Here is a 56,085-nt window from a genome sequence, read left to right on the forward strand (position 1 = left end):
CGCGCCTTCACCGGCAACCTCTGGATGCCGCCGGTCGCACTCGAAGCCTGATCAGCACCTATCACCCAGCGTCACAGAACCTTCTGATTGCTTACAGGCAAGCGCCGGCAGCATCATCCGAGTACGCGGCCGCATGGCCGCGCGTGAGAACGGACAGCGGGGGTGAGTCCAGGGGCAGGAGGCGTCAGGCCGACTTGCGGGCCTTCCGCTTGGCGGGGGCCTTCTCTTCCTTGGCCTTCTCTTCCTTGGCCCTGTCGTCCTTGGCCCTGTCGTCCTTGGCCTTCGCCTTGCCCGAGGCGGCCCGCTTCGGCTTAGCGGGAGCGCCCTCGCGCTCGCGCTTGGCGGCCTCGACGCTGGCCCGCAGCGCCGCCATGAGGTCGACGGCGGGGCCGCCCTCCTCCTCGGCCTCCGGAGGCGTGATGACCTCCTTGCCCGCCACCTTCGCCTCGATGACCTCCTGCAGCGCCTCGCGGTAGGTGTCGTGGTACTCGGCCGGGTCGAAGTCGGCCTCCATCGTGGAGATCAGCGACTCGGCCATCTTGAGCTCCTGCGTCCGCACGTCGATGTCCTCGTCCAGGAACTCGAAGTCCGGCTTGCGGATCTCGTCCGGCCACAGCATGGTCTCCAGCACGAACACCCCGTCGCGCACCCGCAGCGTCGCCAGCGACTCGCGCTGGCGCAGCGCCACCTTGACCACCGCCACCTGGCCGGAGCTCTCCAGCGCGTCGCGCAGCAGCACGTACGGCTTGGCCCCCTGCGCGTCGGGCTCCAGGTAATAGGACTTGGCGAAGTAGATGGGGTCGATCTGCTCGGCGGGGGCGAACTGCAGCACGTCGATCCGGCGTGAGGTGCTCAGCGGCAGCCCTTCGAAGTCCTCGTCGGTGAGCACGACCATCTCGCCCGTGGCCAGCTCGTAACCCTTGGCGATGTCCGCGTACGCGATCTCCTCGCCGTCGAGCGTGCACACCCGCTTGTAGCGGATGCGGCCGCCGTCCTCGCGGTGCACCTGGTGGAAGCTGACGTCCTTCTGCTCGGTGGCCGAGTAGAGCTTCACCGGGATCGTGACCAGCCCGAAGGAGATCGCACCTTTCCAGATGCTGCGCATGGGCAACTCCTCAGTAGTGTCGGGCGGTTCGCCAACGGGGACATACCCGTCCCCGTGCGACCAATGCCATAGCTCGTCGAACCCATGCCGGGCCGGTCCTGTGGCGTTATCGATGGGTTAGACCCGATCTCGTCGGGGAGGTGGCGTACACGAAGGCCTCGCCGTCCCGTGTGGCGCGGGCCCGGAGAAGCTGCCCCCGGAGGTGACGGCCCGATGAGCCCGGCGAGCAAGGTCCCGGTGCGGGTGGACGGGCGGGAGCTCGTCCTGAGCAACCTGGACAAGGTGCTCTATCCCGAGTCCGGCTTCACCAAGGCCGAGGTCATCGACTACTACAGCCGGATCGCCCCGGTGCTCCTGCCGCACCTGGAAGGCCGGCCGCTGACGGTCAAGCGCTTCCCGAACGGCGTCGAGGGCATGTCGTTCTTCGAGAAGAACGCCCCCGAGCACACCCCCGGCTGGGTGCGCAGGGCGCGGCTGCCGGCGCCCGGCAGCACCAAGGACCGCGACACCATCGACTTCGCCCTGATCGACGACCTGCCGGGGCTGGTCTACTACGCGAACCTGGCCGCGCTGGAGCTGCACGTGCCCCAGTGGCGGGTGGACGGGGAAGGACGCGCGCTGCCGCCGGACACCCTGGTGTTCGACCTGGACCCCGGGCCCCCCGCGATGATCGTGGAGTGCTGCGAGGTCGCCCTGATGCTGCGCGAGGTGCTGTCGGCCGACGGCCTGGAGGCCAGGCCGAAGACCAGCGGGAGCAAGGGCATGCAGCTGTACGCCGCGTGGGACGGCCGCGAGGAGCCGTCGGCGTACGCCAAGCGGCTGGCCCAGGCGCTGGCGAAGCGGCACCCCGGGCGGATCGTCAGCGTGATGGCGAAGAAGCAGCGGCCGGGCAAGGTCTTCATCGACTGGAGCCAGAACAACCCCGCCAAGACCACGGTCGCGCCATACTCGCTGCGGGCCAGGACGCGTCCGACGGTTTCCACGCCACTGCTGTGGAAGGAGGTCGAACGCTGCGAGAGCCCGGAAGACCTGGTGTTCACGTCGTCCGACGTGCTGGCCAGGATGGAGAAGCACGGCGACCTTTTCAGCCGGGCGTAATCTGGTTCAGTCCACACGAAGAGGGGGACCGACATGTCGGAGATGGACGTACGCGGGGACGACGACAACTTCGCCGATGACCAGGAGCTGCCGATCGAGGCGACGCCGGCCGACGCCGCCGAGCAACAGCGTCCGCTGCGGGAGGACGACGAGCAGTGGCGCCTCGAGCTTCCCCTTGAGGTCAACCCGGCCGACGCGATCGAGCAGGACCGCGTGGTCGGGTACGACGACGACGACTATCGCTGAGGTGATGACTACCCGCCCGTAGGATGTCGGCAGACCCGGCACGAAACCCGTTGGAGACCCGTGTGACCGCTACCCCGGACGCCAAGCCCCGGGGCACCCGGCTGCCCCGACTCGCCCGCCGCAGGCAGCTGCTGAGCGCGGCGCAGGAAGTGTTCGTGGAGAACGGCTACCACGCGGCCGCCATGGACGAGATCGCCGACCGCGCGGGGGTCAGCAAGCCGGTGCTCTACCAGCACTTCCCGGGCAAGCTGGAGCTCTACCTCGCCCTGCTCGACCTGCACGTCGACGACATGGTCACCCGGTGCAGGGAGGCGCTCGCCTCCACGACCGAGAACAAACTGCGGGTGCAGGCGACGTTCAGCGCGTTCTTCGACTTCGTCTCCACCCAGGGCGAGGCGTTCCGGCTGGTCTTCGAGTCCGACCTGCGCAACGTGGCGCCGGTGCGGCAGCGCGTGGAGCGCTCGCTCAACGAGTGCGCCGAGATGGTCAGCGCGGTGATCCAGGAAGACACCGGCTGCACCAGCGACGAGGCCCACCTGCTGGGCGTCGGGCTGGTCGGCATGGCGGAGGTGAGTGCCCGCTACTGGGTCAGCGAGCACGGCTCCATCCCCAAGGACGCGGCCGAGCAGCTCATGGCCCGGCTCGCCTGGCGGGGCATCAGCGGTTTTCCGCGTACGGCTTAACCCGTTCGCTGGGCGCGATCAGCTGCGCTTTTCCGGCGTCGAACGGCCACGATGAGGGAAGCCCCGCCCCGTGGAAAGGGAGCATGATGGAAATCAAGATCGGCGTGCGTTCGGTGCACCGTGAGCTCGTTGTGGAGACCGACCTGTCGTCCGAGCAGGTCGAGGAGGAAATCCGGAAGGCCCTTGCCGCCGATCGCGGCGTGTTCGCCATCACCGACGTGAAGGGCAGGCGTGTGGTGGTGCCGGTGGCGTCGTTGGGCTTCATCGAGATCGGCGAGGACGAGTCGCGTCCGGTGGGCTTCGGCGGCACCCTCTAGGCGCCGCCGTCCGGGAGCCGCCTTGAGGCGCGGCTCCCGGGCGTGACGCCTCAGATGCCGAGCGCCGCCATGCGCTTGCCGTGCTGCTCCGTCAGTTTGGCGAACAGGCGGGAGATCTCCGCCTGGTCGTTCGCGCCCGACTCCACCAGCATGAGCGCCAGCTCCGGGCGTTCCGCCGCCACCCGCTGGCCCTGGCTGAGCGCCTCGCCGACGAGCCGCCTGGCCCACAGCGCCAGCCGCCCGCTCACCGCCGGGTCCGCCGCGACGCCGGCCCGTACGCGCTCGACGGCGAACTCCGCCCGCCCCTCGTCCGTCAGCACCTCGTCGACCAGCTCCACGATCGACGGGTCCAGCCTCCGGGCCGCCTCACGATAGAAGTCGAGCGCGATGCCCACCCCCACATAGGCCTTGACCAGGGCTTGCAACCAGTCGGCCGGGCTGGTCTGGGTGTGCCAGGCGTCCAGCGCCCCGGCGAACGGCTGCATCGCCCGCTCCGGGTCCGCCCCCAGCTCCCGCAGCCGGTCGTAGAGCAGCCGGAAGTGCTGATACTCGGCGACGGCCAGCTCGCACAGCGCCGTCCGGTCGGCGAGCGTGGGCGCCAGCGTGGCGGCGTCCTCGGTCATCCTCGTGAATGCGCTCAGCTCGGCATAGGCCAGGACGCCGAGCAGGTCGGCGACCCCAGGAGACTCGTTCATGGAAGGCAGCGTACTTCCGGGAATCTTCGGGAACATCCGTAAGCCTGGTCAGCGTTGTGGTATCGAGTACACTGCTCTGAGAAAGTGCGACCGCACTGTGTACATTCGGGGGTCTCTCCTCCGAATCCCCCGATCCCCGGGTGCGCGGTCGTAATGACGCGAGAGGGCTGGCTCTACCGCGAGGACCCAGATACGAGGTCGGATTTCCGCCCGTAGGTCCCGGCAGGCCCGCCTTCATTTGAGACTGAGGCAGGCCACGCTGACGACTTTCCGAGACCTCGGAGTCACACCAGAAATCGCCGATGCCCTCGAGACCGAGGGCATCACGACACCGTTCCCGATCCAGGAAATGGCGCTTCCGCTGGCGCTGAACGGCCAGGACCTGATCGGCCAGGCCCGCACGGGCACCGGCAAGACCTACGCGTTCGGCATCGCGATGCTGCAGAGCATCGGCAAGCCGCGCAAGAACCGCAAGAAGCCCCGCGGGCTGGTCGTCGTGCCGACCCGCGAGCTCGCCACCCAGGTGAGCGAGGACCTGGTCACCGCCGCCGGCAAGCTCGGCTCGCGGGTGCTCACCGTCTACGGCGGGCGCGCGTACGAGCCGCAGATCGAGGCGCTCAAGGCGGGGGTCGACGTCATCGTCGGCACCCCCGGCCGGCTGCTCGACCTGGTCAAGCAGAAGCATCTCGACCTCGGCCAGGTCAACACGCTGGTCCTCGACGAGGCCGACCGGATGCTCGACCTGGGCTTCCTGCCCGACATCGAGCGGATCTTCAAGCTGATCCCGGCGGAGCGGCAGACGATGCTGTTCTCCGCCACCATGCCGGGCGAGATCGTCACCCTTTCCCGCAAGTACCTCAGCCGCCCCACCCACGTGCGCGCCGAGAACGAGAGCGGCGAGGCCGAGACCACCCCGCAGGTGCGCCAGATCGTGTGGCGCGCCCACCGGATGGACAAGATCGAGATCGTGTCCCGGCTGCTGCAGGCCGAGGGCCGCGGGCTCACGATGATCTTCTGCGAGACCAAGCGCGCCTGCGACATGGTCTCCGAGCAGCTCGACACCCGTGGGTTCGCGGTCGCGGCCGTCCACGGCGACCTCGGCCAGGGCCAGCGTGAGCAGGCGCTGCGGGCGTTCCGCAACGGCAAGGTCGACGTGCTGGTCGCCACCGACGTGGCGGCCCGCGGCATCGACATCGACGACGTCACCCACGTGGTCAACTACGACTGCCCCACCGACGACAAGACCTACGTGCACCGCATCGGCCGCACCGGCCGGGCCGGGCGCACGGGCATCTCGGTCACGTTCGTGGAGTGGGAGGAGCTGACCCGCTGGAAGATGATCAACCAGATGCTGGGCCTCGACTTCCCGGAGCCCGAGGAGACCTACTCCACCTCTCCTCACCTCTACACCGAGCTCAACATCCCCGAGGGCACCAAGGGCGTGCTGCCGCACGCCAGCCGCTCCCGGGCGGGCCTTTCCGCGGAGCGCATCGAGGACCTCGGCGAGACGGGCCGGCCACGCGCGCGCGGCCGTCGCCGCGACGAGCGTGAGGAGCGGGAGCGGGAGCGGGAGCGTCCGGCCCGCACGCGCCAGCGCCGCCGCACCCGCGGCGGCAGGTCCGCGGAGGAGAGCACCGCGGGCAGCCCTGCCGTCGAGACGCCGGAGGTCGAGCTCGTGACCGGTCGCTCCAGCCAGCACCAGGAGGAGACGCCCGCGATCATCACTGCCGAGGAGGTGGCGACGGCCGCCGAGCCGCGCCGCCGCACCCGGCGGTCCGCCGTCCAGGAGGAGCAGGTCGCGGACGTCACCGCCCGCCAGGAGCGGTCCGTCACGGCCCCGCCGAGCGACCACACGGCCGCGCCCAGGCGCGACCAGATCGCGGCCCCGCCGCGTGACGAGATCGCGACGCCGTCGCGGGACGAGATCGCGGCCTCCCAGCGGGACGAGGTGGCCACGCCGTCGCATGACCGGATCGCGGCCTCCCAGCGGGACGAGGTCGCGACGCCGTCGCGTGACCGGATCGCCGCCTCCCAGCGGGACGAGGTCGTGGCGCCGGCACGCCAGGAGACCGAGTCCTCGTCGCGTGACGAGGCCACGGCGCCGGGCGAGCCGGAGTTCGCCGCACCGCGGCGCGAGCCGGAGCGGATCATCCCGGCCAGCCCGTTCACGGTGATCTTCCAGTCACCTGACCTGGCGACGGACGACGACGACATCGCGCCGTCGGCGGCCACGGAGCGCAAGCAGCAGCGCCGCGGCGGCAACCGCGGCAACCGCCGCCGCACCGGCTGACACGTTCGGCGAAAGGCGCGCATCCCGACCGGGGTGCGCGCCTTTCCGCATGTCACGGGCTTTCTCACGGACATGGGCACGACTCGCCCCAGATCGCACCGGCGTACCGTGTTCACCGGTGTCGAGGTGGTGGGCTCTGGGTATTGTTGCCCCACGTGAGTACGCCGCGATTCCTGCACCTGCCTCCTGGCGTCACCCCACGCAAGATCGAGACCGACCGCGGCATGTTCGCGGCCCTCGAGGCGCTGCCGGCGACCGGCGTGGTGGAGCGATGGCCCGCGATCCTTCTCCCGGGCCTGACGGGCAGCAAGGAAGACTTCATCGCGGTCCTGCAGACGCTCGCCCTGTCGGGCCGCCGCGTGCTGGCCGTCGACCTGCGCGGCCAGTACGAGACGCCGGGCCTCGACGACCCCGCCGCCTACACCTGCGCGGCGCTGGGCGCCGACGTCGACGCGCTCGCCCAGCGGTTCGGCGACGGCGAGCCGGTCCACCTGGTGGGCCACTCCTTCGGCGGGCTGGTGGCGCGCGAGGCGGCGATCGACGGGCGCACCAAGTTCGCCTCGTTCACGCTGATGGGCTCCGGCCCCGCGGGCATCACCGGCAAGCGCGCCGGACACGCCCGATGGCTGACGCGCACGATCCCCCTGTCGGGGCTGGAACACGTGTGGCATGCCGGCTTCGAGCCGGAGGCGCTGGCCGCCGGCGTGCCCGACGACATCCTGGCCTTCCTGCGCCAACGGCTGCTGTCCAACTCGCCGACGGGTCTGGCGCGCATGGCCGACGAGGTGGTGTCCATGCGCGACCGCACCGAGGAGCTGCGCCAGATCGAGGTGCCCACGCTCGTTCTGTACGGGGAACACGACGACGGCTGGCCTGCCGAGACGCAGCAGGAGATGGCGGCGGCCCTGGGCGCCGACTGCGTGGTGGTGCCGGGCGCGGCCCACTCACCCGCGGTGGAGGCGCCGGAGACCACGGCGGCGGCGCTCGTCAGGTTCTGGAACGAGGCCGAGAGCCACACCCTCGACACCCGCGCCACCTGACGGCGTCACTCCGCCAGGCCGTCCCAGGGGCGGTGCTCGGGGGCGGCGGTCACGCCTTCGGGGCAGTGGCGGCGGAAGTCGCACCAGCCGCAGATCGGGCCGGGGCTGGGGGCGAACACCTCGTCCAGCTCCGCGGGCACGCGTGGCGGGCTCACCAGGGGCCGGTCACGCCGCTCGGGGGCCGGCGCGTCGTCACGGGCCGCCGGTGGACGGCCCGCGTCGCGGGGCCGAGGGCGCTTGGCCTGGGCCGGCTCGCCCATCACCGTCCGGTAGCGCTCGTCCGCCTCCGCCGCCTCCATCGCGATCTCCTCGGCGCGCCGCAGATGGCGGTCGAGCGACTCGTCCGTGTGACGCCACTGCACGATCTCGCCCGTCGGCAGGTGGTGCAGCTCGACGGCGTGGGCCGGGGTGCGCATCATGCGGGACGCCGCCACCGCGTAGATCGCCAGCGCCAGCGAGGAGCGCGCGTCGTCCTGCGTGAGCGGCCGCCGCCCGGTCTTGTAGTCGACCACCACCAGCTCGTCGCCGCGCCGGTCGAGCCGGTCGATGCGGCCGGAGACCGCGATGACCGAGGTCCGGGTGGCCACGGTGCGTTCGACGCCGACCGGGTCGTCGGACGGGTCGAGCGTGGCCACGTAGCCGGAGACCAGGTCGCGGCCGCGGCCGAGCCACTGCGCCGACTGGGCCTCGTCCCTGAACCCCTCGGTGATCCAGCCCTTGGTGAGTAAGACGGCCGCCGTCAACGGCGTGCGCCGCTCGTACGGCTCCCGCCACCACGCCGCCAGCGCGTTGTGAACGCTCGCCCCGACGCTGTTGTGCGCCCAGCCCGGGCCCTTCGACGGCTGCGGCCGGTCCAGGTAGGTGAACCGGTAGCGGCGCCGGCAGTCGAGCCAGGCGTTCAGCCGCGACGGCGTGCACGAGTAGAGCCGCCGCGGCATCCCATCCAGCGGAAGCTGGTCGTACACCCTAGTCGTCGCCGGAGTCGAGCCTGATGCGGGCGGCCCTGGTGCCGTCGACGAGCGGGCCCTCCTCCTCGGGCTCGGTCTCGACCCGCGTCAGCGAACCGCCGATCCAGTCGTCGAAGTGCGGCTCCAGGTCGCCGATGGTGACCTCCTCGCCGTGGGAGGGCAGCACCCGCGTGTCGCCGGGCAGCGTGAACAGCCGCCCGCCGATGGCGGTGAGCTGGTCGGCCAGGCGGGGGTACTCGCCGCCGAGCTTGCCGGGCCCGTCGGCCTGGAGCGTCTTGCCGGAGAAGACCGCGCCGAGGCCCTCGCAGTAGAGCGAGACCCCGCCGGGCGTGATGCCGGGCGTCTCCATGACGTCGAGCTGGACGTCGGCGACCTGGAAGATGCCGTCGTCCTCCATGTCGATGTCGGGCCAGGTCTCGGTCCAGGTCTCCCGCCAGAGCGGCTTGTCCTTGGGGTGGAGTGCGACGACCGCCTCGTCCCTGGCCGCCACCTCGATGGCGGCGCCGACGTGGTCGGGCAGGCCGTGGGTGCAGATGACCGCGAGCACCTCGCGCTCACCCACCTGCTCAAGGATCTTCTCGGCGTCCCTGGCGGGGTCGATGACGATGGCCTCCTCGTCGTCGCCGATGATCCAGGTGTTGTTCTCGACCTTGTGCTCGGTGCCGTCGATGTCGACGAGGCCCTCGGTCACCACTCGCTCGATACGCGCTGTCACGCCTCCGAACTCTAGCCCGTCCGCACCGGTGAGCGAATCCCGTTGGGCATCAGTCTTCGAGCCGGGGGGAGAACGCGCCGAAGGGGATGTCGAGGTCATGGTCGCGCAGGTCGATCAGGCTCAGCTCGGCGAGCACGATGAGGCAGCCGGCCTCGGCGGGCCAGGCGATGACCCACAGCCAGTTGCCGAGCGCCTCACCGGCGTAGACGGCCCGGTCGGCGGCGCCGTTCACGCACCACAGCGGGGCCGGATGCCCGAGGACCTCGATCTTGGCGTTGGGCGGGCCCGAGTCGAACCCCTCGCCGGGGTCGGCCCCGTCCAGACCGGCGAACGCGGCCCCGAGGCCGACGCCCGGCTCCTCGGCGATGACGAGGATGTCCGCGGGCCCCTGCGTCAAGGACGGCCCGGACAGCGCGACCAGGCTCGCCCGTATGCCCTTGCGCTCGTCGCCGACCTCGCCGAACCCCGTCACCAGCCATCCGGACGGCAGCGGCCAGGGCAGCCAGACCGGCACCAGCGAGGTCTTGCGCATCGCCTCCGCGGCCGTCTGCGACGGCGGCCAGGGCGGCTGGTACGGCAGGACGTCGCCGTGCGCATCGCAACGCCAGGCACTGGACCACACGCTCGGCGCGTGCAGCGGACCGAAGCACCGTGGGCAGGTTGGAGCCGCTCTCACAGCTACCCACGGTGCTTCGTCGGGCACCGCCCCGTCAAGACCGCAGTCCGTTATCACGTCGTAATCTTGACCATGTGCGCGTAAATTGTGTCGGCGCGATCGTCCTGGACGACGCGCGCCGCCTTCTGCTCATCCGGCGCGGGCACCCTCCGGACGCGGGTCGCTGGTCGCTGCCGGGCGGCCGGGTGGAGCCCGGCGAGTCCGACGCCGTGGCGGTGCGGCGCGAGGTGCTGGAGGAGACCGGGCTGGAGGTGGCCGTGGGCCCGCTCGCGGGCACGGTGGACCTGCCCGCTCCCCGCGGGGACACGTACGCGGTCCGCGACTACCGCGCCACCGTGGTCGGCGGCACCCTCACACCGGGCGACGACGCCGCCGACGCCCGCTGGTGCACGCGGGAGGAGCTCGCCCGGCTGCAGCTCACCACCGGCCTGCTGGACACCCTGCGCTCCTGGCGCGTCCTGCCCACGTGACGCCGCGGCCACCGGCGGGGCTCAGCGGCCGGCGGTGAGAGTCGACGTCCAGAGGATGAGGTGGTCGTCGCTGTAGGTGGTGGACCGGCCCAGAGCCACCACTTCCTCGCCGGAGATCGTCACCGCGGCCAGCCACTGGGCGCCCGGCCCGGCCAGGCGGTCCTCCTTCAAGTCCAGCCGGCTCCACGAGAGGCCGTCCTGGGAGATCCAGGCGGCGCTGTCGCCCTCCCCCTGCTCGCCGTGCCAGCCGACCGCGACCAGGCCCTGCCCGGCCGCCGCCAGGTCGTACACGCCGGCCGCCCGTTCCGCGGGAAGCCATGACGTCTCCCAGGTCACGCCGTCGTCCTCGGAGATCGCCGAGAAGGCCCGGGACGCGCCCGAGGCGGTCGAGGCGGTCCCGATGGCCACCAGCCTGTCCTGGTGCACCGCCACCTGGCGCAGCCCGGCCGAGGACGCGTCCGGCGGGGAGAGCCGCTCGCGGGCCGTCCAGTTCAGCCCGTCCGGCGACACCCAGACGATGCCGCTCTCGTTCCCGCCCGCGCCCGCGCCGCCGACCGCCACGTACCCGTCGGGGGTGGCGGCCACGTCGTGCAGGCGCACGCCCGAGCCGCCCTGCGGCAGCCGCTCCGAGCGGGTGTACGAGCGCAGGTCGGGGGTGAACCAGACGGCCGCCGCCGTGCCCGCCGGGCCGCGGTCCTCGCCCGCGAGCAGGTAGCCGTCGGGGCCCGCCGCGACCGTCCGCACGTCCAGGTACGGATGATCGCCCGGCCTGGCCAGATCGCCCGAGAGCGGCACCTTCTTCCAGGCGCGCCCGTCGCCGGAACTGACCAGCAGCGGCTCCGTCTCCTGGAGGCCGGCCTGGGTGCCGCCCACGGCCAGCCAGCCGCGGCGGCCGAACGCCACGTCGTTCAGCTGCTGCCGTCGCGGGCCGCCGAGCCCGATGGACCTCCAGTCCTTCCAGTCCTGGCTGGTCCAGACGCCCGCCTCGCCCCCGGCCGAGCCGACGGCCACGTAGCGGCCGTCGTGGCTGGCCAGGCCGCTGGTCTCGCGGGCCATCCTGGTCAGGCCACGGACCTGGTCGAGCGGCACGCGCGCGGGCTCGCCGCGCCGGGGCACCGCCATGAGGACCGGCTCGTTGTCCACGTCCGAGACCGCGCGGTCGCCGCCCGCGTACAGGGTGCCGCCCGCGGCGATCGCGAACCCGCGCAGCGTCGCCCCCCGGAGCTCCCCGATGCCCGCCCGCCCGCTCCACGAGCGGCCGTCCGTGCTGGTCAGCACCGCGTACGAGCCGATCCCCGCCTGGCTCACCGCGGCCACGCCGTCCTCGTACGAGACGAGCCGCTCGACGCCGGGGCTGGCCGCTGGCAGGCCGTCGATCGTGCCGCACTGCGACCACTCGGCGCCGGTGGGCGAGCAGTAGGCGCGCACGTCGCCGGTGATCGTACGCTGCCTGGTGGCCACCAGCACGAACCGCTTCGACGCGACCGCCAGCGAACCCGCCTTGGGCATCGCCTCCGGCAGCTGGAAGCCGGTCGACTGCCAGGTGCGTCCGCCGTCGGCCGACCTGAGGACGCGGGAGCCGTCGCCCTGCGCTGGCCTGGCCATGGCCACCACCGTGTCGCCTCTGGCGACCACGGCGCGGATCTCGCCCGCCTCCAGGCCCCGGGTCTCCACCCGCTCCCAGGCGTGGCCGTCCGTGGAGTGCCAGGCGGCCGGGCCCGCGCCGCCGTCGCGCAGCGCCGCCTCGCCCACCGCGACGAACCCGGAGCCCGTCCTGGCGATGTCGTGGATCAGGTCGCCGTCCCTGAAGGCCTCTCCCCCGCCGACCGCCTGCCAGTTCAGGCCGTCGGCGCTGGTCCACAGACCCCGCTCGCGCACCCCGTCGCCGCCGGTGGCCAGCCAGCGGCCGTCGCCGCCGGCCACCCGCTGCACGATGGGCGTGCTCGCGCCGGTGACGCGGCCGAGCTGCCACTCCTCGCCGTCGGCGGAGTAGAGGAACAGGGGCCTGGGCGTCGGGCCGGTGGTGTCGCTGCCCACGACCACCACGGCGCGGCCGACGGCGGCCACGTCGTTGAGCTTCTGGTCGGTGCCCTGGGCCGCCGCCGGGACCGTGAACAGGTTGTCGCCTGACCTGCCGGTGCCGGTGGCGAGCCTGAGCCGGGCCTCGTCGTCGGCGCGCCACTGCCACACCAGCACGCCGGCGGCCACCAGCAGCGCGACCGCCAGCGCCACGGCCATCGGCGCGGCCGGGCTGCGCCCCCGCCGCACGGGACTCGCCCGCCGCATCGCCGCCGGGGCCGGGCCCCTCTGGTGCCTTCCCCCGGGTCGTTCGGGGCCCGACGCGACCAGCAGATCAGGCCGCGCCGGCCTGCCGCCCGGCGGCCTCCCGACCCGCCGCACCGGCTCGTCCCCGTCAGCGTTCTCGTCCTGCCCGTCCCCCGCGCCCCCGGCTCCGCCGGAAGCGACCCCCCGTGACGGCTCACCGCTGGTCTCCTCCCCTCGGCCGGGCTGATGCGCGATCCCGTACGGAGCCGTACGAACTTCCTCTCCAGCCTGAGCCGAGGTGCCAGTGACCTCGCCGCTCCCGGGAGCCCGTGTGCCGAGGGCTTCCCCACCCCTCGGAGCGTCGTCTCCTCGGTCTGGCGCCGGAGGCTGGTGGGCGATTCCGTACGGGGCCGTGCGGGCGTCTCGCCTGGTCCGGGTTTCGGGGGCGGGCTCCGCTTCCGTGGGGGGGTTGTTCTCGGCGGCGACGGCATCGGGATGGGTGCCGGTGGTGTCGTGGGGGGACCCGAGGTCCTTCCCCGCCCCCTCGCCGGGCGGGGAAGGCTCGGGCTCTCGTGGCGGGTCGTGGGGTGGTGGGACGGGGCGTGGCGGGCCGCTGGCCACGAGCTTGTCGGGGCGGTCGACCGTGCGGCGGCGACGCCTGGGTTCCGTGTCCGGCTCCGCGGTGGGGGAGCTGTAGGGGCGGCGGCCCTTGGGGAGCTCCTGGGGCTCGTCCTCCGGGGTGGGCGCGGCGAACGGCGGCATCCCCCAGGGCGAGGTCAGCGGTAATCCGCGCGCCCGGTCGTCCGTCGGCCCCGGCGGGCTGTGCCGGATGCGCGGCTCCCGCGGCTGCGCACCGCCGGCGGCGGGACCGCCCGGGGACTCGGCCGGCGGGACGGGCTCGCCTCGGCCGAAGGCTTCCAGTCCGGCGGGGTCGGGCGCGAGCGCGTCGCCGGGGGCTCCCGGGCCGGGGGAGGCGGGTTCGTCGGCGGGGGGTGAGTCCGGGGCTGGGGCGTCGCCGGGACGAGGGTCGTCTGGCGGCTGCCGATGCTGGTCACTGGCGCCGGAGGCCACGCGCCGTACCTCCTAGTCGGACGGGTCGAGCGGGACGGGGCCCGGAGCGGGCGGGCCGGTCGGCTCGAAGGGTCGGGTTCGAGTCTGCTCGGCGGAACCGGCAGGAACAGGGGGACCGTTCCAAGGATGACTTATCCGAACATATGCGCTATATGGACTGAATTCGACCTTCGCGTCCCCTCCTCCGGCATCGCGCCACAGGATCGCTCGCACAACGACTACTCCTACCCCGCCGCCCGAAACGATCACCCCTCATCTCGTACGCCCGAGTCCACAAGAACCAGACCAGCACGCCGGAGCCGGAATGGCGAGACCTCTCTAGCGAGATTCCCGGCACCCACCGGTTGATTTATCCAGAAGTAGTGCTGATTGACCGCTTTTTAGCGAAATAGAGCACCAGGAGGATGAACACTCCCAGCTGCACGACGGTCCCCACGAGCGACTGCCACGGCACCGGCACCGACGCCTGATCCAGCGCCTGGTCCAGCTGCCCCGCCGCCGCGCTGATGCCGAACGCCACCGTGTTGTTCAGCACGTGCAGCGCGATGGCCGCCTCCAGACCGCCGGTCCACACCGTCAGGACCGCCATGGCCAGGCCGAAGGCGAACACGTCGAGCAGCCCCGCCCACTGGTATCCGTGCAACGACGCGAACAGCACCGAGCTGATCACGATCCCCCACCACGGGTTGCGCAGGTGAGCCCCGAACGCCTGCAGCAGCCACCCCCGGAACAGGTACTCCTCGGTGGCCGCCTGGAAAGGCACGAGCAGCACGATGACGACGAGCGCCGGCAGGAACCGCTCCCACCCGGTCCACCCGAAGATGCCCTCGGTCCGCTCCCCCGTGGCGACCAGCAGGACCACCTGGGCGATCTGGGCCAGCACCATCGACAGCACCGCCGCGCCCACGCAGATCAGCAGCCACGACCAGCGCACCCGCCCGGCCACGGACGAGAGCGTCCCCGGCCGCCGCCGCTGCACCAAGGCGGCCACGCCGAACACCACCGGGAGCACGGCCGCGATCGACAACAGCAGCAGGATCATCCCGTACACCGGATCGCCGGAGATCTGCTCGGGCCGCTCGGGCTGCGGGATGCCCAGGACGGCCCCGATGATCACCCCCGCCAGCAGCACGATCGCGCCGATGACGAAGAACGCGGCCGCGACCGCGAGGGTGCCCACGACCTGCCGCCACACCCGGCTGACCGGGGTCCTGGCGAGCTGGTCGTACCGCGCGTCACGCGGCACGGGCGCGTACCAGGACGGCCGTGGCGGCGGGTACGGGTAATAGCCCGCCGGCGGACCGCCGTAAGGGCCTGGTGAAGGCTCGGGATTATCCTGCATCTCCATATTCTGTCCATCCGGTGCGCAATAGTTCACAGACGGCGCGGCCTTTTCGGCGGATGCTCGGGACGTACGCATGTCGACCCTGGGAGCAAGCCATGTCAAGGCTGGGACCTATCGTCACCCTGGCGGCGGGCGCGGTGCTCGCCGCGGGGCTGGGTGTCGCCAGCATCACCGCGGCGCCGGCGGCGGAGCAGGCCGTCGCCACCGCCGATGAGGCGACGCGATCACCGGAAACCGGCGAGGAGACGGCCGCGGCCGAGCCCTCGCCCAGTGAGACGCCGACGTTCGAGGAGCCGGAGCCGGTCGTGCCGGAGAAGGCCGACTACGCGGGCCGGGTGAAGGACAACGGCGGCCTCATCGCGATCTCGATCCGCGACGGCAAGGCCGTCGGATACTTCTGCGACGGCAAAACCGAGGCCTGGTTCAAGGGGAACGCGACCAGCGACCGGCTGACCCTGAAGGGCTCGGGGAAGGCCACGGTCAAGGCCGAGCTCGGTGACGGCGGGGCCGAGGGGCAGGTCGCCGTCGGCGGCAGGAAGTGGAGCTTCGTCGCCGGCACCGCCAAGAAGCCCTCAGGCCTGTACCGGGCCAGCGCCGTCGTCAGGGGCGCCCAGGTCCGCGCGGGCTGGATCGTGGTGAGGAACCCGTCGGGCGGCTACACGCAGGTCGGCGCCGCCTCCCAGGACGGCGAGCCGGTGGACATCCCGCGGCTCGACGGCGACGACCCGACCAGCCCCGTCTCCGTCAACGGGGCCACGGTCACCCCCGAGGACGTCGACGGCTTCATCGAGGAGATGTCATGACCGCCCTCCACCACCGCCCTGCCCGCGGCGCCGTCTCGCTGCTGGTGCCGCTGCTGGCCGGCGGCGTCCTCATGGTCGCGCTCGGCGTGTACGGGCGCGTGCACGCCCCCACCGGCTTCGCCGTCGGCGTCGCGGGCTTCTCGGCCGCGCTGCCGATGAAGGTCTGGCTGACCACGGCCTCGGCGGCGCTGGCCGTGGTGCAGGTCGTCTCGGCCCTGTCGATGTGGGGCAAGCTCGGGGTGGACATCCCCGCCGGGGTCCACCGGTGGTCGGGCAGGCTGGCGTTCCTGCTCACGATCCCGGTGGCCTTCCACTGCCTGTACGCGCTCGGCCTGCAGTACGACGTGCCGAGGGTGATGGTCCACTCGCTGCTCGGCTGCTTCTTCTACGGGGTGTTCACCACGAAGATGCTGGCCCTGCGCAAGGAGGACGCCCCCGGCTGGACCCTGCCGGTGATCGGCGGGCTGGTGTTCGCCGCGCTCGTCGGTCTCTGGCTGACCTCGTCGTTCTGGTTCTTCACCGCGGTCGGGCTGAAGGTCTAACCCTCCGGGCTGAAGCGCGTGGTGCGCTTCAGCCCGGCGGCCCGTCCCTTGGCCGCGACGACGAGCGCCATCTTCCTGGACGCCTCGTCGATCATCTCGTCGCCGAGCATGGCCGCGCCGCGCTTCTCGACCGTCGTGTAGTGCTCGTACGCGTCGAGGATGAGCTCCGCGCGGTCGTAGTCGTCCTGCGGCGGCGAGAACACCTCGTTGGCCGCGTCGACCTGCAGCGGGTGGAGCACCCACTTGCCGTCGTAGCCGAGCGCGGCCGAGCGGCGGGCGGCCCTGCGGAACCCGTCGACGTCCTTGATCTGCAGGTAGGGGCCGTCGATGACCTGGAGGTCATGCGTACGGGCGGCCATGAGCAGGCGCATGAGGATGTAGTGGTAGGCGTCGCCCTCCTCGTAACCGGGCGGCTGCTCGCCCACCACGAGGGTGCGCATGTTGATCGAGGCCATGAAGTCGGCCGGCCCGAAGACCAGCGTCTCCAGCCGTCCGGACGAGCCCGCGATGGCGTCGGCGTTCACCAGCCCGCGCGCGTTCTCGATCTGCGCCTCGATGCCGATCCTGCCGGGTGCGTAACCCATGGCCTTCTCGATCTGCGTGAGCAGGGTGTCGAGCCACACGACCTCGGTCGGGTCCTGCACCTTGGGCAGGATCAGGCAGTCGAGCCGGTCGCCGGCGCCCTCGACGACCTCGATCACGTCCTTGTACGCCCACTGCGTCGCCAGGTCGTTGACCCGCACCGCGACGGTCTTGCCGTCCCAGCCGCCCTCGCGCAGCGCGGCCACCACGTTGCGCCGCGCCTCCTCCTTGGCCAGCGGCGCGACCGCGTCCTCCAGGTCCAGGAACACCTCGTCGACGGGCAGGCCGCGGGCCTTCTCCACGAACCGGGGGTTGCTACCGGGCACGGCCAGGACGGATCTACGCGAACGCAACATGAGCCACACCGTAACGGCACCCGGGCCGGTTACATTCAAGCTGTGACCGACAACACCCTGGCAATCGAGGAGGGCGCCAAGAAGTCCGGCATCCTCTGGCTCGATCTCGACCGGCCGCGACTGGCCTGGCACGCGTGGCACGACGGCGCGATCTATCTGGTGACCGGCGGCGAGGAGCAGGAGCTGCCGGGGCTGACCAGCCGTGAGCGCGTACGGGTCACGCTGCGCAGCAAGGACAACGGGGCCCGGCTGGTGGAGTTCGACGCCGCCGTGGCGGTCGTCGATCAGGCGGCGGCGCCCGAGGTGGTGGCCGTGCTGGCCAAGGAGCGGCTCAACGCCCGCGACAGCGAGGGCCTGCCCGGGCGCTGGGCTCAGGAGTCGACGGTGCTGCGGCTCACGCCCACGTCCACGGGCGCGACCGGCTCGGCGAGCGCGGGCGCCTGACGGCTGACGGTCGCGGTCTGCGCGAGGAGCGCGCCCGTCAGCACGATGGCCCCGCCCAGGATCTGATACGCGCCGAGCGCCTGGCCGAGCAGCAGCCAGGCCACGACCGCGCCGGCGATGACCTCCAGCGAGGCGACGGTCGCGCCCACGGCCGCCGAGAGCCTGCGCACCGCGTTCACCCCGAGGATGTAGGCGACGACGGTGGCGGCCAGCACCATCCAGAGGTACGCGCCGAGCACCGGGAGCGTGGCGCCGCCGGCCGGCGCGACGGTCAGGGTGAAGGCGTCCCAGGGGATGTTCCAGGGCTGGGAGATGGGGGCGAGCACGACGGCGGCGCCGGTCATGCCCCAGGCGATCAGGCCGAGCGGGTCGACGTCGTCCCCGAAGCTATCGCTCATCAGGAAATATCCGGCGCAGCACGCCCCGGCCATCAGCGCCAGCACCAGCCCGATCACGTCCAGCCGGATGCCCTCCCAGGCCTCGACCACGATGGCCAGCCCGGCCACGGCCATGACCGCGCCGATATAGGCGGCCCTGGCCAGCCGGATCTTGCGCACGATCCGCACCCACGCCACCACCATCACCGGCGCCATGAACTCCAGCAGCAGGGCGATCCCCACGGGCAGCCGGGTGATGGCCGCGAAGTACAGTGACTGCACACCGGCGACGGCGACGATCGCGTACACCGCGAAGAACGGGAGCCGCGAGCGGGCGATCCGCAGCGCGGACGGCTTCACCACGGCCAGCACGGCGAGCAGCAGCAGCCCGGCGCCGGCCATCCGCACCCAGACCGCCTCCAGCGGCGCCAGGCCGGCCTCGTTGAGATACTTGGCCATGGGCCCGGAGAAGGCGAAGCAGAGCGAGGACGCGAACGCCATCGCGAGTCCCGCGTAGCGCACGCGAACCCCCGTGAGAAGTAATCACTGTTTAGCGGGTTTGATACTGACACGCCGGGGGTCCGCGGCGCAATGCCATAGCACTGTTAGCCTGCTGACGTGCAGATCTTTGTCGCCCGCCTGGCAGGCACGCCGGTCTTCGACCCGGCGGGCGACCAGATCGGGCGCATCAGAGACGTGGTGGTCGGGCTGCGCGGCACGCGCCCGCCCCGGGTGCACGGCATGGTGGTCGAGGTCCGCCCGCGCCGCCGGGTGTTCCTGCCCATCACCCGCGTACGGGGCATCCAGGCGGGCGCGGTGATCTTCACCGGCAGGCTCAACGTCCGCCGGTTCGAGCAGCGGCCCACCGAGACCCTGGTGATCGGCGAGATGCTCGACCTGACCGTGCGGGTCGACGGCGAGCCGATGACCGTCTACGACGTGGCCGTCGCCGAGGTCAAGCGGTCCGAGTGGCAGGTGACCCGGATCGCGGTCCACCGGGGCAGGCGGCGTGACGCGCGGGTGGTCGACTGGAGCGAGGTGTCGGGCTTCGACATCCTGCAGAAGGACCAGGGCGCCGCCGGGCTGATCGCCTCGTTCGAGTCGCTGCGCGCCGCCGACCTGGCCAGCGCGCTGCACGAGCTGTCCGGCAAGAGGCGCGAGGAGGTGGCCCGCGCGCTCGACGACAACCGGCTGGCCGACGTGCTGGAGGAGCTGCCGCCCGGCGACCAGGTCGGCATCCTGCGCACGCTCGAACCGGAGCGGGCCGCCGACGTGCTGGAGGAGATGGGCCCCGACGACGCCGCCGACCTGCTCCACGACCTGCCCCCGGAGCAGGCGGCCGCGCTGTTGGCGCTGATGGAGCCGGAGGAGGCCGCCCCGGTGCGGCGGCTGCTCACCTACCCGCACGACACCGCCGGCGGCCTGATGACCACCGATCCGGTCATCCTGCCCCCGACCAGCACGGTCGCCGAGGCGCTCGCGCACGTCCGGCAGAAGGAGCTGACTCCCTCGGTGGCGGCCCAGGTGTTCATCACCCGGCCGCCCAACGAGACCCCGACCGGCCGCTACCTCGGCATGAGCCACTTCCAGCGGCTGCTCCGCGACCCGCCCTCCACCCTCCTCGGCAGCGTCATCGACCCGTCGATCGACCCGATCAAACCGGACTTGCCGCTCCACGACGTGGCCGCCTACCTGGCCTTCTACAACCTCGTCGCGGCCCCGGTCGTCGACGAGCACGCCCGGCTCGTCGGCGCGGTGACCGTCGACGACGTCCTCGACCATCTGCTGCCCGAAGACTGGCGCGAGAGGCTCTGACGTGACCACCGAACGCCTGGACCAGCCCCGCGAACTGCGCCGCTCGCTGCGCCCGCACTACGACCCCGAGGTGTTCGGGCGGCTGGCGGAGCGCATCGCCCGCTTCCTCGGCACCGCGCGCTTCCTGGTCTACATGACCGTGTTCGTGGCGGTCTGGGTGAGCTGGAACGTCGCCGCCCCGGCCCGGTTCCAGTTCGACCCGTACCCGTTCATCTTCCTCACGCTCATGCTGTCGCTGCAGGCCTCGTACGCGGCCCCGCTGATCCTGCTCGCGCAGAACCGGCAGGACGACCGCGACCGCGTCCAGTACGAGCAGGACCGGGAGACGGGCGAGCGCAACCGCGCCGACGTCGAGTACCTCACCCGCGAGATCGCCGGGCTGCGGCTGGCGCTCGGCGAGGTGACGACCCGCGACTACCTGCGCTCCGAACTGCAGCGGCTGAGCGAGGAGCTCAAGGAGCGGCGCTGACGCCGTGGGAGCCAGGGAGTAACCTTGGAGGGCTGCCCGGAAAACCGACGGATCCGACTGGATTAACGGGACCGGCTTCCAGGTTCATACCATGGAGGGGCATCCTCAACTGGCGTCCAGCGCCTGTCACACATATACCGGCAAAGGAGGGACGGCACCCCCTCACCCGGGCGTGCCGAGACTTCGATGGCACCAACCCAGGACCAGGTGACGGCCGCCCTCGCCACCGTCATCGACCCCGAGATCCGCCGCCCGATCACCGACCTCGGCATGGTCAAGGGCGTCGACATCGCCGCAGACGGCAAGGTGCGCGTCGGCGTCTACCTCACGGTCGCCGGCTGCCCGATGAAGGACACCATCCGGCGCGACGTCACCGCCGCGGTCGCCAAGGTCGACGGCGTCAGCGCCGTCGAGCTCGAACTCGACGTGATGAGCCAGGAGCAGCGCAAGGAGCTGCAGACCAAGCTCCGCGGCGACCGGGGTCCCGAGAAGGAGATCCCGTTCAACAAGCCCGGCTCGCTGACCCGCGTCTTCGCGGTGGCCAGCGGCAAGGGCGGCGTCGGCAAGTCGTCCGTGACGGTCAACCTCGCCGCCGCCATGGCCGCGAGCGGGATGAAGGTCGGCATCGTCGACGCCGACATCTACGGCCACAGCGTCCCCCGCATGCTGGGCGCGGCCGAACGGCCCACCAAGGTCGAAGACATGATCATGCCGCCGATGGCCCATGACATCAAGGTCATCTCGGTCGGCATGTTCAAGCCCGAGGGCAACACCCCCGTCGTGTGGCGCGGGCCGATGCTCGACCGGGCGCTCCACCAGTTCCTCGCCGACGTCTACTGGGGCGACCTGGACGTCCTGCTGCTCGACCTGCCGCCCGGCACCGGCGACATCGCGATCTCGGTGGCCCAGCGGCTGCCCGGGGCCGAGATCCTGGTCGTCACCACCCCGCAGATGGCCGCCGCCGAGGTGGCCGAGCGGGCCGGCTCCATCGCGGCGCAGACCCACCAGCAGATCGCCGGCGTCATCGAGAACATGGCCTGGCTGCCCTGCCCCCACTGTGACGAGCGCATCGCCGTCTTCGGCGAGGGCGGCGGCCAGACGGTCGCCGACGCGCTGACCCGCATCCTCGGCGCGCGCGTGCCGCTGCTCGGCCAGGTCCCGATCGACCTGCGGCTGCGCGAGGGCGGCGACGAAGGCAAGCCGCTGGTGCTCACCGACCCCGACTCCCCCGCCGCGACGCAGCTCCGCTCGATCGCGGCCACGCTCGGCAAGCGCTCGTCGAGCCTCAAGGGCATGCAGCTCGGGCTCTCGCCCAACCGGGGCTGACCCCGCGACGGGCGTGGGTCAGGTCGCCTCGTTGTCGTACGGGGGGATCTCGCCCACGCCCAGCTCGCCGCCCACCGGGACGGTGTCGGCGGGCTCCAGCTCGGCCGCGGCCGGCTTCTTCCAGTCGTCCTCGTCGTCCTCCAGCAGATGCTTGCGGACGAAGTTGCGCGGATTGAGGTCGGCCGGGTCGAAATTGGAGAACTCGGGCCCCAGGCCGGCCCGCAGGTCGTCACGCGCGTTGTTGGCCATGCGGCGCAGGTTGCGCAGGGTCTTCCCGGCCTGGGAAGCCGCCTGTGGCAGCTTATCCGGGCCGAAGACCAGCAGCGCGATAATGATCAGCGCGCCGACTTCCAGCCAGCCAAGTCCGAACACCGTCAGCTCCAAGCAGTCAACCGCCCCGGGGACAACCCCGGCTATCCCACAGACTAAGGGCTCTAACGGGTAGCTCGGTCTCCTCCTCGCGGACGAATCCCGCCTCCGAAGAGGCTCCAGGACCTCCCCCGGCTTTTCAGCCGAGCGGGCCGGAGGCACGCGTCACGGCGCCTCACCCGAGGGGCCCCTTCGGGTTGCCCCCCGAGGCACGCGTCACGGCGCCACACCCGAGGGGGTTCCCTTCGGCGGGAGCGCGCGAGATCAGGACGGAGTGGGCGTGGGAGCGTCGGCGCTGACCACGAGGGTGGCCGTGCGTTCCTCGTTGTCGCGCTCGTACTTGATGTTGATCTTCGCGCCCGGCGCCTTGCTGCGGATCAGCGCGATGAGCTCGTTGCCGTCCTGGAGGCGCAGGCCGTCGACCTCAAGGATGATGTCGCCGGGCTTGAGCCCGGCCTTCTCCGCCGGGCCGCCCTCGTCGATCGGCGGGCGGCCGTTCTGGATGCCGGAGGCGATGCGTACGCCCTCGCCGCGGTATTCGGTGTCGAGCACGATGCCGATCTTGGGACGCTTGGCCTTGCCGGTGGTGATGAGCTCCTCGGCGACGCGGCGCGTCTGGTTGACCGGGATGGCGAAGCCGAGGCCGATGCTGCCGCTCTGGCTCGTCATGGACCGGCTGAGGGTGGCGATCGCCGAGTTGACGCCGACGACCTCGCCGCGGCCGTTGACGAGCGGGCCGCCCGAGTTGCCGGGGTTGATGGCGGCGTCGGTCTGGATGGCGCTGATGTACGCGGTCTCCTCGCCGCCCCCGCCGCTCTCGTCGCCGGCGATGACCGGCCGGTTGAGCGAGCTGACGATGCCGGTGGTGACGGTGCCGGTCAGGCCCAGCGGCGAGCCGATCGCGATGACGGGGTCGCCCACGACCACCTGGTCGGAGTTGCCGAGCGTGATCTCGGGAGTGCCGAACGTCTCCTCGGGCTTGAGCACCGCGAGGTCGGAGCCGGGGTCGCGGCCGACGATGCGGGCCGTCGTGGTCTTGCGGTTGTTGAACATGATCTTGATGTCGCCGCCGCCGGCGGCCAGGGCCACCACGTGGTTGTTCGTCACCACGTACCCGTTCTTGATCAGGAACCCGGAGCCGGAGGCGCCCTCGGTGTTGCTGCCGTTGCCGACCTCCAGCGAGACCACGCTGGGCAGCACCCGCGCGGCCACGCCGGCGACGGAGGTGGGGGCGCGGTCGACGTTGCCCGTGGGGATGGGGCCGAGGCTGTAGGAGGGGTCGGTGCTGCCGCTCGGGCGGGTCAGCAGGTAGGTGCCGACGCTGCCGAGCCCGGACGCGACCAGGGCGACGACCAGGGCCAGCACGAGCAGCATCGGGGTGCTGGGGCCGCGGCGGGGGGCCGCGACCCTGGTGGCGCCGGGCGGCGGCGCCCAGTTGGCGCCCATGGGCAGGGCGTTCGGCGGCGGTGGCGGGCCGCTCCCGCCGAACGGGCCCTCGCCGCTGGGGTTGGTGAAGGAGCCGGGGCGCTTCTCGCCGCTGCCGAAGAACGGCCACTCGCCGGTCGCGTACGCGTTCTCGCCGGCCGGACCACCGAAGCGCGGTCCTTCACCACCGGGATGCCCGAAGGACGAACCCTCGCCGCCGGGGTTGCCGAAGGACGGACGCTCGCCACCCGGATGGCCGAAGGACGGGCCTTCGCCGCCGGGGTGGCCGAAGACGCTCGGGTTGCCGAAGGACGGGCTCTCGCCGCTGGGGTGGCCGAAGGCGGGGGACGGGCCGGGGGGCTCGTACGCGCGGGTGTCGCCCGGGCGGGCCGGCTCGTCGTAGGGGTGGGAGGTGCCGAAGACGGAGGTCTCGCCGGCGTCGTCACCGCCGGGGGCGGGCGGCCGCCCGTCCTGCCGGTCTCCGGCGGGGAGGAACTCCGGCCGGCCCTGTGGCTCAGGGTGTCCCGACGGCGTGCGTCCTTCGGGGCGCGTCTCGTCGGTCATCTAATCCACCACTCCTTGCTCACGACACCGCAACCATGGTCTGTACGGCATACGGGTGCTGTAAAGCAATTGTCAGCCCGATTCTCCTGACATATCCCGATCTCAGATCGTATGCCCCTCACGCCATGGACTACGCCATCACGAGTATCCCAGCCGGGATCGGTCTCAAGGAGTGGCGGTGGACGGCGCGCCCGTGGGCGTCGGCTGCACGCGCTTGACGAGCTCGACCGGCGGGGTCTGGGTGTTCTGCCCGACGCCGGAGACGGCGAAGAACGTGCCGAGCGCCACGGCCGCCGACACGACGCTGACGGCGACGTACGTGCCGCGCCTAGTCGCGCGGCCAGGGCCCGAGGAGGCGCCACCAGTGCCGTTCCTTCGGGGCCGGTTGTCCAAAGGGGCGATGCTGTGCGGCCCCGGGATGGGCACCCCTCCGAACGTACGCGTAGGGAAAGGCCGCTCCCTGGGCGGCAGCGGACCGCCGGGCTCGGCCATGCGCAGCAGCGACATGGTGAGGTCCGCGGGCAGCGCGGGGGTCTCCAGCGAGCGCAGGCGGGACTTGAGCGCCCGCACCGACTCCACTTCTCTCCTGCAGTCGGCGCAGAACGTCAGGTGGGCCAGCGCGCGCTCTCGCTCGGCGTGATTGAGTTCGCCGTCGACGAGCGCGGATATGCGTTCTTCAAGGTGAGCCATGTCAGACTTCCTCCCCACGGGTTACGGTCGGGGGGAGTTGGGAATTACGGGGTGCCCGATGTTCGAGCGCCTCGCGCAACTGTGCCCGGCCACGGTGAATCCGGCTTCTGACCGTTCCCAGCTTGACGCCGAGCGTGGCCGCGATCTCTTCGTAGGACAATCCCTCGATGTCACACAGCACGATCGCCGCCCGGAACTCGGGTGCGAGCGCGTCGAGAGCGGCCTGGATGTCAGGCTCCAGGTGAGCGTCGTGCAGGGCCTGCGCCGGCGACGGCTCCCGGCCGCGAAGCCGCTCGGCCGCGTCGTCGGCCAGTCCCTCGAACCTGATGCGCTGCTTGCGCCGCGCCATGTCGAGGAACAGGTTGGTCGTGATCCGGTGCAGCCAGCCCTCGAACGTGCCGGGGGTGTAACTGGACAAAGATCGGAAGACCCGGACGAAGACCTCCTGGGTGAGATCCTCCGCGTCGTGGACGTTGCCGGTGAGACGGTACGCCAGCCGGTAGACACGCGCGGAGTGGGTCCGCACCACTTCCTCCCAGGTGGGAGGGGTCCATTCCGGTTCGGGGACCATGCCGGGGACATCGGACAACGGAGTATCGGCCTGGTGGTCACTTTCGTCCACCAGCACTCCTCTCTCTGGGACCACCGCTACCGTCATAGTGCCTGGTTTTGTCCCTTCGTGCGCACTCGCTGCCATCCGGACCGGCAAAGCCCGTTTAAACCTGCAACGCCTCGAGGCCCTCCTGAGTTCCCGTCCCGGCACTACTCCCCTAGGCTGCGATCGGTGACCAATCGCACGAAAGTGGGGGGAGGAGGCCGATGACCAGTCCGTTGGAGGCCACTCTGGCCTATGCGGAGCAGTTCCATCACGAGGATGAGATCCTGCACGCGGCGCGGCAGCGCGGGCTGGAGATGGGTGCCCCGCCCATCCTTCCCGGCGGCGGCGCGGCGCTCTGCTTCCTCGCCACCGCGATCAACGCCAAGTCGGTGGTCGAGGTCGGCACCGGCTGCGGCGTCTCGGGGCTGTGGCTGCTGCGGGGCATGCGCGCCGACGGCACGCTCACGAGCGTCGACGTCGAGCCCGAGCACCAGCGGCTCGCCCGGCAGGCGTTCGCGGAGGCGGGCTTCTCGGGCGGCCGGGTGCGGCTGATCACCGGACGGGCGCTCGACGTGCTGCCGCGGCTCTCCGACGGCGGCTACGACCTGGTCTTCGCCGACGCGGCCAAGCAGGAGTACGCCGACTATCTCTCCGAGGCGGTCCGCCTGCTCCGCGTCGGCGGCATCGTGGCCTTCGACAACGTGCTCTGGCACAACAGGGTGGCCGACCCCGCCCAGCGCGACCCCGACACCGTGTCGCTGCGCGAGCTGGGCAAGCTCGTGCAGGCCGATGACCGGCTGCGGTCGCTGCTCATACCGCTCGGCGACGGCCTGCTGGCCGCGGTCAAGGTCTCCGGCTGAGGCGCGTCACAGCCCGGACAGCCACTCCAGCAGCACGCGCACGCCGAACCCGGTGGCGCCCTTGGTCAGGAGCCCTTCGTCGACCGTGCTCCGCCCCACCCCGGCGATGTCGAGGTGGGCCCACGGCCGGTCGCCGGCGAACTCGCGCAGGAACAGCGCGGCCGTGATCGAACCGGCGCCGTAACGGGAGCCGATCTCGACGTTGGCCAGATCGGCTACCGGCGACTCCAGCGCCCCGGCGTAGTCGTCGATCAGCGGCAGCCGCCACAGCCGGTCGCCGCTGGCCTCCCCGGCCTCCAGCAGCCGCTTGGCCAGCTCGTCGTCGGAGGCGTAGAGGCCGCCGCGGTGGCGGCCGAGCGCGACGGTGACGGCGCCGGTGAGCGTGGCGACGTCGACGACCACGTCGGGGTCGAGCCGGGCGTCGGCGTAGGCGAGCGCGTCGGCCAGCACCAGGCGCCCCTCGGCGTCGGTGTTGAGCACCTCGACGGTGCGCCCGCCGTACGGTCTGATCACGTCGCCGGGGCGCTGGGCCGTGCCGGACGGCATGTTCTCGGCGGCGGCCACCAGGCCCGTCACCCGGATCGGGAGGCCGAGCCGGGCCAGCGCGCCCATCACGGCGATCACCACGGCGCCGCCGGCCATGTCGGTCTTCTGCGTCTTCATGTTCTCGGTGGGCTTGAGCGACAGCCCGCCCGAGTCGAAGGTGATGCCCTTGCCGACCAGCACCACGTGGCGCTCGGCGGGCTCGTCGGGAGTGTAGGAGAGCTGGATGAGCCGCGGCGGCCGGGCCGAGCCGCGGCCGACGGCCAGGAGGCCGCCGAACCCCTCGGCCTGGAGCTGCTCCTCGTCCCAGACGCGGATCGGGACGCCCTGCTCGGCGGCCCGCTCGGCCAGCCACGACGGGCCCTTGACCGACGACGGCATGTTGGCCAGGTCGCGGGCCAGCGCGACGGCCCGCGCCACGCTCTCGCCCCTGCGGACCTGCTCCTCGTCGGCGCCGACGAAGGTGATCGCGCCCACCGGCCGCTTCCCCGCCGAACCGATCTTGAACGAGTAGGCGGCCAGCAGCGCGGCCTCGGCGAAGGCCCGCGGGTCGCCCTCGGGCGTGACCACGGCCAGCGACTCCTTGCCGCGGGCGCGGCGGGTCAGCGTGGCCGCGGCCTTGCGCAGGGCTCGCGGAGAGCCGTCGCCCACCCCGTAGAGCAGGACGCGGCCGACGCCGTCGCCCCTGGCCACCGGGACCTCGACGACCTCGCCCGCTTCTCCCTCGGCCTCGTAGTGCGCGAGCAGCCCGGCGACCGGCACGTGCAGGTCGAGCCGGAGCGCCGGGGCGAGCGCGGAGTCGTAAGGGACGGCCAGCAGCGGGGCGTCGTCGGGAACCTGGGCGACCACCGAGGCAGCGGTCTCGATCGGCACGTTCTCTCCTCATACGTCGGCGACCCTGGCACGCGGGTGCACGCCAGGGCCGTGGGGTGAAGATCGGTCGGAAGCTCTAGCCGACGACGTTCTTCAATGCTTCGCCGAGAGCCTTGGCCTCGTCCGCGGAGATCTCCACGACGAGCCGTCCGCCCCCCTCCAGGGGGACCCGCATGACAATGCCGCGCCCTTCCTTGGTGACCTCGAGCGGACCATCGCCGGTCCGCGGCTTCATCGCCGCCATGCGTGCATCCCTTCCTGCCTTGGGCTCCCGCGGCCCGCGATCTCCGACCTCCGACCTCCCGAAACGGGTGGTCGGCGTATTCACGTCTTCTGTGATGTCCTATTCTCCCGCATCGAGAGCCCTCATGGGTAACGATCTCCTCCCAGAATGCGTTGTCGAGCGGGGCGAAGCCATCCAAACTGGACTTCGTGCACGCACGCGCCGCCCTGTTCGACCTGTATGGAGACCACCTGCGCTCTCGCGGTGGGCAGGCGTCCGTGGCCGCTCTCGTCCGATTGATGAAACCCCTGGAAATCGCCGCACCGGCCGTGCGTACAGCCGTTTCCCGCATGGTCAGGCAGGGCTGGCTGCGGCCGGTCCGGCTGCCGCGCGGGCCCGGCTACGGTCTCACCCCGAAGTGCGTCAGACGGCTGGATGAGGCGGCGCTGAGAATTTACCGAGCCGGAACCTTGAGCTGGAACAGCCGCTGGCACCTGATCGTGTTCCCGCCCGTCAAGGAACGGCCGCGCCGCGAGCGGATCAGGATCACGCTGGCCTTCCTCGGCTACGCGGCGCTTTCCGAGAGCACCTGGATCGGCCCGCGTTCCTCCGCCGAGCTGGACCACCTGCTGGAGAGCGAGGGAGTGCGGGCCGATAGGTTCGAGGCGGCACTGGAGGGAGACCCGCGCGAGCTGGTGGCGCGGGCCTGGGATCTGGACGCCATCGGCGAGGCCTACGAGCAGTGGCACGCCGAGGCCGACACACTGATCACCGCCCTGCCCGCCCAGGCCAGGCCCGACCTAGTCTTCGCGACAAGGAGCAAGCTCGTGCACGGATGGCGGAACTTCCTGTTCCGTGACCCCGGCCTGCCGCCCGAGCTGCTGCCCGCGGGCTGGCCGGGTGAGAAGGCCAGGGCGTTCTTCGAGCAGGAGGCAGCCCGGCTGCTGCCCGCAGCCGCCGCGTTCGTCGACAGGGAGTTGCATTGATCCGTTATGACGTGGCCGACGCCGTCGCCACCATCACGCTCGACCGGCCCGACGCGATGAACTCGCTGACGGCGGAGGTCAAGACCGCCTTGCTGGACGCGCTGCGGCGGGCGGCGGCCGACCCCGGCGTGCGCGCCGTCCTGCTCACCGGCTCGGGCCGGGCCTTCTGCGCGGGGCAGGACCTGCGCGAGCACGCCGCCAACCTGGAGGCCGGCCGCGGCCTGGACAACACGGTGCGCGAGCACTACAACCCGATCATCGAGCTGATCACCACGATGGACCAGCCGGTCGTCGCGGCGGTCAACGGGGTGGCCGCGGGCGCGGGCGCCGCCCTCGCCTTCGCCTGCGACCTGCGGATCGCCTCGGAGAAGGCCAAGTTCGCGCTGGCGTTCGCGGGCATCGGGCTGGCGCCCGACTCGGGCGCCTCGTGGACGCTGCAGCGCCTGGTCGGCCTGGGCCGGGCGACCGAGCTGATGCTGCTCGGCGAGCCCGTCACCGCCGCCCGCGCGCTGGAGCTCGGCATGGTCACCCGCGTGGTGCCCGCCGACGACGTGCTCAAGACCGCGCACGAGCTGGCCGTACGCCTCGCGCAGGGGCCGACGAAGGCCTACGGCGCCACCAAGCGGGCGCTGGCCCACGCCGCCGCGCGTCCGCTGCCCGAGGCTCTGGCGCTGGAGGCCGACCTGCAGGACGCGTGCGCGGCCACCGACGACCACCTGCGGGCCACGGCGTCGTTCCTGGCCAAGGAGCAGCCGGTCTTCCACGGCCGCTGACGGCGCGCGGGCTCAGGCCCGCGCCACGCAGCCCTTGATGTGATCGTTGACCAGCCCGATCGCCTGCATCAGCGCGTACGAGGTGGTCGGGCCGACGAACCTGAACCCGTGGCTCTTCAGCTCCTTGGCCAGCGCCTTGGACGCGGGGGTCACGGCGGGCACGTCGGCCATGGTCGCGGGCACCGGCGCGGACGGGTCGGCATATTTCCAGACCAGGTCGGACAGGCCGCCCGGCACCTCCATCGCCGCCCTGGCGTTGGCGACCGTGGCCTCGATCTTGGCCCGGTTGCGCACGATGCCCACGTCGGCGAGCAGCCGCCGCACGTCGTCCTCGGTGTACGCGGCCACCTTGGTGATGGCGAAGCCGTCGAAGGCGGCGCGGAAGTTCTCCCGCTTGCGCAGGATCGTCAGCCACGACAGGCCCGACTGGAACGCCTCCAGCGTCACCCGCTCGAAGACCCGGTCGTCGCCCCGCACCGGACGGCCCCACTCCTCGTCGTGGTAGGCGAGGTAGAGCGGGTCGGCCATGCCCGCCCACGAGCAGCGGATCACCTCGCTCACGCCCGCCCGTCCCCCTCCTTGCCGCCGTCCTCGTCGCGCGCTTTGTCGTCGCCGTCTTTGTCGCCGGAGACCCGCACCAGCTCGCCGACGTCGCCGGACCCCTCGGAAGACCGTCGCCGGTCGCCCCTCTCGGACCCCTCCGCCGCGCTCTGCGCCGTCTCGGACCGCTCCTGCTCGTCCCGCTCCACCGGACCCTGCTCGGCCTCGGACGGTTCAGACCCGTCCCGCTCCGCGGAACTCTCCCCGGTCTCAAGGTCTTCGGGCTCGTCGTGTTCGGATGATGCGGCGAGGTCCTGGCCGTCGGGACCCACCCAGGAGACCGGCTCGTGCTCGACGCCGGCCGGCGCCTCCAGCGCGGACGGGGGCACGTGGCCGTTGGACGGCGGGCTCTCGGCGGTCAGCGCGAGGGGCGAGGCGGGCGGCTCGTGCTCGGTGCGTGGCCCGTTGCCCGGCGCGGCGTAGACCTCCTGGCGGGCGTACAGCCTGCTCGACAGCAGCTCCGACACCCGCTGCTCCAGGATCGCGATCCTGGTGTCACGCGCGCTGATGGCGTTGGCCATCCGGCGCAGTGACTCGTCGACGCTCTGCGTGTGGTAACCGATGAGGTTGACCGGCAACTGCAACGCCAGGACGTCGACCGCCGCGAGATTGCCCGCCTCGGGAAGGTTGAGCGGCGGCACGTCCGGCGGGAACTCGGTCAGCTCACCGCCCTTGCCCAGGGACACCAGGACCACGCCGGCCAGGATGGCGAGCGCGGCGATGGCGAGGATGACCAGCAGCACATTGGCATCGTACTCATACCACCGGGGCACGAGTCCCGCACTTGCCCCACCCGGTGCGCAGCCGGACGCTCAGTCGACGGCCTCGCTCAGCTCCTCCACGCTCGGCCGGACGGGCTGCGCGCGGGCTTCGAGATGGGCCAGCGCCTCGTCGACCGTGGTGGTCCAGGAGATGGCGTCGAAGACGCCGGCGCGGGTGAACCCGGCGTCGTACATGCCGCTGACCAGGTCCCTGAGCGGCCGGTAGAGCCCCCAGGGATCGAGGATCACCAGGGGACGGTCGTGGATGCCGAGCACCCTGGCCGTCCAGATCTCGAACAGCTCCTCCAGCGTGCCGATGCCGCCGGGCAGCACCAGAAAGGCGTCGGACCTGGCGTCCATCTGGCCCTTGCGCTCGCGCATGTCGGCCGTGACGATCAGCTCGTCGGAATCCTCGTCGGCGATCTCGATCTCGACGAGGACCTGGGGGATGACGCCGATCGTGCGGCCGCCGGCGGCGCGGGCCGCCCTGGTGACCTCGCCCATGCAGGAGACGGTCGCGCCGCCGCTCACCAGGGTGTGGCCGCGCCGGGCCAGCTCACCCCCCACCTCGGCCGCCAGGCGGAGATACTTGTCGTCGATGTGCCGGCTTGAGGCGCAGAAGACGCAGATGTTCACGGAGAGCCAGCCTATTGCGGCTCGGCCACCTGCGCCCTGACGGACTCCTCCTCGTCCTCCCGCCGGCGCGACCGGTTCAGCTCGGAGTCGGTGATGATCCGCACCGCCTCGTCGACGTCGTCGGTGACCGTGATCAGGTCGAGGTCGTGGGGGGCGATCTTGCCGGTGCCGCACAGCTGGCTCTTGACCCAGTCGAGCAGCCCGCCCCAGAACTCCGAGCCCATCAGCACCACGGGGAAGCTGGTGACCTTGTGGGTCTGGACCAGGGTGAGCGCCTCGAACAGTTCGTCGAGCGTGCCGAACCCGCCGGGCAGCGCGATGAACCCGCACGAGTACTTCACGAACATGGTCTTGCGTACGAAGAAGTAGCGGAACTCGATGCCGAGGTCCACGTAGTCGTTCATACGCTGCTCGAACGGCAGCTCGATGCCGAGCCCGACCGACACGCCGCCGTCGACCTCGGTGGCGCCCCGGTTGGCCGCCTCCATGACGCCGGGCCCGCCTCCGGTGATCACCGCGAAACCGGCCTGCGCCAGCGCCCTGCCGAGCTCCCGGCCCACCTTGTACTCCGTCGAGTCGGCGGGGGTCCTGGCCGAGCCGAACACGGTGACCGCGCGGGGGAGCTCGGCCAGCTGGCCGAAGCCCTCGACGAACTCCGCCTGGATCCGCAGCACGCGCCACGGGTCCTGGTGCACCCAGTCGGCGGGCCCCTGACGGGCCAGCAGCCTCTGGTCATGGGTCGACTCGGGCACCAGGTTGCCGCGCACCACCGCCTGGCCTTGCCGCCGTTCGCGGCGATTCGCTCTCATACGGACCACGCTATCCCTCAACAGTTCGCTGGATGTCCGGTATCTGCCTACCCTGCGGGGACGTGGCCGGGATGCCGCCAGGAAGGCCGCCGGAAGAATCTTGAAAAACTTCCCGGGAAACCTGGAACCAGATTTCGCGACCCCTGCGTCTAACCGGCGAGGGTGCTGCTCGGGACTGAAAGTGGCTCTCCCCGTCAAATGGCCGGCGAGGAGAGCCACTTTCACTGTTTCCGGCCCCCGGTGAGCCAGGCGCGCATCGCCCGCTCGCCCTCCACGATCTTCTCCAGCGTCACGTACTCGCCCTGCTGGTGTGCCAGATTGGGGTCGCCGGGGCCGTAGTTGACGGCCGGGACGCCCAGGTCGGAGAAGCGCGCCACGTCGGTCCAGCCCAGCTTGGCCCGCGGCGTGCCGCCGACGGCGGCGGTGAAGGCGGCGGCCACCGGGTGGGTCAGGCCAGGCCGCGCCCCGGGCGCCGCGTCCACGAACGCGACCTCGTACCCGTCGAACACCTCGCGCACGTGCGCCCGCGCCCGCTCGACCGTCAGGTCGGGGGCGAAGCGGTAGTTGACGGTGACCACGCACTCGTCGGGGATGACGTTGCCCGCCACGCCGCCGCGCACGCCGACCGCGTTCAGCCCTTCGTGGTACTCCAGCCCGTCGACCACCGGCCGCCGCGCCTCGTAGGCGTTCAGCCTGGCGAGCACCGGCTCGATGCCGTGGACGGCGTTGACCCCGAACCACGACCTGGCGCTGTGGGCGCGCTTGCCGGTGACCCGGATCTCGGCGCGCAGCGTGCCCTGGCAGCCGCCCTCGATGACCCCGTCGGTCGGCTCCATCAGCACGGCGAAGTCGGCCGCCAGCCAGCCGGGGTGCTCGCGGGCGACCCGGGTGAGCCCGTTGCGCGCGGCCTCGATCTCCTCGCAGTCGTAGAAGACGTACGTGACGTCGCGGACCGGGTCGGGCACCGTGGCCGCCAGCTTCAGCGCGACGGCCACCCCGGCCTTCATGTCGGAGGTGCCGCAGCCGTAGAGCAGGCCGTCCTCGACCCGGCTGGGCAGGTTGCCGGCGACGGGCACCGTGTCGAGGTGACCGGCGATCACCACCCGCTCGGCCCGGCCCAGCGTGGTGCGGGCCACGACGGTGTTGCCCGACCTGTCGACCTTCAGGTGCGGCAGCCCGGTCAGCGCCCGCTCGACCAGCCCGGCGAGGTGCTCCTCCGCGCCGCTCACGGACTCGATGTCGACGACGGCCGCCGTCAGCGTGCGGACGTCCTGCGTCAGGTCAAGCATCAGGTGTTCACTCCGTGTTCGCGCAGCACCTCGTTGAGCGCTGCCTTGTCGTGGCGCCGCCCCGGCTCCAGGCGCTTGAGCACCAGGACGCAGGGCAGCCCGAACGTCCCGCCGGGGTACTCCTTCTGGCGGGTGCCGCCCACCGCCACGCACCAGTCGGGGACGCGGCCGCGGGCCAGCTCCTCGCCGGTCTGGACGTCGACGACGGGCATGGACGCCGACAGGATCGTGCCGGCGCCGACGACGGCGCCGCGGCCCACCCGGGCGCCCTCCACGATCATCGCCCGGCTGCCGATCAGCGCGCCGTCCTCCACCACCACCGGCGCCGCGTTCGGCGGTTCCAGCACGCCGCCGATACCGACCCCGCCGGACAGGTGGACGTCGGCGCCGATCTGGGCGCACGAGCCGACCGTGGCCCAGGTGTCGACCATGGTGCCCGGCCCGACGTAGGCGCCGGTGTTGACGAACGACGGCATCAGCACCACGCCCGGCGCCAGATAGGCGCCCCAGCGGACGATCGCGCCCGGCACCACCCTGACCCCGTCGAAGGAGGTCTTCAGCGGCACCCTGTCGTGGTGGTGGAAGTCGCCCACCTGCGACCTGGCCATGCCGAGCACCTTGAACGCCAGCAGGATCGCCCGCCTGGCCCGCTCGTCCACGACCACCTCGTCACCCGACGGCCACGCCACCCGCGCCTGCCCCCGGTCGAGCAGGTCCACGGCGGCCACCACCGCGGCGCGAGCCTCCGCGTCGGCCGGTGACAGCTCGGCGCGCCGCGCCCACAACCGGTCGATCGCCGGTGACAGGGTGCTCACTTCGGTCATGGCCACGGAGCCTATCCCGCCGGGTAGGTTCTACAGCGTGCACCTGCGCTTCTCACGGGGAGTCATCACCATCGCGGCGATCGTGCTGATCCTCGCGGTGGGCATCTCGTTCGGCGTCTACCAGTTGCTCAAGCGGGCGCCCAAGCCCCTGGCCGTCCCCGAGGCCCACTGCGTCGTGCGCACCCCCGGCGGCGATCGGGAGATGGACATCGAGCAGGCCCGGATCGCGGCCACCATCGCGGCCGTGGCCGCCCGGCGCAAGCTGCCGGAGCGGGCCGTGGTGATCGCGTACGCGACGGCGCTGCAGGAGTCCAAGCTCTACAACCTCGACTACGGCGACCGCGACTCGGTCGGCGTGTTCCAGCAGCGCGAGTCGCAGGGGTGGGGCACCAAGAAGCAGATCATGGACCCCGTCTACGCGACCGAACGCTTCTTCGCCGCCCTGGTCAAGGTCAAGGGCTACCGCAAGATGCCGGTCGCGGAGGCCGCCCAGGAGGTGCAGCGCTCGGCGGCCGGCTACGCCTACGGCCCCCACCAGGAGGAGGCCGAGATCCTCGCGGCGGCGTTCACCGGGCGCGTCCCGCGCGCCGTCCACTGCTGGTATCCGCCGGAGACGGGCCAGGCCGGCGATGCGCAGGCGAGCGGCGGCAAGGCGGGCGCCGAGCAGGCCGCCGCGCCCCGGCCCAAGACGGCCCAGGCCCGCCGCCAGCTCAAGCGGGCGCTCGGCAGCACCACCGTCACCGGCAGCAAGCGCGGCTGGCTGATCGCCGCCTGGTCGGTGGCGCACGCGCAGAAGTACGGGCTGAGCCGGGTGGAGTACGCCGGCGCCCGCTGGTCCAACGACACGCGGGTGGAAGGCTGGGTCGACGGCAGCGCGTCCGGCAGCCGGAAGGTCGAGCTGGCCTGACTAGGAGGAGGCGCGGCTGATGATGCCGATCGAGCCGGGCGGCAGCGGCTGCGCGTACGCTGCCGTCCACGCCTGGCCCTGCACCCGCTCGAACGACAGCAGCCGCCCGTCGGTCGACCGGTAGTCGGCGAAGTCGAGCAGCCCCCTGTCGGGCTTGCTCGTGCTGCCCTCCGACCGGAAGGCGGCGGTGCCCCGCTCCAGCGGGTGGAACTCGACGTCATCCATGATCAGGCTGCTCCGCGCCGGGACCATGCCCTGGGTGGGCACGTCGGTCCAGAGCAGCACCTCCAGGTGCGGCGGCTGGTCGGGGGTCTGGCCCTTGCGCATCTCGACCGTCAGCCACTGGACGCGGCGGGCGCCGTCGCGCAGGCGGTACTCGACCCACTGCTGGCCCTGCCACGACACGTACAGGGCGCCGAGCACGCGCACCGGCGACCCGAGAACCTCGATCTTGTCGCCGACCCTGAGCGTGCGCGGGTCGGTGTAGTCGATGCCGGCATGCCCGGCCGCCGCGACCGGCGCAGGTAGCGGGGGCTCGGCGGGAGCGACCTCGACCGGCTGCTCGACCGCCGTGCGGTCCTTCCTGTCCTGGCGCAGGGTGGCCAGGAACGCCCCAAGCAGGAGGAGGACGGTGGCGATGCTCAGCCCGAGAACGACCATGGAGGTCATGCTCATCGTACGGCTCGCTCCACTCGCGGTTCGCCTCGGCGAACGCCCGGTATCTACTTGTGTTGCTGTCTATCCGGCTCGCCCCTTCCGACGACGGGAGGGGCGTTTGAGGGGCGATCCTACTGGAGGCGGCGCACCGCCGCATCGATGCGTTCGTCAGTGGCCGTGAGCGCGACCCGGATGTGCCGCCCACCTGCCGGTCCGTAGAACTCACCGGGCGCGACCAGAATGCCGGTTTCGGAAAGCTTGCCGACCTGATCCCAGCAGTTCCGGCCGTCGGACGCCCACAGATAGAGCCCGGCCTCGGAGTGGTCGACGCGCCAGCCGGCCCGTTCCAGCGCCGGCCGCAGCAGGGCGCGGCGCGCGGCGTAGCGCTCGCGCTGCTCGTCGGCGTGGCGGTCGTCGCCCAGCGCGGCGGTCATCGCCGCCTGCGCGGGCTCGGGCATCAGCATGCCGGCGTGCTTGCGGATCTCCAGCAGGCGCTTGATCAGCGCGGGGTCGCCGGTGACGAAACCGGTGCGGTATCCGGCCATGTTGGACCGCTTCGACAGCGAGTGGACGGCGAGCAGGCCCTCGTGGGACCCCTCGCACACGTCCGGGTGCAGGATCGACACCGGACGCTCCTCCCAGCCGAGCTCGATGTAGCACTCGTCGGAGGCGACGATCGCGCCGCGCTCGCGCGCCCAGGCCACCACCTTGCGGAGGTGCTCCACGGGGAGCACCTTGCCGGTCGGGTTGCCCGGCGAGTTGACCCAGACGAGGTCGGCCTGCTGCGGGCCGAGCGCGAGCAGCCCGTCGGCGGCCGTGCCCGCGGCCCCCGCCAGCCTGGCCCCCACGTCGTAGGTGGGATAGGCCAGCTCGGGGAAGACCACCCGCTTGGCGCCGAGATAGGTCGGCAGCCAGGCGACGAACTCCTTGGAGCCGATCACCGGCAGCACGTCGCGCTGGTCGACCCGTACGCCGTGCCTGCGCGCCAGCCAGCCCGCGGCCGCCTGCCGCAGCGCCTGGGTCCCGTGGGTGAAGGGGTAGCCGGGGCTGTCGGCCGCCCGGGACAGCGCTTCCTGGACGAGCCCCGGCACCGGGTCCACGGGAGTGCCGACCGAGAGGTCGACGATGCCGCCGGGGTGCGCGCGGGCGCGCTCCTTGTACGGCTCCAGCCGGTCCCAGGGGAAGTCAGGCAGCTTGTTCACGGTTCTCCAGGCTCATACGTACGGGCTGGGACCGCGCACCCGCACGGCGGGCACGCGGCGCGTGCGGCAACGGCCTGCCGCCCCGCCGTGTGAGCGGCCCGCGCGCGGGCCGCTCCGGTTACTCGCTCTGCGGCGGGAGCGCCGCCACGACCGGGTGGTCCTTCTCGATCTTGCCGACCTTGGACGCGCCACCGGGCGATCCGAGGTCCTCGAAGAAGTCCACGTTGGCCTTGTAGAAGTCCTTCCACTGCTCGGGAAGGTCGTCCTCGTAGAAAATCGCCTCGACCGGGCACACAGGCTCGCACGCTCCGCAGTCGACGCACTCGTCGGGGTGGATGTAAAGCATGCGCTCGCCCTCGTAGATGCAATCGACGGGGCACTCCTCGATGCACGCCTTGTCCAGGACGTCCACGCAAGGCTGCGCGATGACGTAGGTCACCTCGAGCTCCTTCTTCTCCGCACCATGGCATGACTCTGACCGCGGTTTGCTACGCCCTAGTATTGCCGTGCCTGCCAGGCGACTGAAACGGAGGGTGGCAAACTCGTGGCCGCTCGCCTCGTGATCACTATCTCAGCATCCGACGTCGGAGCGCGCGTCACCACGCGCAGGCGGGTCCCGGAAGGGTTCAGAGACGCCGTCGGCACGCTCGAATCGTGGGAGGGCGGAGTGCTGCGCGTCCGCAAGCGCGACGGCACTCTCGTGGAGATCCCGGAGGAGACGCTGGTCGCGGGCAGGGTGGTTCCGGCCGCGCCTCCTCGACCTGGACGGAAGTAACGGTAAGTATTCATTGTGTGACCGTACGTACCTGCGCCGCCGTAGCCGCCATCCTCGCCAGCGCCGGATGCGGCGCGTCGCCGTCCGCTGAGCAGCCCGGCTCCGGGCCTCCCGTCAACGTCCATGCCGCCTCGCTCAAAGAGGGCTTCGGCACCATGGAACGGCTGGTCCAGGCGGCCCAGAAGGAGGGCACGCTCACCGTCGTCGGGCTCCCCCGCGACTGGGCGAACTACGGCGAGATCATCGACGCCTTCGCCGAGGAGTACGGCATCGAGGTCAAGCAGCTCGAACCGGGGGCCAGCAGCCGCCGGGCGCTCGACACCGCCGCCAAGCTCAAGCCCGACGTGTTCGACCTCACCCTGGAGGAGGCGGTGGGCGCCGGCGGGCGGTTCGCGCCGTACAAGGTTCAGGGCTGGCTCGACGTGCCCGACCACGTCAAGGATCCGGCCGGCGCCTGGTACGCCGCCTACGGCGGCTACATGTCCATCGGGTACGACCCCCGCGCGGTGCCCGCCCCCGCCTCCTTCGCCGATCTGGCCAAGCCCGGATACAAGGTGGCGCTCGACGGCGACCCGCTGCGCTCCCAGGCGGCGTTCTCCGGCGTGATGGCCGCCTCCCTGCGGGCCGGCTCGCCGCAGCCGCAGCAGGGGGTGGCGCTGTTCGCCCGGCTCAAGCAGGCCGGGCAGCTCACCAGTCCGGCCTCCGCCAACACCGTCGTGACCTGGGACCACGTCAACGCCGCCCGCGAGGCCCGTGACTCGGCCGCCTGGAAGGTGGTGATCCCGAGGGACGCGCCGCTCGGCGCCTTCCACGTGCAGGCGATCGACAAGGCCGCGCCGCACCCCGCCGCCGCCCGGCTGTGGCAGGAGTTCCTCTTCTCCGACCAGGGCCAGAACCTGTTCCAGAAGGGGTGGACGCGACCGGCGCGGGGCGAGGCGATGCTCATGCGCGGCACGCTCGACACCGAGCAGGCGAGCAAGCTGCCGAAGGCTCCCGGGCCGCCCGTGCTGCTGACGATCCCGCAGACCGACGCCGGGAAGACCTACGTGAAGAAACAGTGGGCAAAAAGCACGGGGTGATACCGGTGTGATCAGGTATGTCGCTGCGACAAACTGGCTCTAAAGTGAACCGACACTACGGCCACGGGGGCCCGATGTCTCACGATTGAGAGCTGATCGTCTTGCGATATGACACACCGGGCCTGGAGCGGTGGAACAGTCGCGCCTACGACAGCAGCTTCGGCTACGTCTCCACCCAGGGCGCGCCGCTGGTGGACCTGCTCGACCCGCAGCCGGGTGAGCGCGTCCTGGACCTCGGCTGCGGCACCGGCGTGCTGACCGCCCAGATCGCCTTCCGCGGCGCCGAGGTGCTGGGGATCGACGGGTCCTCCGCCATGATCGAGAAGGCGCTCGCGCAGTATCCGGGCATGAACTTCATCGTCGGCGACGCGCACGACTTCACCGTGGCCCGCCCGTACGACGCCGTCTTCTCCAACGCCGCGCTGCACTGGATGAGCCGGGACCCCGACGCCGTGATCGCCAGCGTGCGGGAGGCGCTGCTGCCCGGGGGGCGGTTCGTCGCCGAGATGGGCGGGGCCGGCAACTGCGCCGAACTGACCACGGCGATGCTGACCGCCTGGCGCGAGCACGGGCTGCGCGAGCCCGAGCTGCCGTGGTACTTCCCCTCCCCCGCCGAGTACGCCCGGCGGCTGGAGTCCGAGGGTTTCGTCGTGCGGCTGCTGGAGTACTTCGACCGGCCCACGCCCCTGGAGGAGTGCCCTGGAGGGGCCGCCGACTGGGTGAGGATGTTCGCGTCCTCGGCGCTCGACGGGCTGGCTCCCGGCCTCGTGGATCCCCTGCTCCGGCGGGTGAACGAGCTCGCGGCGCCCGCGCTGCGCCGGGAGTCCGGCTGGATGGCCGACTACGTGCGCCTACGGTTTGCCGCCGTTCGGCGCTGATGCGTAGTGCAGGATGCGTAGGGCTGTTTTGCCGGACTATGGTCTCTTCAGTGGGTGGCGCGATGATGGCACCGCGACACGGCGTCGCATGGCCCGCGACGGCACGGCGGCGTGAGGGGCTGGTGAACGGAACGGGATGAATTTCTGCCTGAGCGACCTCGTACCACCGTTGAGGTGGAGCGACACGTCCACGATCACGCTGCTCACCGGGCAGCCGGGGCTGCCGGACGCCTGGTGGCGCAGCCTGCCCATGCCGCGGGTGCTCGCGGCCATCGGGCCCGAGTCGCTGGGTGAGCTGCTCACCGAGATCGCCATCGAGCACTGGCCCGCGGCCGCCGTGGGTGACGTGCTGCCGGCGCTGCACATGCTGGACCCGGACGAGGCCGACGAGCCGCACGTGGCGATCGCGCTCGACCGGGCCGGGTCGTGGCCCGGGCTGCTGGCGCTCACCAGCCGGGAGCTGAGGGACCAGCCCTTCGTCCAGGCCCGGCCGGTGCTGACGGCGCTGTTCTCCGCCGCCCTGGTGCGTCTGTCGCCGTCGTCCGGCGCCGCCCCGGGCGAGGGGACCGCCCGGCCGCTCGTGCGCGAGTCCGCAGAGGAACCCGCGTCCCTCCTCGCCGAACAGCCGGTGGACGAACCCGCGCCCCTCCCGCACAGCGCCACCCCCAGGGAACTCACCCCCGTCGACAGCGCGGCCGAAAACGACCTCCAGGGCGACCCCGCGCAAAAGGACCGAACGCCTCACGGGGACCTCGCCCTTGACGAGGACCGGACGCCTCGCTCGGACCTCGCCCCCGAGCGGGACCATGCGCCTCACGCGGCCCTCAGCCGCGACGAGGACCGGACGCCTCGCGGGGACCGCACCCCAGAAGAGGGCCCCGGCAAGGACCGCGCTTCCGAGAAGGACCGGGCGCCTCGCGCGGGGCTCAGCCCCGATGAGGACCGCGCCTCCGGCGAAGAGCACGACCTCGCGGCCCGTACGGACGGCGACACCGCCGATGACGAGCGACCCGAGGCGGAGGTCCCCGCGTCCCACAGGGAGCTCGCCTCCGTAGACGGCGACACCGCCGACGAAGAGCATCCCGAGGCGGCGCAGGTCCCCACGTCCCACAAGGAGCTCGCCTCCGTAGACGGCGACACCGCCGACGAAGAGCATCCCGAGGCGGCGCAGGTCCCCACGTCCCACAAGGAGCTCGCCTCCATAGACGGCGACGCCCCCGACGGGACGGAAACCCCCGAAGAGGACCTCCAGGGCGACCCCGCACAGGAGCCCCGAGCGCCTCGCGAGGGCCGCGCCCTCGACGAGGACGGGGCTCCTCGTCCGGGCCTCGCCTCCGACAAGGACCGAGCGCCTGGCGCGGACCTCGCGCCCGACGAGGGCCGAGCGCCTGGCGCATACCTCGGGCCCGACGAGGGCCGAGCGCCTAACGCGAACCTCAGCCCCGACGAAGAGCAGGCGGCTCGCGCGGACCTCAGCCCCGACGAGGACCAGGCGCCTCGCACGGACCTCGGCTCCGACGAAGAGCAGGCGGCTCGCACGGACCTCGGCTCCGACGAAGGGCGCGACTCCGTCGAGGGGCGCGTCTCCGATGAGCGCGGCTCCGGTGAAGAGGGTGTGGCGGGGCGCGAGCTTGCTCCTGTTGGCGCCGATCTTCAGGACGGTGACACCGCCGATGACGAGCGGCCCGAGGCTGCCGAGGAAGGTGGCGACTCCGGTGGGGCGGAGACGCCGGAAGGCCGCCGGGAGGATGAGGCTGAGGAGGGCGTCGCGCCGGGGTTCTTCGCTGTGCAGGGCTCGGATGGGCGGCAGGAGGAGGCCGGTGGGGAACCGGTGGAGGCCGCCCCTGGGGCTCCGGAGGAAGACTCGGATCTGCCGCAGCTCATAGAGGCCGCGTTCGCCCATCTTGACGACAAGAGCTGGGCGGTCGCCCAGAACCGGGTGTTCACCGACCAGCCGTCGGCCGTGGACCAGCTCGCCAAGCTGTTCGCCGTGGCCCCCGCCGAGATCACCGCCACCGAGGACCGGCTGCGCGCCATGCTCGACGAGTGGCTGGTCAGCGACGAGGCCGCCCCGTACCGGGCGCACCTGGAGGAGCTGCGGGAGAAGATCGGCCCGTCCGCTCCCAAGGAGCGCCTGATCAAGGCCGCCGACTGGCACGGCAAGGAGATCAAGGCGCTGGAGGTGCCCGCCTGGCAGTTCGTGCTCGCCACGCTGCCCGACCGGCCGCTGCCGCAGCGCTCGCCGGCGTCGCCGTCGGCGTTCAGCGCGCCGTACGGCAAGCTGCCCGAGCCGCCGCCCCCCGCCTTCGCCCCCAAGCCAGCCCCGAAACCAGTACCGAAGCCGGTCCAGAAGCCGGCCCCGACGGGGCTGCCGCCGGGGTTCATGCCGCCCGATCCGGTGCCGTCGCAGTTCCAGGCGTTCGCCCCGGCGGTGCCGGTGCAGAGCGAGGAGAACGGCGCGGCCGGCAAGCCGTACCAGCCGCTGAAGGACGTCTCGCAGACCAGGCGCTGCTTCCGGCAGCCCGACGGCCGGTGGTGGCTGCGCGTGGACGTGACGGCCGAGCAGCTGAGCGGCGGCGAGTGCCCGCTGCCGACCGGGTTCGCCGCGTACCTGGGGCTCTCGCCGGGCGAGAGCAAGGCGGCCAGGAGCGCCGCGGGCGAGCTGACCATGACCTGGCACGGCCGGCCGGTGCTGGAGTCGATCGACAGGCTGCTGGCGGACGTCGGCGCGAAGGAGGGTGGTCACCTGTTCCTCACGCTGTCGGACGAGGGCGTGCTCCGGGCCCGGCACCTGCCGGTCGCCGCGGCCGGCGCGGAGAAGATCACCAAGGCGCTCCGCCTGGTCGGCTACACGGCCCCGGGCGGCACCCGCGACCAGGCGGCGCGGGTGATCGCGACGAGGATCGGCATGACGGGCCCGGTGAAGCTGCCGGACCTGCTCACCAGGCTCCGCGAGCGCGGGGACCGCGACCTTCTCCAACTCCTGGACTGATGCGGTGCCGCGGCTCGCGATCGGCCCTGAGGTTCCCAGGGAACTCGGCGCACTGGCACAGCCGGTGCGCCGAGACGCCGTGGTCGCGCTGCGGCGGTTCCTGCTGAACGTGTCGGGCGCCCCGCATCCCGAGTCGGTCAGGGGCGCCAGGGACCCCCGGGTGGCGACTCTCCGGCTCGCCGGGGGGCACCGGGGGGTGGTGGTGCGCCGGCGGGACGTCTACTGGCTGCGCACCGTGCTGCCCGACCCCGAGGCCTGGTCGTACGCCGCACGGCACCGGTACGGGATCAACCCGGTGCTCGGCGTGGTCGAGGAGTGGGACGCCGAGGCGCTGGAGCGGGTCGAGCCCGCGTTACGCCGGTCGGCGGGCGTCGCGAGGCTGTTCGACCCGATCTGCGACGGCGACCTGCTGGCCCTCGGCATCGACGTGCACGCGCTGCCGCTGGTCCGGCTCATCACCACCGAGGCGGACGTGGCCGCGCTCGAGCCGCTGCTGCCGCCCACCCAGTACGTTCCGCTGGCGGTGCTGGCCAGGGGCGGCACGCTGGCCGAGGCGTGGCGGGAGCTGGACGGCTGCCGCGCCTTCGACGAGGACCCCGAGGAACCGGTCGACGCCGAGGACCTCCACCAGGCGCTGCTGCGCAGCCCCGACCGGGCCGCGTTCGCCGCCGACAAGACGGAGCTGGACCGGCTGCTGACGGCGCCCGAGTGGTGCGTGTTCCCGCATCCGCCGCAGCACCGGCTGTCCAGGGCCCGTTACGACCATCCGGTGCTGGTGGTGGGCGGGGCCGGGACCGGCAAGACGGTGCTCGCGCTGCGCCGCGCCGCTCACCTGGCCGCGCACGGCAGCGGGCCGGTGCTGCTGGTGACGTTCTCCCAGGGGCTCTGCGACGAGCTGACCGGCCGGCTGGACCAGCTCGTCCAGGACGAGCCGATGCGCAAGCGCATCGAGGTGGACAACCCGGAGCGGCTGGCGATGCGCATCGTGGCCCAGGTGGAGGGCCGCCGCCCGGCGCTGGTCGGGCCGGGCGCGCGGACCATGGACGAGCTGATCGACGAGGCGCTCCGGCTGCTGTCGAGGACCACGGGAGATCTGCTCGACGACGTCGAACCCGGGCGCAAACCGTACCGGCACATCGTGGTGGACGAGGCGCAGGACGTCAGCCCCGCGCAGTGGCGGCTGCTGCGGGCGGCGGCGCCGCGCGCGGCGGACGACCTGTTCATCGTCGGCGACCCGCACCAGCGCGTCACCGACACACGGGTCGCGCTCGGCGCGGTCGGCATCCCGGCCGTCCAGTACACGCTCAAGGTCTCGCACCGGCTGCCGCAGGAGCTGCTGACGTTCGCGGTCCGGCTGCGCGGCGGCGGGCCCGCCGACGGGCTGGTCAAGGGCATGTCGGCGCTGTACGGGTTCCGGTCGGGGCGGTTCGGGCCGCGGCCGGTGGTCCGCGCGTACGAAAGCGAGGAGGCGGAGCTGGCCGGCCTGGAGCGCACCGTCGCCGACTGGCTCGACGAGGGCGTGCCCGCCGACCGGATCGCGGTCGGGGCGCGCAACCAGGGGCTGGTACGGGCCGCCAAGCGGGTGTTGCGGGACGTTCCGGTACGGGTGTCGACGTTCGCCAACCTCAAGGGGCTGGAGTTCGACAGGGTGGCGCTCATCGGCGTGGCCGAGGGGGTCGTGCCGGAGCGCCCTCCCGACGATCCGGGCGCCCGGGCCCGCGCGCTGCAACGGGAACGGAGCATGCTGTTCGTGGCGTGCACCCGGGCCCGGACGATGCTCTACATTTCGCATTCCGGAAGAGGTAGCCCTTTTCTGTCCTTCTGATCACATAGTCTGAACTGCGGATATCTATCGTTGCCGGTTGGACCCCAATGAACCTCAGTCTGAGCGACATCGCGCCACCACTGCGCTGGACCGCACCTGGCCAGATCGCACCGATCGCGGAGGAGCCACAGCTGCCCGAGGCATGGTGGCAGGCGATCCCGCTCGACCGGGCGTGCGCCATCGTGGGCACGCAGGTCGTGGCGGGCCGCCTCGCCGACCTCGCCGTGGCCTTCTGGGGGCATCTGGTGCTGGGCGACATCTTGCCGCTGCTGCGCTTCTCCGACCCCGCCGAGGCCGAGCGGACACCCGAGACGCTCGGCAAGGACGTGGTGCAGAAGCTGTTCGGCGGCGTGCTCGACCGGCTGCTCGAACCCGCGGCCGCGGTCGCCGCGCCCGTCCAGCAGGACAAGCCGCTGCCTGAGCTGGTCGACGCCCTGTTCGCGGCGCTCGACGAGCGGCAGCGGGCCATCGCCCGCGACCGGCTGTACGCGGCCGACCGGGCCACCCTGGACGAGCTGGCCCAGCGCTTCTCGGTGACCAGGGAGCGGATCCGGCAGATCGAGCGCGACCTGCGCGACCACGTGGAGCTGTGGCTCGCGGGGCCGGAGGCGGCGGCGCTGGTCGCGCACGTCACCTGGCTGCGCGGCCGGCTCGGCTCGGCCGCGCCCGCCGACGACCTGACGGCGGCCGTGCCGTGGCACCGCGCCGAGCTGCGCACGCTGGGCATCCCGGCCTGGCGGTTCGTGCGCACGCTGCTGACGGGCTACGAGCAGACCGACGGCTGGCTGATCGCGGGCGGCGCCGACGACCTGCGCGAGAAGACCCGCCAGTTGTTCGCCGACGGGCCGCACCCGCTCGCCGAGGCGGTGACCATGGTGACCCAGCTCGGCGTCCGCGAGGACGTGGCCGAACGGTGGATACTCGCCGTGCCGCAGCTGCGGGTGCTCGACGGGCACGTGGTGCCGTGGCCGCGCAGCATCAACGACAAGGCGGAGGCGGTGCTGGCCGTCTCCGGGAAGCCGATGTCCCCGGAGGAGATCCAGGAACGCATCGGCGAGGACTACAGCCTCGTCGGCATCCGCAACCAGCTCACCGCCGACGACCGGTTCCTGCGGCTCGACAGGAACAAGTACGGCCTGACCCGCTGGGGCGGCGACCAGTACCTGGGCATCCGGGAGATGATCGTCAGGGAGATCGAGCGGGCCGGCGGCGAGGCCCCGGTCAGCACGATCGTGGCCAACCTGACCTCCCGCTACGACGTCAGCGAGAGCTCGGTGCGCGCCTACTCGGGCGGTCCCGGGTTCGAGCGCAGCCAGCGCGGCTGGATCCGGGTGGCGGGCACCTCGCCCTCCGGGGAGGCGGGCGCGTACCAGCCGCGCAAGGACGTCTCGGAGACCCGGCGCAGCTTCCGCAGCCGCGACGGGCGCTGGTGGCACCGGGTGGACGTGAACGCCGAGCACCTGCGCGGCTCCGGCTCGCCGCTGCCGACCGGGTTCGCCGCGCACCTGGGCATGGCGCCGGGCGGGTCGCTCACCGCCTCGACGCCCTCGGGCGACGTGGTCATCAGCTGGCACAACCAGCCGACGATGGGCTCGATACGCAACGTACTCGCCGACTTCAAGGCCAGCGAGGGCGACCACGTGTTCCTCACCGTCTCCGACGGCGGGGAGCTGCTCACCCGCTACCTGCCGGCCGCCCCTCCCGGGATGCCCGCGCTCAACCGGGCCCTCTACCTCATCGGCTACACCGCGCCGGTGAACTCCGAGCTGGAGGGGCTGCGGCTGATCGGCGCGCGGGTGGGGCTGCCCGAGACCGCCACCCGCGAGGAGGTCCTCGCCCGGCTGCGCGAGCGGGGTGACCGCGACATCCTCGGCTTCCTGGGGAGATGACGGCTAGGGTCGAGGCATGCTGCGGATCTACGACACGCTGACCGGGCAGGTCGAGGAGATCGCGCCCGCCCGGGGGCTGCGGATGTACGCCTGCGCGCCGCCCGTCCACCGCCGGGCGGACCTCGGCGACCTGCGCCCGGCGCTGCTGTCCGATCTGATCCGCCGGGTCCTGGAACGGCATCGGGTGCGCATGGTGGTCTGCCTGGGCGTCGACGACGTGGGCTGCCCGGTGGAGAGCGCTCGGGCGTACGAGGAGGCGTCCGCCCGCGACGCGGCGGCGCTCAACCTGCGCTCGCCCGAGCTGTCCCCGCGCGCCGCCGAGCACGCCGGCGAGGTGGTCGAGCTGGTCGCCGCGCTGGTCGAGCGCGGTCACGCGTACGCGGCCGACGGCGGCTGGGTGTTCTTCGACTCCGCCGGCTCTCCCTCGTACGGCGAGCTGTCCGGGGAGAAGGACCCGAACGGCGGGGATGGATTCCCCCACGACGGGGAGCGGTCCCCGCACGACGGCGGGGATGGATTCCCCCACGACGGGCCGGAGCGGCGGCGCCCGGCCGACTGGGTGCTGTGGCGGCCCGCGGACGGCGAGGCGGCCTGGGACTCGCCGTGGGGGCGCGGAGTGCCCGGCCCGCACGTCGCGTGCTCGGCGATGTCGTCGCGGCGGCTGGGCGACCGGGTCGACATCCAGACCGGCGGCACCGAGCTGATCTTCCCGCACCACGAGGCCATGCGCGCCCAGTCGGACGCGGCGGCCGGGCACGAGGTGGTCCGCCGCTGGGCGCACAGCGCAGGGCTGGCGCCGGGCGGCAGTGCGCCCGGTCCCGACGGGGTGACGCCCGGCGACGGGCCGCGGGAGCTCGCCGAAGTGGCGGAGGCCGGGCTCGACCCGCTGGCGGTGCGGCTGGCGTTCCTGCAGCACCACTACCGCGGCCCGCTGGACCTCACCTGGGACGTCCTGCGCGCCGCCGACGGCACCCTGCGCCGCCTGCGCGCCCGGGTGGCCGAATGGTCGGAGTCGCCGAGCGCGCCGATGGCCGCCGCGTACGTCCGGCGGGCCGAGTCCGCGCTGGACGACGACCTCGACACCCCGGCCGCGCTGCGTGTCCTGGAGGAGCTGGAGCGCGACGACTCGGTGCCGCCGGGCGCGAAGTTCGAGTCGTTCCTGCACCTGGACCACGTCCTGGCTCTCGACCTGCCCGCCGACATCGGCAAGCCCCGGCCCTGAGCGGGCGGCCCGTCGCGGTGTGAGGTCGGGCGGACGGCATGGCAGGAGCCGTCCGCCCGGGATGGCGCCGTCCTGGTGCGGGGGTGTGGACGGTAGCGCGCCAAGCGAAACGATAGGCAGATCTCGGGTTGCATCTGGGTTGCGAGGTACCTCCCGGTGCGTGGAGGAAAACGCGGTGTGACGGCGGCGAGAGGAGTCGGCGAGGACTGCCACACTGGGTGCCAGCGCGGGGAGTATGGAGGTTTTCGTGAGGTTGAGGCCGTACGCGTGGATGCCGGGGCCGCTGCGGTGGTTCGCGCGGGTGGTTACCGTTCTCCTGGCGATCGCGCTGGTGCTCGCGGCGGTGCTCGTGGTCACCGTGCGGCAGTCGTTCCCGCAGGTGGAGGGTACGGTGCGGCTCCCCGGCTTAACCGGGAATGTGGAGATTTATCGTGATAAATACGGAATCCCGCACATCTACGCCGACACCGCCGAAGACCTCTTCATGGCCCAGGGCTTCGTGCACGCCCAGGACCGCTACTGGGAGATGGACTTCCGCCGCCATGTGACCGCCGGCAGGCTCTCCGAGCTGTTCGGCGCGACGACCCTCGACAGCGACAAGGCCATCAGGACCATGGGCTGGCGCAAGGTGGCCGAGCAGGAGCTGCCCGAGCTGACCGAGCGCACCAGGCGCTTCCTCGACTCCTACGCCAAGGGCGTGAACTCCTGGACCGCCGCCAACCCCAACGCCTCCGACCGCAGTCTCGAATACTCGATTCTCAAGGCGCAGAACGGCGCCTACGACCCCGAGCCGTGGACCCCGCTCGACTCCGTCGCCTGGCTCAAGGCCATGGCCTGGGACCTCCGCTCCAACCTCGAGGACGAGATCGACCGCGCCCTGGCGCTCACCGCGCTGCCGCCGGAGCGGGTGGCCCAGCTCTACCCCGGCTATCCGTACGACGAGCACGAGCCGATCGTCACCCGGGGCACGATCGACCGGGAGCGCTTCGACCAGACCGCCGAGCCGCGCACCCGGCAGGACACGCGGACCGGCGCGCGGGCCCTCGCCCAGGCGGCGCGGGCGCTCGACGCGGTGCCCAGCACGATCGGCGCGACGGACCGGGAGGGCATCGGCTCCAACTCGTGGGTGGTCTCCGGCGAGCACACGAAGAGCGGCAAGCCGCTCCTGGCCAACGACCCGCACCTGTCGGCGCAGCTGCCCTCGGTCTGGTACCAGGTGGGCCTGCACTGCCGCGTGCCGAGCGAGGCGTGCCCGTACGACGTGACCGGGTTCTCGTTCTCGGGCGTCCCCGGTGTGATCATCGGGCACACCGACAAGATCGCCTGGGGGTTCACCAACCTGGGTCCCGACGTGGCCGACCTGTTCCTGGAGAAGGTCGACGGCGACACGTACCTCTACCAGGGCGAGCAGGTCCCGCTGGAGACCCGTCAGGAGCGGATCGAGGTGGCGGGCGGCGCCCCGGTCACCATCACCGTGCGCAGCACCCTGCACGGGCCGCTGGTCAACGAGGTCATGGGCGCGGTGGAACCGAGCGGCGAGGCCAACGCGGTGGCCCTGTCGTGGACCGCTCTCATGCCCGGCCGGACCGTCGACGCGATCTTCGAGCTGAACCAGGCGGGCGACTGGCACGAGTTCCGGGCGGCGGCCGCGCTCTTCGAGGTGCCCGCGCAGAACCTGGTCTACGCCGACACCTCGGGCACCATCGGCTACCAGGCGCCCGGCCGCATCCCCGTGCGCAAGTCGGGCGACGGCACCGTGCCCGTGCCCGGCTGGACCGGCGAGTACGACTGGAACACCGCGCCCATCCCGTACGACCAGCTTCCGTCGGTGCGCAACCCGGCGGAGGGGTTCGTCGTCACGGCCAACAACGCCGTCATCGACCCCCGGCGCTACCGGCCGCACCTGACGGAGGACTGGTCGTACGGATACCGCTCGCAGCGCATCCTCGACCTGCTGCGCGAGGAGATCGGCAAGGGTCAGGTGGACGCCGCGACGATGGCGCGCGTCCAGCGGGACGACCGCAACCTGTTCGCCGGGACCCTGGTGCCCTCGCTGATGGCCGTGGACCTGGCCGGGCCCGCCAAGGAGGCCCGCGGGCTGCTCGACGGCTGGAACGGCGCCCAGGACGCGGGATCGGCCGCCGCGGCGTACTTCAACGCGGTCTGGCGGCACCTGCTGGAGCTGACCTTCCACGACGAGCTGCCGGAGGGCGCCAGGCCGAACGGGGGCGACCGCTGGTACGAGGTCGTCGCCGGGCTCCTGCGCGACCCCGACGACCCGTACTGGGACGACACCCGCACCGAGGGGATCACCGAGCGGCGCGATGACATCCTGCGCCAGGCCATGGCCTCGGCCTTCCAGGAGCTGTCGGAGCTGCTCGGCGACGACGTGAAGGCGTGGCGCTGGGGCGACCTGCACGGGCTGAAGCTCACCCACGGCTCGCTCGGCACCTCGGGGATCGCGCCGATCGAGGCGCTGTTCAACCGGGGGCCGCTGGCCTCGGCGGGCGGCAAGGACGCGGTGAACGCCACCGGCTGGAACGTGCTGGAGGGGTACGCGGTCACGACGGTGCCGTCCATGCGCATGGTCGTGGACCTGGGTGACCTGGACGAGTCGCGGTGGATCAACCTGACGGGCGCGTCGGGGCACGCCTTCCACGAGAACTACTGGGACCAGGCGGAGCTGTGGGCCAGGGGCGAGATGCTGCCGATGCGCTCGGACGCGGGCTCGGTGACCAAGGCCGCCGTGCACACGCTCCGGCTCCGCCCCTGACCGTTCAGGTGGCGAAGGCGCGCGACTCGCCCACGGCCAGGTCCCACAGGCACTCGCGGGGCAGGCCGTGGGCGGCCCACTCCTCGCGGATCCACTCCAGGGGCCGCAGCAGCGGCTCACCGGACAGCACGAACGTGCCCCAGTGCATGGTGGCCATCCGGTGCGCGCCCACGTCCAGGAAGGCCCGTACGGCCTGCGGCGGGTCGACGTGGGCGGGCTCCATCGCCCACGGCGGCTGGTAGGCGCCGACCGGCATCAAGGCCAGGTCCAGGCCGGGGTGACGGGCGCCGATCTGGGCGAGCCGCTCGCCGTAACCGGTGTCGCCGGCGAAGTACACCGACCCGCCGATCACCCACCCGCCCCACAGCGTCTTGCAGAAGTCGAAGAGCGTGCGCCTGCTCCAGTGGTGGGCGGGCACGAACTCGAAGCTCACGCCGCCGACGGTGGCCGACTCCCACCAGTCCAGCTCGATCACCTCGGTGAAGCCGCGATCGGTGAACCACTTCGCGAGCCCGGCAGGCACGAGCATCGGCGTCGTCCTGGGCAGCCTGCGCACGGTGGGCCAGTCCAGGTGGTCGTAGTGGTCGTGGCTGATGACCACGGCGTCGATCGGCGGCAGGTCCTCCCAGTCCAGGCCGGGCATGCTCACGCGGGCCCGCACCCCGGGGATGCGCCGTGACCACACCGGGTCGGTGAGGATCGACAGTCCGCCCGTCCGGAGCAGGTAGGTCGCGTGCCCGACCCACGTCACGGACGTCTCCCCCCGCGCGACCGGAGGCAGTTCGCCGCCCGCCACGGGGATGCGGGCGGCCTCGCTCAAGTCAGGGGGGAAGGCGGTGTGCCAGGCGATGCTGAGCACCTCCCGCAGCCCCGACGGGGTGTCGGTGAGGCGGTCACGATAGCTCTCGGGTCTCTTCGGAGCACGGATGATCTGCGTCATGGAGATCTCCTGCCCCGCGTAATGGATCAGTCACGCGTGTGGAGGCTCACCTGCGCGTCCGCGCCAGCGGGGCTGCGCCCGCCGGTAGCCGCCCTCGTCCAGACCGGCGAGCCGTTCGAAGGGGTTGTACGACGCCTGGTCGCCGCAGACGATCACCGAGACCAGCATCGCCAGCAGGTACAGCGGGAGCATGGGCAGACCGGCGCACCAGGCCCACTGGGTGGCGTGCCTGCTCTCGTGACCGATCAGGGTCTCGTCGAGTCCGTCACGTCTGGTGATCACCACATTTCCCACCGTGAACGCCCCGGCGATGGGGAAGCGGAAGCGGTAGCCGCAGGCGAGCACGAGCCCGTCCGGGCCGGATCGCCTGGTCGCGCCGCCTATCGCGGCGATGAGCAGGCCGAGTGGAGTGGTGAGATTAAGAAAATTGATGACTCGGCGGAACCGATATCGCCTGTCCATGCGTCTCAGTCTTGACCAATCTTGACAAATCGGAATAATGATCTGAGTCCTGAAATCTCCTAGAAGAGCAGGATTTATGAGATTCACCATCCTGGGCGCGCTGCTGGCTTCCGCGGCACTGGCCGGAGCCGGCGGAATCGCGATCACCCAGACATCAGCCACCGTCCCCTTACGCGTCGCCGACTCCCCAGCCGCCGCCGCGGCGGCGTTACCCGCCACCACCGCCCCCGGGGCGTACGTGGCGAAGACCGAGATCGTCGAGAGAGACGGCGTGACCTATCTGGACGTCGCCGTCACGTACGAGACCGCGGCCAAGTTCAGCGTCAGGCAGCGGGTCTGCAAGCGCAAGTCCTGCCGTACGGTGCGTGTCGGGCTCACGGTGGCCTCGGGCACGGGCGAGGCCGCCAAGCGGCTCGGCCGCGGCGACTACTGGCTGCGCGGCAAGCCGAGGATCAGGATGTGGCCGCTCCCCGGCCCCACGGTCACGATCACGGAACCCCCGGTGACGGTCACGGAAACGGTCACCGAGACGGCCACGGCGACGGTCACGTTCACCTGTCAGCCCGCGCCTCCGACGGAAACCCCCACGTTGACGCCAACAGCGACGGTCGATCCCACCGTCGATCCGACAGTGGACCCGACGGTTGATCCCACCGTCGACCCGACCGTCGACCCGACAGTGGACCCGACCGTCGATCCCACCGTCGACCCCACCGTCGACCCAACGGTCGACCCGACCCTGGATCCCACCATCTCCCCGACCGTCGACCCGACGGTGGATCCGACTATCAGCCCGACCGAGATCCCGACATGTCCGGAGCCGACCGAGATCCCGACGGAGGTTCCCACCGACCTGCCGACTGACACTCCGACCGACACCCCGACCGACACGCCGACCGATGTGCCCACGGACACCCCGCCCCCGACGGAGACCGTGACGCCACCGGCGCAGTGATCACGTTTCCCCGGCCCGGCGGCCTCCCTTCAGCCGCCGGGCCGGGAGAATCATATTGCTATATCCAGTGAATTTCATATCGCGCGCGGCGACAGATCATTCACATGCCTGTCGCGCTATTAAGCAGCGCTTTCATCGGCCCTGCTGCACTTTACCCGGCGGAGCCGAGCCCCCTTCCGGATATCCGCGCAACAGCCACGATCCCCCCGACGAGGGCAACATCAGAAATGCCGCGACCGCGGCCATCATCCCGCCGTAGAGGTACACGTGCCCCGACGCGTCCCCGGCGATCACCAGATCCCCCGCGCCCAGTCTGAGCGAGAACGCCGACGACACCAGCACCCACCCGGCCGACGTGACGGCGGCGGCCGCGCGCCCGCCCATCAGCCTGCCCGCCCCCAGGGAGACACCGAAGATCAGCACCAGCCAGAGCACCGCGGAGACGACCGGGAGGCCCGGCCACGCGCTGTGGGTGAATCCGCCCACCACGCCCATGACGACGCCCAGCACGAAGAGCATGCCGTAGGCGGCTCCCCCCAGCGCCGACTCGACCTGGCTGCGTTGCTCCATGTCGGTCGAGGTTAGTGGATGCCGGCGAACAGATCGTTCTCCCGCTCGTACGGCTCGCCGAGCCCTCCTGCCTCGACCGGAGGACCGGGCACGGCGGGCCCGCGCTCCCCGATGGCCAGCACGAAGTGCTCGACTCCCCGGATCTCCTGACCGACGTGGTTGGACAGCGCGAACCACGGCTCGGACACCGTGATCTGCGTGTGGTGCGCGCGCATGGCCGCCGCCTTGTGGCCGAGCCAGGGCCGGGCGTCGATCTCCGTGGTGACGACCCCGTCGGGGTCGCCGAACGGCATGTCGTCCACGCTCGCGACGGTGAACGGGGCGCCCGCCTCCAGCAGCGCCTCGTTGGACCGCGCCAGCACCGACCTCGGCGTGGCCGTGTGGTAGAACTTCGCGATCTGCCACGGCTCGCCCTCGCCGAAGCCCGGGTCGGCCGCCAGCTCGAACGCCCGCCTGGAGACGCGGTGGGCCTGGATGTGGTCCGGGTGACCGTAATGCCCGTTCTCGTCGTACGTGACGAGCACCTGGGGCCGCACCTCGCGGATGACCGCGACCAGCTCACCCGCCGCCTCGTCGAGGTCGGCCCGCCAGAACGCGTCGGGCCTGTCGTTGGTGGCGACCCCCATCATCCCGGAGTCGCGCCAGCGCCCTGGGCCGCCCAGGAAGCGGTGGTCCTCGACGCCGAGCGCCTCGCAGGCGGCGGCCAGCTCACCGATCCGGTGGTCGCCGAGCACGTCGTCCTCCTCGGACGCCAGGTGCGAGAGCTCCACGGGGATGATCTCCCCCTCCTCGCCCAGCGTGCAGGTGACGAGCGTGACGTGGGCGCCCTCGGCGACGTAGCGGGCCATCGTGGCGCCGGTCCCGATCGACTCGTCGTCGGGATGGGCGTGCACGAGCAGCAGCCGTCGGTCAATCATGCTCCGAGCGTAACAACTGGCAGGATTGGGCCCATGAGTGAGAGCTTCCCGCGCCTGTCGGCCAGGACCCGCCGCTTCACCCTGGGAGTGCCCAGGGGCTTCACCATCTCCCCTGACGGCGCGCGGGTGCTGTTCCTGCGCACCAAGTCGGGCACCGACCCCGTGACGTGTCTGTGGGAGCTCGACACCGAGACCCACGTGGAGCGGCTGGTCGTCGATCCGCGCTCGCTCGACTCCGGCGACGAGGACCTGCCGCCGGAGGAGCGCGCCCGGCGCGAGCGCAGCCGCGAGCAGGCCGGCGGCGTGGTGTCCTACTCGACCGACGCGGAGGCCACCACGGCGGCGTTCGCGCTGTCCGGCGGCCTCTACGTGACCGACCTGGCCGCCGCGCGCACCCGGCGGCTGGAGACGGCGGGCGCGGTCATCGACCCCCGGCTCTCCCCCGACGGCCGCCGGGTCGCCTACGTCACCGGCGGCGCCCTGCACGTCCACGACCTGTCCACCGGCGACGACCGCGTGCTCGCCACCCCCGAGTCGGAGACCGTCACGTACGGTCTGGCGGAGTTCATCGCCGCCGAGGAGATGAGCCGCATGCGCGGCCACTGGTGGTCGCCTTCCGGCGACGCCCTCCTGGTGGAGCGGGCCGACGAGGCGCCGGTCCACACCTGGCACATCGCCGACCCGGCCAACCCCGGCCGGCCCCCGGCCGTCCAGCGCTATCCCGCCGCCGGCACGCCCAACGCCGTGACCGAGCTGTTCGTGCTGGGGCTCGACGGGTCCAGGGTCGCGGTCCCGTACGAGCACGAATATCTCGCGACGGCGGCGTGGGACTCCCACGCGCTGTCGATCGTGACGCTCTCCCGCGACCAGAAGACGATGCGCCTGCTCTCGGTCGACCCGGAGACCGGGAAGTCCACCCTCGTGCGCGAGGACACCGACCCGGCCTGGGTCGACGTCGTCTCCGGCGTGCCCGCCCACCTCGACGACGGCTCGCTGGTCTGGGTGGCCGCCGCCGACGGGGGCCACCGGCTGTTCGTCGGCGACCGCCCCGTCACCCCGCCCACCCTGCAGGTGCGCGCGGTGCTCGACGTCGACCACGACAGCGTGCTGTTCAGCGCCAGCGGCGACCCGACCGAGATCCAGCTGTGGACCTGGGACGGCCACTCGCTGCTGCCGGTCTCCACCCGGTCGGGCGTGTTCACCGGCCGGATGGCGGGCGGCGTCGGCGTGCTCACCGAGCAGAACCTCGACACCGAGGGCGTCTCCACCACCGTCGTGCGCCGCGACGGCGTGGCCGTCCCGATCCCCTCCTACGCCGAGCGTCCCGGTCTCGACCTGCGCGTCTCACTCGGCCGTTCCGGCCGTCGCGAGCTGGCGACCGCCGTGGTGCTGCCCTCCTGGCACGAGCCGGGCTCGCGGCGGCTGCCGGTCCTCATGGATCCGTACGGGGGCCCGCACGCCCAGCGGGTGCTCAACAGGCGCGGCGGCTACCTGGAGAGCCAGTGGTTCGCCGAGCAGGGG

At 72.0% G+C, this 56,085-nt stretch carries 55 protein-coding genes (1 of these 55 only partly in view); 27 read left to right on the plus strand and 28 right to left on the minus strand.

What is annotated here, in order from left to right:
- Positions 1-184: 184 nt before the first annotated feature.
- Positions 185-1,105, minus strand: coding sequence for a Ku protein (locus tag AB0K05_RS23005; RefSeq protein ID WP_364231482.1), 921 nt, complete (start codon positions 1,103-1,105; stop codon positions 185-187).
- Between the two features lie 213 nt (positions 1,106-1,318).
- Between AB0K05_RS23005 and ligD the strand changes: the two genes are divergently transcribed.
- The 4 genes from ligD to AB0K05_RS23025 all read left to right on the plus strand — a co-directional run bounded on the left by ligD (position 1,319) and on the right by AB0K05_RS23025 (position 3,449).
- Positions 1,319-2,203 (plus strand): non-homologous end-joining DNA ligase, encoded by an 885-nt coding sequence (gene ligD / locus AB0K05_RS23010; protein WP_364231485.1) that lies wholly within the window; start codon positions 1,319-1,321, stop codon positions 2,201-2,203.
- A 33-nt stretch (positions 2,204-2,236) separates the two neighbouring features.
- Positions 2,237-2,449: a hypothetical protein gene (locus AB0K05_RS23015; RefSeq protein ID WP_246639498.1), complete on the plus strand. Its 213-nt coding sequence runs from the start codon at positions 2,237-2,239 to the stop codon at positions 2,447-2,449.
- A 62-nt stretch (positions 2,450-2,511) separates the two neighbouring features.
- Positions 2,512-3,132: a TetR/AcrR family transcriptional regulator gene (locus tag AB0K05_RS23020; protein ID WP_148029272.1), complete on the plus strand. Its 621-nt coding sequence runs from the start codon at positions 2,512-2,514 to the stop codon at positions 3,130-3,132.
- A gap of 83 nt (positions 3,133-3,215) precedes the next feature.
- Positions 3,216-3,449, plus strand: a complete 234-nt coding sequence (locus AB0K05_RS23025; RefSeq protein ID WP_246639500.1) for a DUF3107 domain-containing protein — start codon at positions 3,216-3,218, stop codon at positions 3,447-3,449.
- A gap of 50 nt (positions 3,450-3,499) precedes the next feature.
- On the opposite strand, the gene AB0K05_RS23030 is transcribed toward AB0K05_RS23025, so the two are convergent.
- The gene (locus tag AB0K05_RS23030; RefSeq protein ID WP_148029271.1) at positions 3,500-4,144 is read right to left on the minus strand and encodes a ferritin-like fold-containing protein; all 645 of its coding nucleotides are present in this window, start codon (positions 4,142-4,144) and stop codon (positions 3,500-3,502) included.
- Positions 4,145-4,493: 349 nt separating this feature from the next.
- Here AB0K05_RS23030 and AB0K05_RS23035 point away from each other — a divergent pair, with 349 nt between their 5' ends.
- Both AB0K05_RS23035 and AB0K05_RS23040 read left to right on the plus strand, forming a co-directional pair.
- A complete protein-coding gene (locus AB0K05_RS23035) occupies positions 4,494-6,434 on the plus strand; it encodes a DEAD/DEAH box helicase (protein ID WP_271276319.1) in 1,941 nt (646 codons plus the stop codon).
- A 155-nt stretch (positions 6,435-6,589) separates the two neighbouring features.
- The gene (locus AB0K05_RS23040) at positions 6,590-7,474 is read left to right on the plus strand and encodes an alpha/beta hydrolase (protein ID WP_271276318.1); all 885 of its coding nucleotides are present in this window, start codon (positions 6,590-6,592) and stop codon (positions 7,472-7,474) included.
- Positions 7,475-7,479: 5 nt separating this feature from the next.
- Here the strand turns inward: AB0K05_RS23040 and AB0K05_RS23045 are convergent, their stop codons facing one another.
- Genes AB0K05_RS23045 through AB0K05_RS23055 form a run of 3 tightly spaced genes read right to left on the minus strand, consistent with a single transcriptional unit; the run spans position 7,480 to position 9,890 of the window.
- Positions 7,480-8,412: a PD-(D/E)XK nuclease family protein gene (locus AB0K05_RS23045; RefSeq protein WP_271276317.1), complete on the minus strand. Its 933-nt coding sequence runs from the start codon at positions 8,410-8,412 to the stop codon at positions 7,480-7,482.
- A gap of 28 nt (positions 8,413-8,440) precedes the next feature.
- The gene (locus AB0K05_RS23050; protein WP_219543983.1) at positions 8,441-9,157 is read right to left on the minus strand and encodes an MBL fold metallo-hydrolase; all 717 of its coding nucleotides are present in this window, start codon (positions 9,155-9,157) and stop codon (positions 8,441-8,443) included.
- 49 nt (positions 9,158-9,206) lie between these two features.
- The gene (locus tag AB0K05_RS23055; RefSeq protein WP_345482896.1) at positions 9,207-9,890 is read right to left on the minus strand and encodes a DUF6758 family protein; all 684 of its coding nucleotides are present in this window, start codon (positions 9,888-9,890) and stop codon (positions 9,207-9,209) included.
- A 17-nt stretch (positions 9,891-9,907) separates the two neighbouring features.
- Between AB0K05_RS23055 and AB0K05_RS23060 the strand changes: the two genes are divergently transcribed.
- Positions 9,908-10,303: an NUDIX domain-containing protein gene (locus tag AB0K05_RS23060; protein ID WP_271276316.1), complete on the plus strand. Its 396-nt coding sequence runs from the start codon at positions 9,908-9,910 to the stop codon at positions 10,301-10,303.
- 21 nt (positions 10,304-10,324) lie between these two features.
- Here AB0K05_RS23060 and AB0K05_RS23065 read toward each other — a convergent pair whose 3' ends face one another.
- Both AB0K05_RS23065 and AB0K05_RS23070 read right to left on the minus strand, forming a co-directional pair.
- On the minus strand, positions 10,325-12,571 hold the full coding sequence (locus AB0K05_RS23065) for a hypothetical protein (RefSeq protein ID WP_364231492.1): 2,247 nt from the start codon (positions 12,569-12,571) through the stop codon (positions 10,325-10,327).
- 1,417 nt (positions 12,572-13,988) lie between these two features.
- Positions 13,989-14,981, minus strand: a complete 993-nt coding sequence (locus tag AB0K05_RS23070; RefSeq protein WP_187280949.1) for a CPBP family intramembrane glutamic endopeptidase — start codon at positions 14,979-14,981, stop codon at positions 13,989-13,991.
- A 98-nt stretch (positions 14,982-15,079) separates the two neighbouring features.
- On the opposite strand from AB0K05_RS23070, the gene AB0K05_RS23075 reads away from it, so the two are divergent.
- Together AB0K05_RS23075 and AB0K05_RS23080 are read left to right on the plus strand one after the other, a co-directional pair.
- On the plus strand, positions 15,080-15,787 hold the full coding sequence (locus tag AB0K05_RS23075; protein ID WP_148029263.1) for a hypothetical protein: 708 nt from the start codon (positions 15,080-15,082) through the stop codon (positions 15,785-15,787).
- A complete protein-coding gene (locus AB0K05_RS23080) occupies positions 15,784-16,329 on the plus strand; it encodes a DUF6529 family protein (protein ID WP_148029262.1) in 546 nt (181 codons plus the stop codon). The genes AB0K05_RS23075 and AB0K05_RS23080 overlap by 4 nt, the downstream gene beginning before the upstream one ends.
- Here the strand turns inward: AB0K05_RS23080 and AB0K05_RS23085 are convergent.
- A complete protein-coding gene (locus AB0K05_RS23085; protein WP_364231496.1) occupies positions 16,326-17,267 on the minus strand; it encodes a CoA ester lyase in 942 nt (313 codons plus the stop codon). The genes AB0K05_RS23080 and AB0K05_RS23085 overlap by 4 nt on opposite strands.
- A gap of 42 nt (positions 17,268-17,309) precedes the next feature.
- Here AB0K05_RS23085 and AB0K05_RS23090 point away from each other — a divergent pair, with 42 nt between their 5' ends.
- Positions 17,310-17,711: a hypothetical protein gene (locus AB0K05_RS23090; RefSeq protein ID WP_364231499.1), complete on the plus strand. Its 402-nt coding sequence runs from the start codon at positions 17,310-17,312 to the stop codon at positions 17,709-17,711.
- On the opposite strand, the gene AB0K05_RS23095 is transcribed toward AB0K05_RS23090, so the two are convergent.
- Positions 17,639-18,610 (minus strand): EamA family transporter, encoded by a 972-nt coding sequence (locus AB0K05_RS23095; RefSeq protein ID WP_364231502.1) that lies wholly within the window; start codon positions 18,608-18,610, stop codon positions 17,639-17,641. The two genes, AB0K05_RS23090 and AB0K05_RS23095, sit on opposite strands and share 73 nt — an antisense overlap.
- A 96-nt stretch (positions 18,611-18,706) precedes the next feature.
- Here AB0K05_RS23095 and AB0K05_RS23100 point away from each other — a divergent pair, with 96 nt between their 5' ends.
- The 3 genes from AB0K05_RS23100 (at position 18,707) to AB0K05_RS23110 (ending at position 21,698) form a co-directional block, all read left to right on the plus strand.
- Entirely contained in the window at positions 18,707-19,903 is a 1,197-nt protein-coding gene (locus AB0K05_RS23100) for a CBS domain-containing protein (RefSeq protein WP_364231505.1), read from the plus strand.
- 1 nt (position 19,904) lies between these two features.
- Positions 19,905-20,372, plus strand: a complete 468-nt coding sequence (locus AB0K05_RS23105; protein WP_364231508.1) for a DUF1003 domain-containing protein — start codon at positions 19,905-19,907, stop codon at positions 20,370-20,372.
- A 186-nt stretch (positions 20,373-20,558) separates the two neighbouring features.
- Positions 20,559-21,698: an Mrp/NBP35 family ATP-binding protein gene (locus AB0K05_RS23110; RefSeq protein ID WP_148029258.1), complete on the plus strand. Its 1,140-nt coding sequence runs from the start codon at positions 20,559-20,561 to the stop codon at positions 21,696-21,698.
- A gap of 18 nt (positions 21,699-21,716) precedes the next feature.
- Here AB0K05_RS23110 and AB0K05_RS23115 read toward each other — a convergent pair whose 3' ends face one another.
- From AB0K05_RS23115 to sigE, 4 genes are all read right to left on the minus strand, one after another.
- Complete coding sequence (locus AB0K05_RS23115; RefSeq protein ID WP_148029257.1) at positions 21,717-22,070, minus strand: sec-independent translocase; 354 nt, start codon at positions 22,068-22,070, stop codon at positions 21,717-21,719.
- A gap of 261 nt (positions 22,071-22,331) precedes the next feature.
- Entirely contained in the window at positions 22,332-24,056 is a 1,725-nt protein-coding gene (locus AB0K05_RS23120) for a trypsin-like peptidase domain-containing protein (RefSeq protein WP_364231511.1), read from the minus strand.
- A gap of 165 nt (positions 24,057-24,221) precedes the next feature.
- Complete coding sequence (locus AB0K05_RS23125) at positions 24,222-24,746, minus strand: zf-HC2 domain-containing protein (RefSeq protein WP_148029255.1); 525 nt, start codon at positions 24,744-24,746, stop codon at positions 24,222-24,224.
- Position 24,747: 1 nt separating this feature from the next.
- Complete coding sequence (gene sigE, locus AB0K05_RS23130; RefSeq protein WP_148029254.1) at positions 24,748-25,404, minus strand: RNA polymerase sigma factor SigE; 657 nt, start codon at positions 25,402-25,404, stop codon at positions 24,748-24,750.
- Between the two features lie 161 nt (positions 25,405-25,565).
- Between sigE and AB0K05_RS23135 the strand changes: the two genes are divergently transcribed.
- The gene (locus AB0K05_RS23135; RefSeq protein WP_364231514.1) at positions 25,566-26,204 is read left to right on the plus strand and encodes an O-methyltransferase; all 639 of its coding nucleotides are present in this window, start codon (positions 25,566-25,568) and stop codon (positions 26,202-26,204) included.
- 6 nt (positions 26,205-26,210) lie between these two features.
- Here the strand turns inward: AB0K05_RS23135 and AB0K05_RS23140 are convergent, their stop codons facing one another.
- Positions 26,211-27,620 (minus strand): leucyl aminopeptidase, encoded by a 1,410-nt coding sequence (locus tag AB0K05_RS23140; protein ID WP_148029252.1) that lies wholly within the window; start codon positions 27,618-27,620, stop codon positions 26,211-26,213.
- A 76-nt stretch (positions 27,621-27,696) separates the two neighbouring features.
- The gene (locus tag AB0K05_RS23145) at positions 27,697-27,864 is read right to left on the minus strand and encodes a DUF3117 domain-containing protein (protein WP_020545024.1); all 168 of its coding nucleotides are present in this window, start codon (positions 27,862-27,864) and stop codon (positions 27,697-27,699) included.
- A gap of 188 nt (positions 27,865-28,052) precedes the next feature.
- Between AB0K05_RS23145 and AB0K05_RS23150 the strand changes: the two genes are divergently transcribed.
- Together AB0K05_RS23150 and AB0K05_RS23155 are read left to right on the plus strand one after the other, a co-directional pair.
- Complete coding sequence (locus AB0K05_RS23150) at positions 28,053-28,829, plus strand: PaaX family transcriptional regulator C-terminal domain-containing protein (protein WP_148029251.1); 777 nt, start codon at positions 28,053-28,055, stop codon at positions 28,827-28,829.
- Positions 28,826-29,602: an enoyl-CoA hydratase-related protein gene (locus tag AB0K05_RS23155; protein WP_148029250.1), complete on the plus strand. Its 777-nt coding sequence runs from the start codon at positions 28,826-28,828 to the stop codon at positions 29,600-29,602. Before AB0K05_RS23150 ends, AB0K05_RS23155 begins: the two co-directional genes overlap by 4 nt.
- 12 nt (positions 29,603-29,614) lie before the next feature.
- On the opposite strand, the gene AB0K05_RS23160 is transcribed toward AB0K05_RS23155, so the two are convergent.
- The 6 genes from AB0K05_RS23160 to AB0K05_RS23185 all read right to left on the minus strand — a co-directional run bounded on the left by AB0K05_RS23160 (position 29,615) and on the right by AB0K05_RS23185 (position 34,521).
- Positions 29,615-30,163, minus strand: coding sequence for a DNA-3-methyladenine glycosylase I (locus tag AB0K05_RS23160; RefSeq protein ID WP_148029249.1), 549 nt, complete (start codon positions 30,161-30,163; stop codon positions 29,615-29,617).
- Entirely contained in the window at positions 30,160-30,945 is a 786-nt protein-coding gene (locus tag AB0K05_RS23165; protein ID WP_364231519.1) for a hypothetical protein, read from the minus strand. Before AB0K05_RS23165 ends, AB0K05_RS23160 begins: the two co-directional genes overlap by 4 nt.
- A gap of 69 nt (positions 30,946-31,014) precedes the next feature.
- Complete coding sequence (locus tag AB0K05_RS23170) at positions 31,015-31,599, minus strand: TIGR00730 family Rossman fold protein (RefSeq protein WP_219543993.1); 585 nt, start codon at positions 31,597-31,599, stop codon at positions 31,015-31,017.
- Between the two features lie 11 nt (positions 31,600-31,610).
- Entirely contained in the window at positions 31,611-32,408 is a 798-nt protein-coding gene (locus tag AB0K05_RS23175; protein WP_148029246.1) for a TIGR00730 family Rossman fold protein, read from the minus strand.
- 221 nt (positions 32,409-32,629) lie between these two features.
- Entirely contained in the window at positions 32,630-33,697 is a 1,068-nt protein-coding gene (gene dapE, locus AB0K05_RS23180; protein ID WP_148029245.1) for a succinyl-diaminopimelate desuccinylase, read from the minus strand.
- Positions 33,697-34,521, minus strand: a complete 825-nt coding sequence (locus AB0K05_RS23185) for a 2,3,4,5-tetrahydropyridine-2,6-dicarboxylate N-succinyltransferase (RefSeq protein WP_219543996.1) — start codon at positions 34,519-34,521, stop codon at positions 33,697-33,699. The genes dapE and AB0K05_RS23185 overlap by 1 nt, the downstream gene beginning before the upstream one ends.
- On the opposite strand from AB0K05_RS23185, the gene AB0K05_RS23190 reads away from it, so the two are divergent.
- A complete protein-coding gene (locus AB0K05_RS23190; RefSeq protein WP_271276307.1) occupies positions 34,520-35,428 on the plus strand; it encodes a hypothetical protein in 909 nt (302 codons plus the stop codon). The two genes, AB0K05_RS23185 and AB0K05_RS23190, sit on opposite strands and share 2 nt — an antisense overlap.
- On the opposite strand, the gene AB0K05_RS23195 is transcribed toward AB0K05_RS23190, so the two are convergent.
- The 3 genes from AB0K05_RS23195 to fdxA all read right to left on the minus strand — a co-directional run bounded on the left by AB0K05_RS23195 (position 35,429) and on the right by fdxA (position 37,726).
- Positions 35,429-36,097 (minus strand): DUF4178 domain-containing protein, encoded by a 669-nt coding sequence (locus tag AB0K05_RS23195; RefSeq protein ID WP_148029243.1) that lies wholly within the window; start codon positions 36,095-36,097, stop codon positions 35,429-35,431.
- Positions 36,098-36,216: 119 nt separating this feature from the next.
- The gene (gene dapC / locus AB0K05_RS23200; protein WP_219543997.1) at positions 36,217-37,287 is read right to left on the minus strand and encodes a succinyldiaminopimelate transaminase; all 1,071 of its coding nucleotides are present in this window, start codon (positions 37,285-37,287) and stop codon (positions 36,217-36,219) included.
- 118 nt (positions 37,288-37,405) lie between these two features.
- The gene (fdxA, locus tag AB0K05_RS23205) at positions 37,406-37,726 is read right to left on the minus strand and encodes a ferredoxin (RefSeq protein WP_148029241.1); all 321 of its coding nucleotides are present in this window, start codon (positions 37,724-37,726) and stop codon (positions 37,406-37,408) included.
- Positions 37,727-37,831: 105 nt separating this feature from the next.
- On the opposite strand from fdxA, the gene AB0K05_RS23210 reads away from it, so the two are divergent.
- The 8 genes from AB0K05_RS23210 (at position 37,832) to AB0K05_RS23245 (ending at position 50,720) form a co-directional block, all read left to right on the plus strand.
- On the plus strand, positions 37,832-38,062 hold the full coding sequence (locus AB0K05_RS23210; RefSeq protein ID WP_148029240.1) for a hypothetical protein: 231 nt from the start codon (positions 37,832-37,834) through the stop codon (positions 38,060-38,062).
- Between the two features lie 17 nt (positions 38,063-38,079).
- Positions 38,080-39,141, plus strand: coding sequence for an ABC transporter substrate-binding protein (locus AB0K05_RS23215; protein ID WP_187280948.1), 1,062 nt, complete (start codon positions 38,080-38,082; stop codon positions 39,139-39,141).
- Positions 39,142-39,242: 101 nt separating this feature from the next.
- On the plus strand, positions 39,243-40,019 hold the full coding sequence (locus AB0K05_RS23220; protein WP_219543998.1) for a methyltransferase domain-containing protein: 777 nt from the start codon (positions 39,243-39,245) through the stop codon (positions 40,017-40,019).
- A gap of 169 nt (positions 40,020-40,188) precedes the next feature.
- The gene (locus AB0K05_RS23225) at positions 40,189-43,011 is read left to right on the plus strand and encodes a hypothetical protein (RefSeq protein ID WP_364231528.1); all 2,823 of its coding nucleotides are present in this window, start codon (positions 40,189-40,191) and stop codon (positions 43,009-43,011) included.
- 4 nt (positions 43,012-43,015) lie between these two features.
- Positions 43,016-44,836 carry a UvrD-helicase domain-containing protein gene (locus AB0K05_RS23230; RefSeq protein ID WP_364231530.1) on the plus strand — a complete coding sequence of 607 codons (1,821 nt, stop codon included), beginning with the start codon at positions 43,016-43,018 and terminating at the stop codon, positions 44,834-44,836.
- Between the two features lie 47 nt (positions 44,837-44,883).
- On the plus strand, positions 44,884-46,725 hold the full coding sequence (locus AB0K05_RS23235) for a sigma factor-like helix-turn-helix DNA-binding protein (RefSeq protein ID WP_148029236.1): 1,842 nt from the start codon (positions 44,884-44,886) through the stop codon (positions 46,723-46,725).
- Positions 46,726-46,741: 16 nt separating this feature from the next.
- Complete coding sequence (locus AB0K05_RS23240) at positions 46,742-47,947, plus strand: cysteine--tRNA ligase (protein WP_271276302.1); 1,206 nt, start codon at positions 46,742-46,744, stop codon at positions 47,945-47,947.
- 247 nt (positions 47,948-48,194) lie between these two features.
- The gene (locus AB0K05_RS23245) at positions 48,195-50,720 is read left to right on the plus strand and encodes a penicillin acylase family protein (protein ID WP_364231533.1); all 2,526 of its coding nucleotides are present in this window, start codon (positions 48,195-48,197) and stop codon (positions 50,718-50,720) included.
- 4 nt (positions 50,721-50,724) lie between these two features.
- Here AB0K05_RS23245 and AB0K05_RS23250 read toward each other — a convergent pair whose 3' ends face one another.
- Both AB0K05_RS23250 and AB0K05_RS23255 read right to left on the minus strand, forming a co-directional pair.
- Positions 50,725-51,660: an MBL fold metallo-hydrolase gene (locus AB0K05_RS23250; RefSeq protein WP_219544003.1), complete on the minus strand. Its 936-nt coding sequence runs from the start codon at positions 51,658-51,660 to the stop codon at positions 50,725-50,727.
- Between the two features lie 30 nt (positions 51,661-51,690).
- The gene (locus tag AB0K05_RS23255; RefSeq protein ID WP_364231536.1) at positions 51,691-52,122 is read right to left on the minus strand and encodes a hypothetical protein; all 432 of its coding nucleotides are present in this window, start codon (positions 52,120-52,122) and stop codon (positions 51,691-51,693) included.
- A 76-nt stretch (positions 52,123-52,198) separates the two neighbouring features.
- Here AB0K05_RS23255 and AB0K05_RS23260 point away from each other — a divergent pair, with 76 nt between their 5' ends.
- Complete coding sequence (locus tag AB0K05_RS23260; RefSeq protein ID WP_364231539.1) at positions 52,199-53,077, plus strand: hypothetical protein; 879 nt, start codon at positions 52,199-52,201, stop codon at positions 53,075-53,077.
- A 132-nt stretch (positions 53,078-53,209) separates the two neighbouring features.
- On the opposite strand, the gene AB0K05_RS23265 is transcribed toward AB0K05_RS23260, so the two are convergent.
- Positions 53,210-53,647 carry a DUF6113 family protein gene (locus AB0K05_RS23265; protein ID WP_364231541.1) on the minus strand — a complete coding sequence of 146 codons (438 nt, stop codon included), beginning with the start codon at positions 53,645-53,647 and terminating at the stop codon, positions 53,210-53,212.
- An 11-nt stretch (positions 53,648-53,658) separates the two neighbouring features.
- On the minus strand, positions 53,659-54,564 hold the full coding sequence (gene mshB, locus AB0K05_RS23270; RefSeq protein WP_364231544.1) for an N-acetyl-1-D-myo-inositol-2-amino-2-deoxy-alpha-D-glucopyranoside deacetylase: 906 nt from the start codon (positions 54,562-54,564) through the stop codon (positions 53,659-53,661).
- Between the two features lie 33 nt (positions 54,565-54,597).
- Between mshB and AB0K05_RS23275 the strand changes: the two genes are divergently transcribed.
- Positions 54,598-56,085, plus strand: the 5' portion of a protein-coding gene (locus tag AB0K05_RS23275) for a prolyl oligopeptidase family serine peptidase (RefSeq protein ID WP_364231548.1). Its footprint extends 579 nt past the window's final position; 1,488 of the gene's 2,067 nt are visible here — the first part of the coding sequence; the start codon lies at positions 54,598-54,600; its stop codon lies beyond the right edge, outside the window.

The sequence above is a fragment of the Nonomuraea sp. NPDC049486 genome (assembly GCF_040676925.1).
Taxonomy (GTDB): Bacteria; Actinomycetota; Actinomycetes; order Streptosporangiales; family Streptosporangiaceae; genus Nonomuraea; species Nonomuraea ferruginea.

Bases quoted from the DNA above. Each gene is read 5' to 3' on its own strand.
- AB0K05_RS23005 (WP_364231482.1), bottom strand. From the start codon at position 1,105: ATGCGCAGCATCTGGAAAGGTGCGATCTCCTTCGGGCTGGTCACGATC.
- ligD (WP_364231485.1), top strand. From the start codon at position 1,319: ATGAGCCCGGCGAGCAAGGTCCCGGTGCGGGTGGACGGGCGGGAGCTC.
- AB0K05_RS23015 (WP_246639498.1), top strand. From the start codon at position 2,237: ATGTCGGAGATGGACGTACGCGGGGACGACGACAACTTCGCCGATGAC.
- AB0K05_RS23025 (WP_246639500.1), top strand. From the start codon at position 3,216: ATGATGGAAATCAAGATCGGCGTGCGTTCGGTGCACCGTGAGCTCGTT.
- AB0K05_RS23030 (WP_148029271.1), bottom strand. From the start codon at position 4,144: ATGAACGAGTCTCCTGGGGTCGCCGACCTGCTCGGCGTCCTGGCCTAT.
- AB0K05_RS23035 (WP_271276319.1), top strand. From the start codon at position 4,494: ATGGCGCTTCCGCTGGCGCTGAACGGCCAGGACCTGATCGGCCAGGCC.
- AB0K05_RS23045 (WP_271276317.1), bottom strand. From the start codon at position 8,412: ATGCCGCGGCGGCTCTACTCGTGCACGCCGTCGCGGCTGAACGCCTGG.
- AB0K05_RS23070 (WP_187280949.1), bottom strand. From the start codon at position 14,981: ATGCAGGATAATCCCGAGCCTTCACCAGGCCCTTACGGCGGTCCGCCG.
- AB0K05_RS23075 (WP_148029263.1), top strand. From the start codon at position 15,080: ATGTCAAGGCTGGGACCTATCGTCACCCTGGCGGCGGGCGCGGTGCTC.
- AB0K05_RS23080 (WP_148029262.1), top strand. From the start codon at position 15,784: ATGACCGCCCTCCACCACCGCCCTGCCCGCGGCGCCGTCTCGCTGCTG.
- AB0K05_RS23085 (WP_364231496.1), bottom strand. From the start codon at position 17,267: ATGTTGCGTTCGCGTAGATCCGTCCTGGCCGTGCCCGGTAGCAACCCC.
- AB0K05_RS23110 (WP_148029258.1), top strand. From the start codon at position 20,559: ATGGCACCAACCCAGGACCAGGTGACGGCCGCCCTCGCCACCGTCATC.
- AB0K05_RS23120 (WP_364231511.1), bottom strand. From the start codon at position 24,056: ATGACCGACGAGACGCGCCCCGAAGGACGCACGCCGTCGGGACACCCT.
- AB0K05_RS23125 (WP_148029255.1), bottom strand. From the start codon at position 24,746: ATGGCTCACCTTGAAGAACGCATATCCGCGCTCGTCGACGGCGAACTC.
- sigE (WP_148029254.1), bottom strand. From the start codon at position 25,404: ATGACGGTAGCGGTGGTCCCAGAGAGAGGAGTGCTGGTGGACGAAAGT.
- AB0K05_RS23135 (WP_364231514.1), top strand. From the start codon at position 25,566: ATGACCAGTCCGTTGGAGGCCACTCTGGCCTATGCGGAGCAGTTCCAT.
- AB0K05_RS23145 (WP_020545024.1), bottom strand. From the start codon at position 27,864: ATGGCGGCGATGAAGCCGCGGACCGGCGATGGTCCGCTCGAGGTCACC.
- AB0K05_RS23175 (WP_148029246.1), bottom strand. From the start codon at position 32,408: ATGAGAGCGAATCGCCGCGAACGGCGGCAAGGCCAGGCGGTGGTGCGC.
- dapE (WP_148029245.1), bottom strand. From the start codon at position 33,697: ATGCTTGACCTGACGCAGGACGTCCGCACGCTGACGGCGGCCGTCGTC.
- AB0K05_RS23190 (WP_271276307.1), top strand. From the start codon at position 34,520: ATGGCCACGGAGCCTATCCCGCCGGGTAGGTTCTACAGCGTGCACCTG.
- AB0K05_RS23185 (WP_219543996.1), bottom strand. From the start codon at position 34,521: ATGACCGAAGTGAGCACCCTGTCACCGGCGATCGACCGGTTGTGGGCG.
- AB0K05_RS23195 (WP_148029243.1), bottom strand. From the start codon at position 36,097: ATGACCTCCATGGTCGTTCTCGGGCTGAGCATCGCCACCGTCCTCCTC.
- AB0K05_RS23235 (WP_148029236.1), top strand. From the start codon at position 44,884: ATGAACCTCAGTCTGAGCGACATCGCGCCACCACTGCGCTGGACCGCA.
- AB0K05_RS23240 (WP_271276302.1), top strand. From the start codon at position 46,742: ATGCTGCGGATCTACGACACGCTGACCGGGCAGGTCGAGGAGATCGCG.
- AB0K05_RS23250 (WP_219544003.1), bottom strand. From the start codon at position 51,660: ATGACGCAGATCATCCGTGCTCCGAAGAGACCCGAGAGCTATCGTGAC.
- AB0K05_RS23255 (WP_364231536.1), bottom strand. From the start codon at position 52,122: ATGGACAGGCGATATCGGTTCCGCCGAGTCATCAATTTTCTTAATCTC.
- AB0K05_RS23260 (WP_364231539.1), top strand. From the start codon at position 52,199: ATGAGATTCACCATCCTGGGCGCGCTGCTGGCTTCCGCGGCACTGGCC.
- AB0K05_RS23265 (WP_364231541.1), bottom strand. From the start codon at position 53,647: ATGGAGCAACGCAGCCAGGTCGAGTCGGCGCTGGGGGGAGCCGCCTAC.
- mshB (WP_364231544.1), bottom strand. From the start codon at position 54,564: ATGATTGACCGACGGCTGCTGCTCGTGCACGCCCATCCCGACGACGAG.